The sequence below is a fragment of the Vagococcus bubulae genome, assembly GCF_003950315.1.
GTDB classification, from domain to species: domain Bacteria; phylum Bacillota; class Bacilli; order Lactobacillales; family Vagococcaceae; genus Vagococcus; species Vagococcus bubulae.
On record NZ_NGJT01000002.1, the window covers coordinates 115,343 to 173,013 of the forward strand.

A 57,671-nucleotide genomic window follows, 5' to 3' on the forward strand; every position below is an offset into this window, starting at 1 on the left:
TGAGCACTTGTTTAATGCGATTACGCCATTTTCAACTGGTGGACAGCCAGCACAAATTATTGCACTATCTAAGTCAGGTGTAGACACTGGTGTGGCAACGTCTGTTAGTTTAATGAAATTTGTTGTGTATCAAGTATGGATAGTCATTAATTTTTTAGTTTGTTTGGTAGGAGGTTATGGCTACTTATCAAACAATCTATCTAAATTGAAAGTATTAATACTTTTAAGTTTTATTATTCATTTTGTTATTGTTATAGCCTTATTGATGATTATGTATTGGTATAACTTTACAAGGAAGTTGGTCGATATGGTGTTTAAAGGCATTCGTCTATTTAAAAAAGGCGAAAAAATCGATCAACTCTATCAAAGAACTATTGAAAAAATGGATACTTTTTATGAAGAAAGTAAATATATGAGAGATCAACCCATTTTAATGGTTAAAGTGAGTGCTCTAACTGTTCTACAGTTGACTGCTTATTATATTATTCCTTACTTTGTTCTTCATGGTTTAGGGATTCATGGTATCAGTATTTTTCATATTGTTGTTTTACATGCGTTTATCACGATGATTATTTCACTGTTTCCCATACCAGGTGGAACGGGAGGAGCAGAATATAGTTTTAGTTTATTATTTGGCACGTTTACGTTGTCTCAAAGTAAGTTAGTCTTGGCTATTTTTCTCTGGCGCGGAGTGACTTATTATTTGGGGATTATACTAGGATTGATTGCCTTAACAGTGCATCAAAAAAAGAAATCAATTGAATGATTTTATTAGAAACATTTGAGTTGTGTACTTAAATGTTTTTTTGTTATAGATTAAAAGGGGTATGGCTTTATTTAATCATTGACTTTTCCTATAATGAAAGTATCAAAATTATTTATATGAGGTGAAAAGGCATGGAGAAAATTGGTTTCATTGGTACGGGTGTTATGGGTGCATCGATTGTCAGACATTTACTAAAAGCAGGCTATTCTGTAAACGTTTATAATCGTACGAAAGAAAAAACAGATGAATTAGTTAAAGAAGGTGCTATCTGGCAAGATACACCAAAAGATGTCACGACGAATAGCGATATTGTTTTTTCAATGGTTGGATATCCAAAAGATGTTGAAGAAATATATTATGGAGAAAATGGCATTTTTTCTGCGGATGTGACAGGGAAAATACTAATTGATATGACAACTAGTACACCTTCATTAGCACAAAAAATTTCACGAACAGCCACAGAAAAAGAAGCGTATAGTTTAGATGCTCCAGTATCTGGTGGCGATTTAGGCGCTAAAAACGGGACGCTAACCACGATGGTAGGTGGAAGTCCTGACGTTTTTAATAAAGTAGAATCAATCTTAACTGTGTTTAGTAGCAAAGTAAATTTACAAGGAAAAGCTGGTAGTGGGCAACACACTAAGATGGCTAATCAAATCATGATAGCAGGTACTATGACAGGGATGACAGAACTACTGGTTTATGCAAAATCAGCAGGTTTAGATTTAGAAAAAGTCCTGGATACAGTTGGTGGAGGAAGTGCAGCAAATTGGTCGCTGACTAATTACGCCCCAAGAATTTTAAAAGAAGATTTTACACCAGGTTTTTTTGTTAAACATTTCTTAAAAGATTTAAATATTGCATTAGAAGAAGCTGAGAAAATGTCTATAGATTTACCAGCAACTAAAGAAGCACGAAATCTTTATCAAGCACTAGTGGATAAAGGTTTTGAAAACGATGGAACACAAGCTTTAATTAAACTTTGGTGGGATATTTAAAAAAGTTAAAAAAAGACATAGTTTTTCAATGCATGTTAGGTGTGTTTCTGTTACAATATAACAGAAGAAATGCGAAGGAGGCTAGCTCTATGAAAAGTTCACAGTTAGCAGCAATTATTAAACGATTGAATGCAATGGTGGAATCTAGCGACAATGAAGTACAAGTTCGTCGATTTGAAAGAGAAGGACAAGAGCGATGCATCGTGACGTTTGATGGGAACAATGAGATGTTTGAATTAACTGAAGCAGGTTCTCAAGAAGTCTATCAATTTGATGACATTGATTTAGTCACTTTAGAAATTTTTGAATTATTACAAGACTAACAATTAAAAAGTGCGCACGTATGTGTGACACTTTTTTTTTATGGGATAAACGAAATCACATAGAATAGGGGGAAAGATGATGGGAGAGATGATAGAGTTCCCAGTTAATGAGGAAAGAATATTTTATCTAGGAAAGCAGAGTTATGAGCAGGGGGATTATTTAAGAGCATTGGAGTATTTTAATGAGTGCTATGAAGCGAATCCATCTTTAGAGATAAATCAATTTTTAGTGAAGACGCTAATGGAAATAGGCCAATTAGAAGAAGCAATAAGGCATCTAAAAGAATATGAAATAGATTATAAAACACAAGTGAACTTACAACCACTTTATTTTGAAGTGTTACTGAAAGAAAAACAGTTTTTAGTGTTGGAGAAGTGGCTAAATCAATTAGATGATTCACAAGAATTAAAAAAAGAATTTAAGGAAAAGCTAAATAAAACGCAAGATTATTGGACGCTTGTTGATGCAAAAGAGTATGAGGAACGTTTAGTGGAAATAAAGACAATGAAAGAAGGAACACTTATCACTCAAAAAGAGTTGTTAAAAAAAGCAAATTATTTAACTAAAATAGATTTTTTTAAGTTATCTTCCGAAATATTTTTAGTTAGTGAAGATATATCACCACTTATTCGATCTCAAATAATAGATGAATTAGTCCAACTAAGATTTGGAGAAATAGTTAGTATACGAGATGTTTTTGGCCAGTACCACCAAACGAATTTTAGTGAGCTAAATCGATTAAGACCAAGTGTTAGCAATCATCCTCTTTATAAAGAATTGTTAGACTATCTGGAAAACAATGACCCAAGTCAAGGAATGATTATCTTAACAATTGTACAAACTCATTTGGGAATGATGTATCCTCATATTAATGCTATAGTGACTGATACAGAAATGTGGTTTAAAGCATACTTAAACTATTTTGGTTTTGAAATGAATGAAGAAATAGAAGTGTTAGAAATTTGTCAAAACATTCAAGTTTTAGATAACACCATGATGAATACGATGACAAAATAGTGAGTTGTTAGTGAAAAATGTTTACAATTAACGGTCTATAGTGTAAGATTGTAGGGTATGAAATAGTAATAAAACTATTAATGAATAGATAACTTGGAGGTACATTACATGTCTACAAAATGGGAAAAACAAGGAACAAACGACGGAGTTTTAACATTTGAAATTCCTAAAGAAGTTGTTGATAAAGGGTTAAACACAGCGTTTGAACGTATTAAGAAAGATTTAAACGTACCAGGATTCCGTAAAGGGAAAGTACCTCGTCAAATGTTTAATCAAATGTATGGTGAAGAAGCGTTATATGAAGACGCATTGAACATTGTATTACCGGATGCTTATGAAGCAGCTGTTGCAGAAGCTGGTATTGAACCAGTAGCTCAACCAAGAGTAAAAATTGATTCTGTAGAAAAAGGGTCTCCTTGGACTATTATCGCAGAAGTTGTTGTAAAACCTGAAGTAAAATTAGGTGACTACAAAAACTTAACTGTACCTAAACAAGATCGTACAGTAACAGATGAAGATGTTGAAGAAAGCTTAGCTCAAAAACAACAATCTCAAGCAGAATTAGTTCTTAAAGAAGAAGCAGCTGAAAATGGCGATACAGTTGTGATTGATTTTGAAGGATTTATCGACAGCATTAATTTTGAAGGTGGAAAAGCAGAAAACTATTCTTTAGAATTAGGATCTAATTCATTTGTACCTGGATTTGAGGAACAATTAGTTGGAGCAAAAGCTGGAGATGATGTGGAAGTTAAAGTAACTTTCCCAGAAAACTATCAAGCAGAAGACTTAGCTGGTCAAGATGCTATCTTTAAAGTGACAGTTCACGAAGTAAAATCAAAAGAATTACCTGAATTAGATGATGAATTTGCTAAAGATGTGGATGATGAAGTAGAAACATTAGCAGAGTTAAAAGAAAAAATTAAAGAAGAATTAGTAGCATCTAAAGAAGCAGCAGCTGAAGCAGCTATTGAAGAAGCAGCTATTTCTCAAGCAGTTGAAAATGCTGAAATCGTTGAATTACCAGAAGTAATGGTTCATGATGAAGTTCACCGTGGTATGAATGAATTCTTATCAAACATGCAAAACCAAGGAATTTCACCTGAATTATACTACCAAATCAGTGGAACAACTGAAGAAGATTTACATAAACAATTTGAAGGCGAAGCTGAAACTCGTGTTAAAACTAACTTAGTGATTGAAGCGATTGTTGAAGCGGAAAACTTCGAAGTAACAGACGAAGATATCCAAGCGGAAATTGATGACTTAGCAGCTCAATATAACATGGAAGCAGCAGCTGTAAGAAGTGCTTTATCAGATGACATGTTAACTCATGATATTAAAATGAAACGTGCAGTTGATGCAATCATCAAAACTGTTAAAGAAGAAGCATAAGAAAGTCCAAGAAGACAAGGTGATATAGCCTTGTCTTTTGTTTTCTTTTTTAATGCATTGTCTAGTAGAGTATGTTATTATAAACAAGATGATTAGACTTTTGGTGAAATAGGCCTTGTAGGTCTTTTTTCAATTAGGAGGGAAAACATGTACGACAATACAGGTGAAAATAATGAAGTTCGCTGTTCGTTTTGTGGAAAATCACAAGATGAGGTGAAAAAATTAGTCGCAGGACCTGGAGTATATATCTGTAACGAATGTATCGATTTATGTAAAGAAATCATTGATGAAGAGATGCAAGATGAGATGGTATCTGATTTAATCAATGTATTAAAACCAAAAGAAATTTTAGATGTATTAAATGAATATGTCATAGGACAAGAAAGAGCAAAAATCGTATTGTCTGTTGCGGTTTATAATCACTATAAACGTGTGCAACAAATGGCAATTGATGAAGAAAATGAAGAATCCGATGATGTGGAACTTCAAAAGAGTAACATCTGTTTGATAGGACCAACAGGATCAGGTAAAACATTTTTAGCTCAAACACTTGCTAGAACATTAAATGTTCCATTTGCTATTGCAGATGCGACAAGCTTAACAGAAGCAGGGTATGTGGGAGAAGATGTTGAAAATATTCTCTTGAAATTATTACAAGCAGCTGATTTTAATGTTGAGAAAGCTCAACGAGGAATTATTTACATTGATGAAATTGATAAAATTGCAAGAAAAAGCGAAAATGTCTCCATTACACGTGATGTTTCGGGTGAAGGGGTTCAACAGGCTCTTCTTAAAATATTAGAAGGAACTGTGGCGAGTGTTCCACCTCAAGGAGGACGTAAGCACCCTCAACAAGAATTGATTCAGATTGACACATCTGAAATTTTATTCATCGTAGGTGGCGCGTTTGATGGCATTGAAACAATCGTTAAAGAACGTCTAGGTGAAAAAGTGATTGGGTTTGGTTCAACGAACAAAAAACAACGTGATGAAGAAAAAAGTATCATGTCACAAATCATCCCAGAAGATTTATTAAAATTTGGGTTGATTCCTGAATTTATTGGTCGATTGCCAGTGACAGCATCACTTGAAAAATTAACCCAAGAAGATTTGGTAAGAATTTTAACGGAACCTAAAAATGCATTAGTAAAACAATATAAAAAATTATTGTCACTGGATGATGTTGAGTTAGAATTCACACCTGGAGCATTAGAAGCAATTGCGAATCAAGCGATTGAGCGTGATACAGGGGCTCGTGGACTTCGTTCAATTATTGAACATGTCATGATGGGCATTATGTATGAAATACCAACAAGAGAAGATGTAGAAAAAGTAATTATTACTAAAGAAGCTGTCGAAGGTGATGGCGAACCAGAATTAAAATTAAAAACGACTAAATAGGTAAAAGAGAGTAGAGAAATCTGCTCTCTTTTTTTGATATATTTGTTTCAATTGACGCATAACTGTCATAAAGTTTACATTTTTTTGAAGAAAAGATAAAAATAAACTGTATTTTGAATAATTTACCTTTATTTTACAAAATCAAGACTATAAAGTTTACAAAAACTTGATACACTCTGTGTGTAATAAATAAATCAAACAAACAAATAACTTTTAAGGAGTTTTGAAAACAATGAAAAAGAAATTATTATCTGCAATTACAGTAGGGGCATTATTTACATTAGTAGGATGTGGAGGTAATGGGTCAACTGAAAGTAGCAATAGTGGGACAAGTGGTTCTGAAAAAGCAAAATCAACTGAAAAAGTAGATATTACATCAGTTGGTTCAACAGCATTACAGCCATTAGTTGAGAAAGTAGCAGAAATTTATATGACAGATAATCCAAATTATACGATCACGGTTCAAGGTGGCGGTAGTGGAACAGGGTTAACACAAGTATCAACAGGAGCTGTCGATATTGGTAACTCAGATGTTTATGCAGAAGAAAAAGATGGCATTGATGCTTCTAAAATTGAAGATCATAAAATTGCTGTTGTAGGTGTGGCACCAGTTGTTAACAAAGAAGTCGGTGTTACAAACATTACATCTGAACAATTAAAAGATATCTTTACTGGTAAAGTAACAAACTGGAAAGAAGTTGGAGGAAAAGACCAAAAAATCGAACTAATTAACCGTGCAGCTGGAAGTGGAACTCGTGCTACTTTTGAAAAATGGGGTATTGGTGGCGCTGAAGCAGCTAAAGGACAAGAGCAAGATTCTTCAGGTACAGTTAGAAAAATTGTTTCTGAAACACCAGGAGCTATTAGCTACTTAGCCTTTTCTTACATCGATGAAAGTATTTTAGGTTTATCTATTGATGACGTTGAACCTAAGGATGAAAATGTGTTAGATAATTCATGGAAAATTTGGGCATATGAACATATGTATACACAAAAAGATGCAAGTTCTGATGTGACAGCATTCCTTGACTACATGAAATCAGACGACGTACAAAAAAATGTTGTCAATGAATTAGGTTATATTGCTATTTCTGATATGAAAGTGGAACGCGATTTAGACGGAAATATCAAATAATTGACTCCATACCCATTGTTATCCTGTATTCATCTATTTATATTAACTATGGTATAATGGAACAAACTAAACAGGATATGGAAGGGACGTTTAGCAATTATGAAGCGAATTTTAGTGGTTGATGATGAACAATCCATTACAACACTTTTAAAATATAACTTGGAAAAAGAGAACTTCGAAGTTGATGTGGTTCATGATGGTGAAGCTGCTATTGATTATGCTATGTCTAATCAATACAGTTTCATTATTTTGGACTTAATGTTACCCAAAATCAATGGATTTGATGTCACAAAAAAATTGCGTAAAGAAAAAATTAGCACACCCATTATTATGTTGACTGCTAAAGATGAAACGATTGATAAAATTATTGGCTTGGAAATTGGGGCAGATGATTATGTGACTAAACCATTTAGTCCAAGAGAACTTATCGCTCGACTTAGAGCAGTAGAAAGACGCTTAGACAATCAATCAGGTGATTCAGGAACAAGTATGGATAACGATCAATTGAGTGTCGGAGAGCTAATTGCTTATCCAAAAGACTATAAAGTGTTAAAACGTGGAACTGAGATTACCTTAACGAAAAAAGAATTTGAATTACTTATCTATTTTATGGAACGGCAAAATCGCATTATCGGACGTGATGAGTTAATGCTATCCATTTGGAAAGATGATATGTATCATTTATCTCGAACAGTTGACATCCATGTTAGCCATTTAAGAGAAAAGATAGAAGATGACGCCAAAAATCCTAAATACATTAAAACAGTAAGAGGGTTTGGGTATAAATTTCAGGAGCCAGAGGAATGAAAAAGTTACAAAAAATAGTTAATCCTGTTTGGCTTGTTGTGATAATCATTATATTAGTATTAATAGGTGGGTATTATACCACCTATTTTTTTAAGAAAGATGTCATTGATCAACAAACAAAACAACTATCAAAGGAGATTGATTTACTAATACCTTTTGTTGTGCAAGACAATGGATTAGTATTGGATGAAGAAAAACTTGATAGAAGTGTTGGAGAACATGAACGACTAACCGTTTTAGATGAATCAGGAATGATTTTATATGATTCATCTAAAGAGTCATTGGCAAAAGGTTCAAGAAAAAATCGACCGGAAGTCAAACAGGTATTAGAAGAAGGAAAAACTGAGGGAGTTTCTATTAGGGACAGTCAAACAGTTGATGAGAAGTTAATTTATGTTGCTAAATCAGTGTACCAAGATAATCAGTTAATAGGGGTTATTCGTCTATCAGAAACGTATCAAGGTATTTCACAATATGTTGAGAACTTTCAGCGAATTGTGATTACAATCATGGTGTTATTATTTGTCGCAATCCTCATTATGGGATATTACATCCATCGTCAGTCAAAGAAGCCAATTCAATTTATGTTGCCAATTTTAAGACAAGCAATTCAAAATCCTGAGAAAAAACAAAAGGTTATAGATGCGCCTGGGGAATGGCGTGAACTCTATCAAACGGTGTATGAATTAATGGAAGAAACGAATTTACTGTATTATAAGCAGTTAAAAAATGAAGAGACATTGCATTTTTTATTTGAGAACTTAGATATCGGTATTTTTATTTTGAATGATCGATTGGAGATAACATTAGCCAATCAAACAATAGAAGAAATGTTCCAGAAAAAATGGACGATTTCTCCATATGATGAATGGTTTACAGAACCTAGATTGACTGAATTAATTAACCAGGCTGTTGAGACAAAAGAAGCAGTTCAAGGGGAAATTCGTATAGAAAAACCAAGAACGCAAGATTTAAAAATTGTTATTCGACAATTATCAATAGACAATAATGAATACGTTGGGATTATTTATGATGTTACGGAAGTCCGACAAATTGAACGAGTACATGAGGATTTTATTAGTAATATATCACATGAGTTAAAAACGCCAACAACATCCATTATTGGTTTTTCTGAAACATTGCTAGCAGGAGCAAAAGACGATCCAGAAGCTAGTAAAGAATTTTTGACCATTATCGAACGTGAAGCACAACGGTTGATGAGTTTAATTCAAACAATCATGATGCTACTAAAAACGGAAAAAGATATTTACATTATGGATTCTTTTGTTGTCCATCCTAAGTTAGTTATAGAGGATGAAATTGATCGTTATCGATATAAAGCTTTTGACAAAGATATATCTGTTATTTTTGAAAGTGCAGTAGAAGAAGATTTAGTTATTCCTAATGATTCATTTCAAATTATTGTTAAGAATTTGTTAGAAAATGCTATTGAATACTCTGAAGAGCATAGCAAAATATTTATTTATTTAACACAACAGAATAATGAGTTAACGTTAAAAGTTGAAGACACAGGTATTGGTATTTCTGAAGAAGATCAAAAACGAATATTTGAAAGATTTTATCGTGTGAGTCATTCAAGACAACGAAATAGTGGAGGATCTGGACTAGGATTGTCGCTTGTCAAACATTATGCAGAAATACTTGGTGGGCGTGTTAAATTAGTAAGTGAATTAGGAGAAGGAACCACTGTTATTGTCAAAATAAATTTAGATATTCTATCTTCAAATTATGAAAATAAACGATTAAAAGAGTAGCTAATTAAAAGCTATTCTTTTTTTAATGTTAATCGTTGACAAATGTAGACGTAAAAGTTATAGTAAGTTTATCATTTAGTAAAGAGGTGTTACGTCATGGTGCAAAAAGAGAAATCATTTTCTATTACTCAAGCCGAGTGGGAGATAATGAAAGTTATTTGGGCAAATGATTTTGTAACGAGTCGACAAGTATTGGAGATACTGAGTGAAAAAATGGCTTGGAGTATGTCGACAGTTAAGACGCTATTAGCAAGATTAGTTGAAAAAAATTTTTTATCAACTGAAAAACAAGGAAAACAGTTTATTTATCAGGCACTTGTAGAGGAAGAATTAGCTGTAAATTATATATTATTAGATGATTTAAATAAAATTTGTCATAAAAAGAAGGGGCAAGCCTTGTATCAATTGATTGAAAAAGAAGAATTTTCTCAAAATGATATCGATCAGTTAATTCATTTATTAGAAGAAAAAAAGGTAAATGCTCCGAAAACAGTTGACTGTAATTGTGTTGTTGGTCAATGTCATTGTCATAAATGAGGTGGGAAAATGGAAAAAAGAATTATTTTACCAGTAGAAGGAATGAGTTGTGCCTCCTGTTCTAGTACGGTTGAAAAGGTTGTCTCAAAATTAAGTGGGGTTGACAAAGCAAGTGTTAATTTAGCCACAGAGAAATTAGATGTGACCTATGACACAACTATGTTGACTGAAGAAGATATTACAAAAGCGATAAGTGATGCTGGATATGAGGTGAGGGAACAGATTATTACAGAACAATTTGAGGTAGAAGGAATGAGTTGCGCCTCCTGTTCTAGTACGGTTGAAAAAGTTGTCGGAAAATTAGACGGTGTTAAAGAAGTATCCGTTAATTTGGCGACAGAAGAAATGAGTGTATCATATAATCCTGATGTTGTGACGAAATTAGTTATTACTCAATCAGTAGAGGACGCAGGATATAAAGCGATTGATAAACAGATAAACACCGAAGAAAAAATGACTAAAGAAGATAATAAAGAAAAACATATCAAAATTATGTGGAACCGATTTGTTTCTTCTGCTATTTTTACGGTTCCGTTATTGTATCTATCAATGGGGCATATGATAGGCTTACCTTTGCCATCAGTCATCAACCCAATGCATTCTCCAAAAATTTTTGCTCTTACTCAACTTATATTGGCTATTCCAGTGATAGCAATAGGGTGGCCATTTTTTGCAGTCGGGTTTAAAGCACTTGTCAAAAGACATCCTAATATGGATTCGTTAGTGGCATTAGGAACGAGTGCGGCAACTATTTATAGTTTATATGGAACCATTCAAGTGTTTAGGGGAGATACAAGCTTTGCTATGAATCTTTATTATGAATCAGCTGCGACTATTTTAACATTGATTACATTAGGAAAATATTTTGAAGCAGTATCAAAAGGAAAAACATCAGAAGCGATTAAAACCTTGATTAACCTTGCACCAAAAACTGCGTCCGTCATTCGTGGTGGAGTAGAACAAACCATTCCAGTTGAAGAAGTTGTTTTAGATGATATCGTGATGGTTAGACCAGGTGAAAAAATTCCAGTAGATGGGGTGATAATTTTTGGTAACAGTTCAGTTGACGAATCAATGATTACCGGAGAAAGTATTCCTGTAGAAAAAAAATCAGGAGATAATGTGGTGAGTGCTAGTATAAATAAGACTGGAAGTTTTAAATTTAAAGCAACCAAGGTAGGAAAAGATACAACATTATCACAGATAATTAAATTGGTTGAAGAAGCACAAGGATCTAAAGCACCTATCGCACAGTTAGCTGATAAAGTTTCAGGCGTCTTTGTTCCGATTGTCATTGGACTAGCCATTATTTCAGGTTTGTTGTGGTATTTTTTAGGACAGGAAACCTGGATATTTGCTTTAACCATTACGATTTCCGTTTTAGTTATTGCATGTCCATGTGCACTGGGATTAGCAACACCAACAGCTATTATGGTAGGAACAGGTAAGGGAGCTGAAAATGGCATCCTAATTAAAAGTGGTGAGGCATTAGAAACAGCTCATCAGCTTGATACAATTGTATTTGATAAGACAGGAACAATCACGCAAGGCAAACCCATTGTGACAGATGTATTAGTATTTAATCAATTGAGTCAAGAGGAGTTGCTAATTCTTGTAGCCTCAGCAGAAACTCATTCAGAACATCCTTTGGGAGTAGCAATTGTTGAAAAAGCCAAAGAACAACATTTAGAGTTTATAACAATTGATGATTTTTTAGCAGTACCAGGCAAAGGAATAAAGATAAGTGTTAATAATCAGATTTATTATATTGGAAACAAACGATTGATGTTAGCACAATCCATTTCATTAGACGAAAAAAATGACATCGTTAATGAGTTAGCGACACAAGGGAAAACCCCTATGTATGTAGCGAATGAGCAACATATTATTGGGATTATTGCTGTAGCCGATCCAATAAAAGAAAGCAGTGTTAAGGCTGTGAGTACATTAAAAAAATTGGGAAAACAAGTCGTCATGTTAACAGGGGATAATGAATTGACAGCTCATGCGATAGCAAAACAAGTGGGAATTGATACTGTTATTAGTGAGGTATTGCCTGAAGATAAAGCGAAACAAGTTGAAAATCTACAACAAAAAGGTAAGAAAGTTGGAATGGTAGGTGATGGTATTAATGATGCACCTGCTTTAGCACAAGCAGATATAGGGTTAGCCATTGGTAATGGAACAGACGTTGCCATTGAATCAGCAGATATTGTTTTAATGAATGAAGATTTAAAAACTGTTGCAACAGCGATAGAATTATCTGATGCAACCATGAGAAATATTAAAGAAAATCTATTTTGGGCATTTGGCTATAATATATTAGGTATTCCAGTAGCCATGGGAATTTTACATATATTTGGTGGTCCATTACTTAATCCAATGATTGCTGGAGCAGCAATGAGTTTTAGCTCTGTATCCGTATTATTAAATGCTCTACGTTTAAAGCGATTTAAACCTAAACAAAAATAAAAAGCATGAAACCAAAGCTACTTAACTTTGGTTTCATGCTTCTTTAACTATTATTTTAAAGTGATATTAGAGACTATTTCTTAGTACCAACCGTTGTTCATCCAAAATGCTTGAGCATTTTCCCATGAACCATAACGACCAGCTACATATTCATCTGCTACTTTTTCTTGATTTGCTGGAGAGTAGTCACCGTTTAAGTAACTTGGGTCTAATTGATAGCGTCCGATATGGTAACCGTTTGTTGCGTTATAATCGCCACCAGATTCTCTTTGAGCAATCCATTCTTTAGCACTTGATGTTGTTGCTGGAGCTGAAGGAGCTGCAACTTCTTGTTTAGTTTCTTGTACAGGTTCACTTGCTGCAACAGTCGTGGTTTCAACAGGTGCTGTTGTTGTTTTTCCATCCGTAATAATCTTTAATTCCTGTCCTGGAAAGATCATGTGGATGTTTTTAATATCATTATCTTTAGCAATTTTTTCTACATTATTATTTGATCCGAAAAATTCAACAGAGATAGAAGAAAGAGTATCTCCTGATTTTACTGTGTATACAGAGTCAGCAAGTACTGTTGTACTGAATAATAATCCTAATGCGAATGTGCTACCTAATATAAGTGTTTTTAGTGATTTCATAAATTTAAAAATCTCCTTTTAAATGTTTGTTTTATTTCGTTGATATCCAACGACAAGATATACTTTACCATCGAATAATATTTCTTAGGTGAAAGAATAGGTTTAATTTGGTAACAAAACAAAGTGGAATATTACAATTTTTGACACATAGAAATATTTAAATGTTCGTAATTGGTTATCATAGATGAAGGGCGTTTTATTCAGTTTATTTAACATAATAATTTGGTTAAGTTTAATAATATAGGTGATAAATTATCTATAACAAACATAAATTTATTTGATTTTTTACTTTTTTTCATTATTAATTAGTAAAATGAACAAGTGAATATTACAGATGTTACTAACGAAAAAAGCGATGTTACATGATTGTCTTTTAAAAAAACCATCGAATAAATAAAAAAATAGAAAAAAAACCTTTTTTTCTATAAAATCTTTTGTAAAACCGGTTTTTTTTGAATATACTGTAGGTAATAGATATTTAAGGGGGATTGTTTATTATGCTAGTAGATTCTAATTTACCGATTGAACGTGATAAATTAAAAAATAGATTTGCAAGATTAGTAAAAGAAGACAATGATATTATTGGAGCTTACTTTGGCGGATCGATAGGTGATAAGACAGAGGACTATTACTCAGATATTAACGCTCGAATTATTTTAAAACCGGGAATATTACTTGAAGAAAAGCAACGCGATATTATTAGCGCTATTGGGGATTTTTTATTTGTGGAATTATTTGATTACAATCATTCTATTATTCATTATGCAACATTCATTAAACTAGACTTAATGGTTTATACTTTAGAGATGTTGGAACCAAGTATTCAATATAAGCATATTGAGATTATTAAAGATGATGGAACATTAGCAGATTTACATAATTTATCTAAAGAAATGAATTATGTAGTAACGCAAGAAGTATTTGATAATGTATTAAACCAGTATTATGCAGACTATTTTAATTTATACCGAGCTTGGCGACGTAATGAAAGAAATCAAATCGAGTCAATCATCTTATCTATTAAACAACATTTGGTCTCTATGTGGTATCTATCAAAAGGGGCAAAACCAAATGACTCAGATGATTGGAGACATTATGAGGGAGAAAAATCAAAATTATCTCATTTAGAAAAAGAATTTTTATTGTCTTATACACCATTTGATATTACAACATTAGAAACATTTACCAGAGAAATTGCTATCTTAATGTTAGAAGCTAGCGAAAAAATTGCTGTCTATGATGAATTGCATTTTTCTCGACCTAATTTTATGAAAGTTCATGATCGGATTTCGTTTTCTGAAGAAATCTAAAAAATAACCCTTAAATCATCTAATATGATTTAAGGGTTATTTTTATTTTATATATAATAGTAGGAAATTAATCCATTGCAGCTTGTGCTAGTAAATTTAAGTAGTTCCAAGGTCTATCAAAGTGAGGTTGGAAAAAGAAATCAGATAAAGCTAAATCTTCAACAGTCATATTATTTTGAACAGCTAAAGATAGAGTATTAGCTGATTGAGTAATGTCATATTTCGACATTAATTGTCCACCTAAAATACGTTTTGTCTCTTTATCGAAAATAAGTTGCATCATCACTTTTTCAGTTGTTGGCATGAATTCTGGACGATAATTATCTTCTAAATAAACCATGTCCGCATTTAACCCTTGAGCTTTAGCATTTTCAATTGTTAAACCTGTCGAACCAATTTTCCAACCAAATAAATACAAACCAGAAGTACCTTGTGTACCACGATAAGCAAGAGTCGGTTTGCTAATGTTTTTTCCAACTAATAACCCTTGTCTAACAGCATTTGTTGCAAGTGGAATGTAGTTATCTGTTTTTGTTGGGTTATAGTGAACAATTGCACTATCACCGGCAGCGAAAATATCAGGATGACTTGTTTGCATGTATTCATCGACAATAATAGCACCATTTGGTAATTTATCGACAGAGTCACCTAATAATTCTGTTGAAGGTTTAAATCCAACACAAAGAATCACCATATCCGCATCAAATGATTGAGATTTAGTATGTACTTTTTTCACATTAGAATCGTCATCTGCTTCAAAACGAGCAACATTCTCACCTAAAGCAAGTGTAACTCCTTGGTTGACAAGCTCTTGTTCTAATTTATCTGTAAAAGGTTTATCTAGATATTTATTTAATATTCGATCCAACCCATCAATTAATGTCACATCTTTTCCTGATTCAACAAAAGCTTCAACAAGCTCAATCCCAATATAACCACCACCAACAACGACTATTTTTTTCGCGTCTTTGGCAGACTCAATAATTTGATTAGCTTGATTGTAATTTTTACACAATAAAATATTATGTGCGTCAATTCCAGTGATAGGTGGAATGATTGGCCATGAACCAGTTGTCATAACTAATTTATCATATGATGTGACGGTCGTTTCATTTGTTTTTAAATTAACTGCAGTTACTTGTTTTAATTCAGTATCTATGGATGTCACGTTATGCTCCATATGTACTGTAGCACCTAGAGAAGTTAGTTCCTCAGGATTTGAGTAGAATAAATCTTGTGCATTCTTTACAACGCCACCAACGTAAAGAGCAATCCCACAAGATAAGAAAGAGACATTATCATTTCGTTCATAAACAACGACGTCTGCTCCTGGCTCATTTTTTAAAATACTTTTTACAGCTGATGTCCCTGCATGAGTACATCCTACTACGACAACTTTCATTGTATTCACCCTTACATGTATGATTTATCACAAATAAATATATTTGTGACATGTGCAAAATATAACAGAAAGGAAAACCAATGTATATCATTATGCTTGTGAATATTAAAATAGAAAAAGAGGTGTTTTTGAAGTGTTATGTGCATAAAATATCAAGTGTTATGTGTGATATCTGTTAGGATATGTAACTAGAATGAACATGTGTTAAACAGTCTGTTCATTCTTTTGTTTATAAAAATATTCACAATATTTAATGATATATCAAATATTTTTTTTAAATGTTTTTCTTTATAAAAGATATATCTTATTTTATAATAGATAGTAAAGACAATGAAATAAGGAGTGGGTATCGTGTTAAAATTTCCAGCTAATTTTTTATGGGGATCAGCAGCATCAGCACCGCAAACAGAAGGGCATTCATTAGGTAATGGGAAAAGCGCGACAACGTGGGATAAATGGTTTGAGTTAAATCCTGAGAAATTTCATGCAAATGAAGGACCAGAAAACACGTCTAATGTGTATGAGGAATACATTAATGATATTAAACGAATGAAAGAGATTGGATTAAATTCTTATCGTACCTCTATTTCATGGGCAAGGTTGTTACCAGATGGGAAAAAGATTAATCAAGAAGCTGTGATGTTTTATCGAGATTACTTTCAAACCATGTTAGATGAAGGAATTCATCCAATCGTTAATTTGTTTCATTTTGATATGCCTTGGTGGTTGATGGAAAAAGGCGGTTGGGAGACAAGGGAATCAGTCGAAGCATTTCATTTTTATGCTAAAACAGCCTTTGAGTTATTTGGTGATTTGGTGAGTGATTGGGTAACATTCAATGAACCACTTGTTCATATCGAATGTGGGTATCTATATGGTTATCACTACCCAGCTATTGTTGATTTTAAAAAAGCAATTCAGGTGGGCTTTCATACACTGATGGCACATGTTTATGCAGTCAAAGCATTTCGTGATAGTCAAAATGATGGTAGAATTGGCATTATATTAAACGTGACACCAACGTACGCCAAAAGTGATGAAACACAAGATCAAGAAGCAAAAAGAAAAGCGGATTTATTGATAATAAAAAGTTTTTTAGATCCATGCGTATTAGGAACTATTCCAGTTGAATTAAGTGACTTATTATTAGAAAATGATTTAACTCCAGATAGTTTACCAGATGATAAAGAGGTTATATCTCATTACCTTGTTGATTTTATCGGGATAAATTATTACCAACCAATGAGAGTTCAAGCACCTAGAGAAATTCGCTATCCAGCGATTTTTCCGACGGATTTTTATGAGTCATATGATTGGCCTGACAAGAGGATTAATCCTTATCGTGGATGGGAAATTTATCCAGAAGCGATGTATGATGTGGCCATGATGATGAAAGATGACTATGGTAATATTCCTTGGTATGTATCAGAAAATGGGATGGGAGTCGCAAATGAAGAGCGTTTTATGGATGATTCTGGCATGATAATAGATGATTACCGAATTGAGTTTATGAAAGAACATTTAGACTATTTACATCAAGGAATTGAAGAAGGAAGTAATTGTTTTGGCTACCATACATGGACTTTTGTGGATTGTTGGTCATGGTTAAATGGGTATAAAAATCGATATGGTTTTTATCGTGTTGATTTAGAAAATAATTATCAGCGTTCACTGAAAAAAAGCGGGTTATGGTTTAAAGAGGTAGTAAAAAATAATGGATTTTGAGGTGGAAATATGACAAATTTGGCAGTATTTGATATTGGAGGGACGGCAGTAAAATGTGGTTTATGGAAAGATAATCAGTTATCTACCCAATCTAAGTTTTCAACGCCAAAAACATTAGATGACTTAGTTGAAGAAATGAAACAAGTAATCAATCATTACCCAGTTGATATAGAGGGGGTGGCTATTAGTGCTCCAGGAGTTGTCAATGTTAGTACCAGAGAAATTGAAGGAATTAGTGCAGTGAGGTATTTACATAATTGTCCTATTTTTGATATGTTTGAACAAGCGTTTAATCTCCCAGTTAGAATTGAAAATGATGCCAATTGTGCAGGGATTGCAGAAATGAATCTAGGAGTAGGGAAAGATAGGAAAAATGCTTTATTTGTTGTGTTAGGGACAGGTGTAGGAGGGGCTGTGTTTATCAATGGGGCATTGTATAAAGGGGCTCATTTATTCGGTGGAGAATTTGGCTTAATGAAAAATCATACTGATAAGATATTAAGTGAGACAGGGACGATTGTTCGAGTTGCAGATGCTTATTATCATCAAACTGGAAAAAAAGTAGATGGGCAGAAATTATTTGAGTTAGCAAATAAAGGGGACGAACTTGTCTTGACTTTGCTGGATACGATGTATGAAAATATTGCACAAATACTTTATGATTTGCAAGTGGCAATTGATCCAGAGATGATTATTATTGGTGGAGGTATTTCTGAGCGTACAGAAGTGATTACCGAATTAGAAAAGCGTTTATATCATAAATTAACAAGTGTTCACTTGCCAAGTATTATGCCACAAATCACAGCATGTCAATTTAAAAACGACGCTAATCTAATTGGTGCTGCGATAAATTATTTAAATACCATATAAAAAATCCCACTTTGTGTGGGATTTTTTTACATAATAGAAAAAGTATACGTTGTTTTCCATGTTTTTACTTGATGTTTCTCTAAGTCAATACTTCCTAAATTTGGATGATTGACAATATCTGGAAGTTCCTGTGTTTCTATTGCAATGCCCAATTCTGAACGCATTTTCTCACCAGAAACAGATTGATCCATTTCAAAACCTGTCGTAGAAAAAATAACTGCAGCTTGACGATTAGAAGAGATGCTAATTTGTCTTCCAGTACTTGGCTCACTTAATGTCATTTGCGGTTGGATATCTTGCAATAAAAAGGCATCATCAATTCCTTGTGAGAGGTCTTTTAAAGAGTCACTTAATAAGCGTGGCGTTCTAAAATCATATCCAGTGCCATCAACATCTAGTAAAACACCTGTTGGAATATTTTCGTTGTCAGTTTCTAGTAGGGTATCTGAGTGAATTTGTAGCATGTGATTGGCGATACTTTGTTTTGCTTGCCCGTTTAAATTAAAATAAATGTGATTTGTCGGATTGACAATGGTGTCACTATCGGCATGAACACTTGTGGTCATGTCAATCGAATCATTGGTTACTTTATAAGAATTTTTGACATAAATTGGTCCAGGGTAGTCAGTTAAGGTATCCTTTAACATAAAATGAACAGTGATTGAATCTTTTGCTACTTCAACATCAAACAACCAAAATTGATGCCACCAACCATTGCTTCCACCATGTAAATGATGATTACCATTATTTTTTTCGAATTGCCTATTGTTCCATTGCCCATTTTTTATACGACCAGCAACCGGTCCCACAAGCGCTCCAAATTGAGCTGTATCATTTAATATTTCGAGTGGGGTGTCAGGTGATAGTAAGATGTTTTCTTTTTTTCCGTGTTTATCAGGGATAATCCACTCTTGAATTCGCGCCCCAAAATCAACAAATGTAACGGTGTGTTCTGTTGATGATACGGTAATATAGTGGATATCAGTCACTGTATCATGTGTAATAGTATACTTCATATCTGTTCCTCCCAAATTTTTTTAAAATAAGCCATGGTCAATTCTTCAGTATTTTGAACATATTGTATTCCTTGATATTTAGTATCATCTTGTGTTAAAAAAAATAATAAAGAAGACTGATTCGTTAAATCGGTTTCATTGTCTATTACTATTATATCACTAGATTGATTATTTAAATCATCGAAATTCATAATATGGGTAGTTGGATTTAAACCAAGATTTTTTAATACATCTTTTGCAAGAGGATTGTTTGAATAGCAGTTTATGATGATGGATAAATACTCTGCTTCATTAAATAATTCTTTTATTCCTGGGTAAAGATCATCATCAGTAAGGTCATTTATTCCAACTAAGTAATATTCATTTTTCTTTTGGATGATATCATTTTTTTGAGAGTTGCTTAAATGATCAATAGCATCTAACCAATCATTTTTTCTAAAAGTCATTTGTTCTTGAAATGATAAGTTATTAGGTAAAGTGTAGTCAAAAAAATCGAAAGCATGTAAAAAACTTTCATAGTGAAGATATGTGGTATCCGTTATAATACCATCTAGTGCGAGTGTGATGGTTGAAAACAATGCTTAACACCTCTTTATTATCTTGTTATAGGGTTTACTAATAGTTATTCTAACTAAAAAAGACGTTGCTGTCACTGAAGATTAACTATTAATAAAAATGACTTAACATCATATTAATGTGTGATATGTGTTATTTAAACACAAGTTTAAGTTATTTATATTAGATTTGACTTAAATAAGCTATTAAATTATAATAATTATAAATAAGGTTTTAGTTAAACTAGAATCATAAATTAAATGGAGGATTATTATTATGTCATTAATTGGAAAAGAAATTGAAGAGTTTAAAGCACAGGCTTACCATAAAGGAGAATTTATCACTGTCTCTAATGAAGATTTTAAAGGACAATGGAGTATTTTATGTTTTTATCCAGCTGATTTTACATTTGTTTGCCCGACAGAATTAGAAGATTTACAAGAGCAATATGCAACGCTAAAAAGTTTGGGAGTAGAAGTCTATTCTTGTTCAACAGACACACATTTTACACACAAAGCATGGCATGATACCTCTGATGCAATTGGTAAAATTGAGTATATCATGATTGGTGACCCATCACATGTCATTTCACGTCAGTTTGATGTGTTGGACGAAGAAGCAGGGGCAGCTCAACGCGGAACATTTATCATTGATCCAGATGGAGTTGTTCAAACAATTGAGATTAATGCAGATGGTATTGGTCGTGAAGCAAGTATTTTAGTAGATAAAATTCGTGCAGCACAATATGTTAGAGAAAATCCAGGGGAAGTATGTCCTGCTAAATGGAAAGAAAATGGAGAAACATTGAAACCAAGTTTTGATTTAGTCGGAAAAATATAAGGAGAAAAACATGTTAGATAATGAAACGAAAGCACAATTAAAACAGTATTTAGAATTACTTGAATCAGACATTGAGTTTAAAGCTAGTTTAGATGAAAGTGAGTCATCTAATAAAGTACGAGAGTTTTTGACTAGTGTTTGTGAATTATCTCCCCGTTTATCTCTTGTAGAAAGTAGTCTGAAAAGAACACCAAGTTTTGAAGTCAATCGACCTGGTCAAACAAGTGGGGTAGTGTTTGCTGGACTTCCATTAGGACATGAATTTTCTTCTTTTATATTAGCTTTATTACAGGTTAGTGGACGAGCACCTAAAGTAGAAGATTCTGTTATTAAAACCATCAAAAAAATAGATCAACCATTATCATTTGAAACATTTGTGAGTCTAACATGCCACAATTGCCCAGATGTTGTTCAAGCTTTAAACATTATGAGCGTATTAAATCCGTTGATTTCTCATACGATGATTGAAGGTGGGATGAATCAAAAGGAAGTAGATGCTAAAAAAATTATGGCAGTTCCAACAGTTTTTCTAAACGGTGAAGAATTTTCAAGTGGCCGTATGGAACTTGATACCATTTTAGAAAAAATTGTTGGAAGTGTTGACATTAGTGAACTCAACCAAGAGACACCATATGATGTTTTAGTTGTTGGCGGTGGTCCTGCTGGAGGTGCAGCAGCCATTTATGCAGCGAGAAAAGGAATTCGTACAGGTATGGTTGTTGATACATTTGGTGGACAGGTGATGGACACATTAGGTATTGAGAATGTCATTGGGACTCCTTATATTGAAGGACCACAATTAATGAGACAAGTAGAAGAGCATGTGAATCAATATAATGTGGATGTCATGAAAAACCAACAAGCAACTGATATTCAAAAAAATGAGTTTGTCGAAGTATCATTAGCTAGTGGAGCAACACTTAAAGCAAAATCTTTAATTATTTCTACAGGTGCAAGATGGCGAAATATTAATGTTCCAGGTGAAAAAGAATTTAAAAATAAAGGAATCGCTTATTGTCCGCATTGTGATGGTCCTTTATTTGCTGGAAAAGATATTGCAGTAATTGGTGGAGGAAATTCTGGTATTGAGGCGGCTATTGATTTAGCAGGTATGGGAAAACATGTCTATGTGTTAGAGTTTTTACCGGAATTAAAAGCGGATAAAGTATTACAAGATAAGTTATATTCATTACCCAATGTTACCGTAATAACTAATGCGGCCACGAAATCAATTGAAGGAACTGATAGTGTGGAGTCACTGGTATATGAAGATGTGGTGACAAAAGAAGAACACCGTTTAGACGTTAAAGGAGTCTTTATTTTAATTGGATTAATGCCTAATACGGAGTGGTTACCAGAAATGATTGATACCACAGATCGTGGTGAAATTATCATTGATAACCATGGTATGACTAATGTACCAGGTATATTTGCTGCAGGAGATTGCACGAATAGTGCGTATAAGCAAATCATCATTTCAATGGGAAGTGGTGCTACTGCTGCATTAGGAGCATTTGATTATTTAATTCGTCAATAAGGTTAAAACTGATTTCATTCATGAAATCAGTTTTTTTGTGTTAGCTATTATGTTTTACATAGTAGTTTGAGTGTGATATAGTTACTTTAGTAATAGGTATTACATAGTAGTGGAGGAGAACATGAAGCAAACTCAATTATTAAAAGGAATACTAGAAGGTTGCGTATTATCCATCTTACTTGAAGAAAAAACATATGGATATGAGTTAGTGCAACATCTAATTTATTTTGGTTTTGAAGATTTAAGTGCTGGTACGGTCTATCCTTTGTTACAAAAATTAGAGAAACAAGGCATGATTAAAGGAGAAACGTTACCTTCACCTGATGGACCTAATCGAAAGTATTATTCAGTAACGAGTAAAGGTGAAGAACGTTTAAATGAATTTAATACCCAGTGGACTCATCTAAGTGATGTGGTTAATTTAATTTTAAAAAGGAGTGAAGAAAATGGTAGTGGAAGAAATGATTGAAAAAAATAATGAATTAAGAGATAAATTAACTCCGGAAAATAAAGAATATTATGAAAAAATATTATTATATACTCGGTTTAAAGGGCTATTTGGGGATGATGAGGTAATAGAAACCGTTTTATTAAATATCTTATATGATTTACTTGATGCACAAGAATCAGGTGTTTTAGCAGAAGATTATTTTGGCAAAGAACCTAAAGCCTATTTAGATGAGTTGTTCCAAGAGATGCCACAAGTGTCTTTAAGTAAAAAATTATCTATATTTTATATGGTATTTGGAATCAGTTCAGGTTTTTCTTTATTTAGTACACTCACACAAAAAAATCCTTCAATAAATAGTTTGACGATTTTATTAAATGGATTAATTAGTATGTTATTAGTGTTTAGTGTATTTAAATATTTAGAAAAGATGACGTTTAAAGTAAAAAAACAATCAAAAATGATAGAGTATATTGTTGTTTTTATTATGGGATTATTATTAATGGCTAGCTATATTGGTTCAGTCGTAATAGGGAATCATTTCCTGTCTATTCCTATTCCTTTATATTTATCAATCTCTGTTATAGTCATAGCAATGACTGTAGTATCATATCTTATTATTAAAAGAAAAAATAAACCTTATTATAGTTACCTAGTCTTTGGATGGGGCATTACTCTTTTTACTACGATAAATAGATTACCCCAAACACAAAAATGGTTTGAATCAGAACCTATCATTATAGCAAGTATTGTGTTGATTTTACTGGGGAGTTTTTTAGCAGCAAAATTTTCTCAAAAAACTATTTTAAAAGAGGATAAATAAAAAGAAACTCGCATTTTTTTACGAGTTTCTTTTTTGTTCTATTTTAGCCAACTATTTACTTTATCTTGGTTATTATCAACCCAGTCTTTAGCAGCCGCTTCAGGACTTTCTCCTTCATTAATGGCTAGCATAACTGTACCCATATCTTCAGTAGACCAGTTAAAATTATCTAAAATTTTATAAGCGTCTGGCATATCGTCTTTTAGACCAAGGCGAGTAAAGGTTTGAATTGCTTCAGGTTTACCCATGGCTTCTTTTGGATCGTCTAAATATTTTAAATCATATTTAGAAAACATCCAATGTGGTGTCCAACCTGTGATAACGATTGGTTCTTTATTTTTGATTGCTTGATCAAGCGCTACAACCATCGCACCAGAAGAAGATGTTTCAACTTTCCAGTCACTTAAATTAGAATAAGCATTGATGGTATTATTAGCTGCTGTTACAACACCAGCTCCAGGTTCGATACCGGTGATTGTTTTATCAGCTTGATTTGATAAATCTTCAATAGAAGAAACATCCATATAACTAGGAACAACCAAACCAACTTTTGCTCCCTCTAAGTTTGGACCAAGAATATCAATTTTGTCTTTATATTGATCAGCTTGAGCCTTATGTGTACTTGGTAACCAAGCTGATGCACTAGCATCTGCTTTTCCAGATGCGACAGATTCCCACATAATAGCATTATCTAATGGTGTCGTTTCAACATCAAACCCTTGACGCTTTAATACTTCAGCTAAGACGTGAGTAGAGGCCACTTCTGAGTCCCATTCAACATAAGCTAAATTGATTTTTTTATCAGTTGATTTATTTGATGATAAGAACATAGATGAACCAATAGCAGCTACTAGAACGGCAACAGCAGCGATAATGGTGATTTTTTTCTGTTTAGGATTTGTTGCTTTTGTTTTTTTAGCACGTGGTTTGTTAACGTATTGTGTGAAACGATCAATGATAATCGCTAAAATAACTAAAGCTAATCCATTGACGAACCCATTACCAACTTGTGCTCTTTGTAAAGCAGATAAAACGCCACGACCTAGTCCAGGTGCACCAATCATAGAGGCAATAACGACCATTGATAAAGCTAACATGGTTGTTTGATTTATCCCAGCTAGAATGGTACTTTTTGCTAGAGGTAATTCTAGTTTAAATAATTTTTGTTTTCCTGTACTACCAAATGAATCGGCAGCTTCGACTAATTCTTCCGGTACTTGACGAATACCTAAGTTAGTAAAACGAACAGTAGGAGGAAGGGCAAAAATAACGGAAGCAAATACCCCTGGAACCATCCCAATACCAAAGAATGCAACAGCTGGAATCAAGTAAACAAATCCAGGCATTGTTTGCATAAAGTCTAAGATAGGTGTCAAAATGGCCTGTGCTTTATCACTTTTAGCCATTAAAATTCCAAGCGGAACACCAATAATAATAGACAAAATACTTGATATTAAGACAAGAGTCACTGTATTCATTAAATCAGCCCATAGACCTTGATTTAAAATAAATAGTAGACCAAGGAACGTAAAAATAGTTAATCCTTTTTTCTTATCAGAAATATAGAAAGCTAGAGCAGTCATTAAAAGAATAAAAACAATTGGCGGGATAGCAATTAATAAATTTGTCATACCACCCATGATTTGTTTCCCTAGAGTTTCAATTAAAGAAAATAATCCTGAAAAGGTATTTGTAAACCAATCTGTTATATTTTCTACCCAGTCAGCTACTGGTAAAGCATTCATTAATAAACTATTCATTATCCATCACCTCATTTTCATCAGTTGTTTCAGCTAGTGCTTCAATCACGCTACCTCGAATGACAACACCTAACAAGCGATCGTTATCTTCATTGTCAACAACAGCTAGTGGTGTTGGCGAATCATAGATAAGAGGGAAAATATCACTAATTAACATATCTTTTTCTACTGTAATAATATTTTTATCCAATACATCATGTAATGGTTGTTTATTTTTTCTTGCTTCTGCAGCAGCATCTGCTGTAATAGTTCCAAGTAATTCTCGCTTTTTGTTAACAGCAACTAACATACTGACTTCTTCACTTCTCATACGTTGTAAGGCAACGTTTGGTCCATCGATATCAAGATTAGTTGTAATAGCAGGTACCATGATATTTTGTGCTGTTAAGACTTTTGAGCGGTCAACATCTTCAACGAATTCACGGACATAATCGTTGGCTGGATTTGTTAAAATTTCTTCACCAGTTCCAATTTGCATAATTTGCCCATCCTTCATTAAAGCAATTCTGTCACCAATTCTTAATGCTTCATTTAAATCATGAGTGATAAAGATAATGGTTTTTTTCACTTTATCTTGCAACTCTATTAACTCATCTTGCATTTCACGACGAATTAACGGATCAAGTGCTGAAAAGGCTTCGTCCATTAATAAGATTTCTGGATCATTTGCTAAGGCGCGAGCTAATCCAACACGTTGTTGCATCCCACCAGATAATTGGTCAGGATACTGATCTTTAAATGTCAGTAATCCAGAATTTTCTAATGCTTTTTCGGCGCGTTGTTGTCGTTCTTCTTTTTCAACACCACGAATTTCTAAGCCGTATTCCGTATTTTCTAAAATAGTTCGATGAGGGAATAAGCCAAAGTTTTGGAAAACCATACTCATCTTATGACGACGAACTTCCCTTAATTCTTCTTTTTCAAGTTTGGCAATATCTTGTCCATCAATATAAATATCACCAGATGTTGGCTCAATAATTCGATTGATTAAACGAATTAAGGTAGATTTGCCACTACCTGAAAGCCCCATGATAACGAATATTTCGCCTTCTTTGACATCAAAATTAACATCATATACACCAACAGTTGCCCCTGTTTCTTTGACAATATCTGTTTTAGATTTTTTTTCTTTTACCATTTGTAAAGCAACTTGTTGTTGTTGTTTTTTGCCAAATATTTTGGTTAAATTTTCAACTTTTACTTTAGTCATTATAAAACTCCTTTATATAAATTCTCTCTCTAACGAAAGTGACCACATCATGTTATAATAGAATGGTCACTTTGTCAAAGATAAAAAAGCCTTATTATCATATTTTCTGAAAATAAAATGATAATAAGGCTTGATATAACTAGGATTCTGATGGATAAAAAAAATTTGATAAACGTTGCTTTGAAAACTCATCTCCAATAAAGTATAAAATATCCCCAGAAGATATCTTTGCGTATGGTCCAGGTGAGATGAGAAGCTGTTGGTCATGTAATATAGCGACAACTGTTGCGGATGTTTCTTGCCATAGATTTAAGTCTTTGATGGTTTGATCGAGATACTTTGCTTCTTTTGTTAAAAGTAGCTCAGACGGAAGAAGTGGGTTGGCATGATTGATTTTTTTTGTTTGAGAAACAAGTAAATTTGCTAAATCAGTCAATTCATCCAATTCTTTCTTTTGTTGTTGGATATGTGTTAATAAATCCTGTTTAATCTCTTCAATATTTTGGACATCTTTATATTGAGATAAGAAAGAGGTGGCTTTATCTTTTGAGGCAACAATAACACCACTGCCATGTTTGACTTCCATGATTCCCACATCAACTAAAATATTAACAGCTTTTCTTGCTGTTTCAGGAGACACACCAAAAGTATTTGCTAGTGTGGAACGAGCATGCACTTTATCACCGACTTTATAATAATTTGAATCAATTCGTTCGGCAATTTCAATTGCTACTTGTTGGTATTTAGGTAAAATAATTTTTTTATGCTTTGTCATGTACTCCAATCCTTTCTACATTAACTATTATGGCTATCGTACTAAAAATAGAATGAAAATGCAAAAGGAGAAAAGGCTATTTGAAAAATAGAATTAGCATGAATAACGTATAATTCATATAAAATAAAGAGTTAGTTTAGTTGAACCTTACAGTTTTTTATTAAGTAACATTTCTTTATCTTGTTAAACAAAAAAAATGATGATATGGTTAGTCTTTAATAGTGAAGTTCCAGGTGAAAGGGATGAAAGAAATATGTCTGAACAGATGAGACAACAAGAAGAAAACTATTTGAAATTGACCTATCAACAATTATTACATACTCAACAAACATTAAGTCGTTGGTTAGAAGAGACAAAACATTCTGGTCAAAGTATGATGAGCAAAATTACAGAAGATATTAAATTAAATGTTGATGGCATATCAGATAAATTAGATAGTTTTTCTCAAATAGAAATGAAAAATCGTGAAATTGATCAATATAATATAAAAATCCGAAATGGTGAAGTAACTTTAGATAAAGTGGAACGCTTGTTAGAAAAACCTTACTTTGGGAAGATAAAAGTTGATTTTTTAGATGAAGAAGAACCAGAGTCATTTTATATAGGCATGCATGGTTTTTCTGATGAAAATAATGATAATTTGATTTATGATTGGCGTTCTCCTATTGCAGAACTGTTTTATAATAATGAGTTAGGTCCATCATCTTATCAAGTAAGAGGAAATACGATTGAAACATCGATTGAAGAAAGACGTCAGTTTGTGATAGAGAAAGATAAATTATTGACGTACTTTGATACGATGGTTTCTATTCAAGATGATGTATTGCTTGAAGCTTTAGCAAAAGATGACACCAAAAAAATGCGAGATATCACAGCAACCATTCAAAAAGAACAAAATGTGATTATTCGTGACACAAATACACCTTATATGTTAGTAAACGGTGTGGCAGGTAGTGGGAAAACGTCTGCTATTATGCAACGAATTGCTTATTTACTCTATAACTTACAAGATTCCATTACCTCAGATGATGTTCTAATTTTGTCTCCTAATAAAGCGTTTATACAATATGTATCTGACGTTTTGCCATCGCTTGGTGAAAAAAATCCAAGAAACATGACGTTATTACAATTTGCTCAAAGTTATATGGGGCGACAAATTGAATCAGAAGAAACGTATTTTAAACGTATCTCAAAAGAATTGATTTCAAAAGAAACAACCTGTTTAAGAGATGATCAATTTATCCATTATATAAAAGATAATGTGTACCGTGAATTTAAACAAGATCACTTATTTAAAGATATTATGTACCGTGATAAAGCGATTATTTCAAAAGAGCAGATTAGACAATTGTTTGATGAAACGCCACAAAATAGTCCACATGTAGATAGAATACAAGGAGTAAAACAGCGTTTATTGAGTGAGTGGAATCAGCGACTCATTCAACAATCTCGTACTAAAAAAATTCATGATCAAGTCATTTCGTTGACAGAAGATCAACAAGAAAAATATTTTGGTCATCTGATTCAAGATGATTCAGAAAAAAGTTTAACACGTTATGCAGAACAATTGTTACGAAAAAAATATAAAAAAGTGACACAGCAAATCAATCGTTATCGTTGGTTAAACCAAGAGGTCTTATTTAATGAATTGTTTGAAGGATTTTCAGGAAGTGCATATAATCGACAAATGGCGCCAATTACTTTGGATGAAGCGATTGTATTATTAACTATTAAGCATTTTTACGTGGAAAGATTGACCATGCCAAATATGCGTTTTGTGTTGGTAGATGAGGTACAAGATTATACACCAGCACAACTCCAATTTTTGTTATTGCTCTTTCCAAAAAGCGACTTCACCATGGTAGGAGACGAGAACCAAGCTATTTTTAACACCAGTACACCATTTAAACAGATTGAAACACTCTTTTCAGTTGATGATAAAGAGGTAACAACCTATCAATTATTAACGAGTTACCGTTCTACAGGCGCGATTACTAAAGCGTTTAATGAATTGTCATTATCAAAAAATGCGACGATTGTCCCAATTCGTCCACAAGGAGTTGCACCGCAATTAATCAAATATAATCAGTCATCAGAGATTAAAGAAGTAGTGGCTAATGTATTAAGTCAGCTAGATGGTGAAAATTTGACAGTATTAGTGAAAACAGAGCATGAAAAAGAGAGGATAGAAACATTCTTTGATGAAGAAATACAGGTTCATGTCACTAGTATTAATCTAGCGAAGGGACTAGAATTTGATAATGTATTATTATTAAATGCTTCGGCAGATCATTTTACAACTATTCGAGATCAAAAAATATTATATACTGCTTTCTCACGAGCAATGAATCGCTTATTTATCGGGTATGAAAAATCATTAACACCTTTATTGGCTTATTTAGAAAAATAAAGATAGACAGGCTACTTTTTTCCCACTAGACTGGGAAGTAAGTAGTCTTTTTTGAGGAGGAAAAATAAATGGTGGGCTGGATTTATTTTTTTATTATCATCTTTGCCAATAGTATTGGCGCTATATCTGGTATGGGTGGGGGAGTGATTATAAAACCTTTATTTGATACATTAGGATTTCATGACGTTTTAAGTATTTCATTTTACTCAACAGTAGCTGTTTTAAGTATGTCAATTGTGTCAACTTATCGACAAGTACAAAATGGTATTAAGATAGACTGGAAATTTGCATTGTGGTTATCATTTGGATCTGTTTTAGGTGGGATGATTGGAAGTTTAGGATTAGATAAATTAGTCAGTTTCTTGTCATCAGAAAAGATAGTTTCACTGATACAGATTATTCTTATTACGGCAACATTGATATTTTCATATTTATATAGTAAAAATCAGTGGAAAGGACAGCATTTAACAGGAGTATTCCCAATTTTAATATGTGGGTTATTTTTAGGAGCTATTGCTAGTTTTTTGGGAATAGGTGGCGGACCATTAAATGTTGCTATGTTAATGTTGTTATTTGGTATTCCGATAAAAAATGCCACAGTATACTCAATTGTAACTATTTTATTTTCTCAGTTGTCCAAAATCGTAACCATTCAATTTAGTACAGGTTTTTCACACTTTGATTTAAACTTGTTGATTTATATTATCCCAGCTGGAATTATTGGTGGATTTTTAGGTGCTTATTTAAGTAAAAGAGTATCGTCTGATAAAGTTACGATCATTTATCAGTTTGTGATAATCGGTGTCTTACTTGTCAATTGTTATAATGCCTACAAATTGTTTTTATAAGAAATTTAACAAATAGAGTTTTTTTGTGTTTTTGGCGTATTATAAACGAAAAAAAACAATTAAAAAACAGTTGTGAAGAGAGTAGAATTTATATCGTACCAAAAATATAATATGCTCTATGGAGGTAATGATATATGTATACAAGTAATGGAAATTATGAAGCGTTTGCTCGTGCTAAAAAACCAAAAAGAACAGATGACCTATCAGCGGTTTATTTAGTAGGAACAGGGTTAGCTTCTTTATCTGCTGCAGCATTTTTAATAAGAGATGGTCAAGTACCAGGAAATAAAATTACACTATTAGAAGAATTACCTTTACCAGGTGGCTCTCTTGATGGAATTGATAAAAATCATTATGGCTTTGTTATTCGTGGTGGACGTGAAATGGAAAGTCATTTTGAATGTCTTTGGGATTTATATCGTTCAATCCCTTCATTGGAGGTAGAAGATGCGTCAGTATTAGACGAATTCTATTGGTTGAATAAAGAAGATCCAAATTCATCAGAATGTCGTTTGATTAATAATAGAGGAGAACAATCTAAAACAGATGGTCAGTTCCTACTAACTGATAAAGCCTTAAAAGAAATCATTGATTTATGTATGACAAAAGAAGACAATTTACAAGATAAACGAATTGATGAAGTATTTTCTGAAGATTTCTTTGAATCTAATTTCTGGAAATATTGGTGTACCATGTTTGCTTTTGAAAATTGGGCATCAGCGATGGAAATGCGTCGTTATCTAATGCGATTTATTCATCATATTGGCGGATTAGCTGATTTTAGTGCGTTGAAATTTACTAAATATAATCAATATGAATCATTAGTATTACCATTAGTTGATTATTTAACTAAACAAGGAGTAACCATTCAATACAATACAAAAGTTGAAAACATTATTGTTAACTGTAATAACGGACAAAAAGTAGCTGAACGATTAGAATTATTAGTTGATGGAAAAGAGCAAGAAATAGAATTATCAACAAATGATTTAGTTTTTGTTACAAATGGGTCAATTACTGAAAGTTCAACATATGGTAATCAAACAACTCCAGCACCAATTCCATCAAAAGATGATTTAGGTGGTAGTTGGGACTTATGGAGAAAATTGGCAGCCCAAAGTGATGAATTTGGTCATCCAGAAAAATTCTGTGAAAACTTGCCAAGTGAAAGTTGGTTTGTGTCTGCGACTATCACAACTTTAGATGATAAAATTGCTCCTTATATTGAAAAAATAAGCCATAGAGATCCTTATTCAGGTAGAGTGGTGACAGGTGGTATTGTGTATTCTGAAGATTCAAATTGGCGTCAAAGTTACACTTTAAACAGACAACCTCATTTTAAAAAACAACCTAAAGATGAGTTAGTTGTATGGTTTTATGCACTATGCTCAAACAAAGAGGGTAACTTTGTTAAAAAACCAATTGTTGATTGTACAGGAGAAGAGATTGCAAAAGAATGGTTATACCATATTGGAGTACCAATTAATGAAATAGATGATTTGGCAAAAAATTCAGTTAATGTGGTGCCTACTTATATGCCATTTATCACGTCTTATTTTATGCCAAGAGCTAATGGAGATAGACCACTTGTTGTACCAAATGGGTCTAAAAACTTAGCATTCATTGGAAACTTTGCTGAAACACAACGTGATACAGTATTTACAACTGAATATTCTGTTAGAACAGCAATGGAAGCAGTATACACATTACTAGATATTGATAGAGGAGTACCAGAAGTGTTTGCTTCAGCATTCGATATCAGAATGCTATTAAATGCAGTTTATTACTTAACAGATAAGAAAACTTTACCTGAAATTAAAGTACCATGGTTAATGAGACGATTTGAAAAATATGAATTGAAGAAACTAGAAGGAACCTTTGCTGAAGAATTATTAAAAGAAAATCATTTACTATAAAATAAAAATCCCTCCTGTCATACGTATGGCAGGGGGAATTTTTTTAGTTATTTTTTCTTAGGTTAAGTAAAATATCGCTTGCTGTTTTAGTATTCATATGAGGAGCAAGTCGTAGTTTTTCAGTAACTAGTTCAATTTCATCCCCAACAGCCCCAACTTGGATAGCAAGAGAGCTAGCATGTAGTTTCATATGTCCTTTTTGAATACCATCACTAACCAATGCTTTTAGGGCAGCCAAATTCTGTGCTAAACCAACTGATACTATCACTCTAGCCAGTTCTTGTGAATCTGTGATATCTAGCATATCAAGGTTAGCTTTAGCCATAGGAAAGACAGAGATTGCCCCCCCAACAGAACCAATAGACATAGGTAACGTTAATTCACCAATAAGAGAGGTATCGTTTACGTGCCAATCTGTCATACTCTGGTAGCGTCCATTACGACAAGCGTAAGCGTGCGCAGCGGCAGATACAGCTCGTGGGTCATTTCCAGTTGCAATAACAACCGAATCTATTCCATTCATAATCCCTTTGTTATGTGTGACGGCACGATACGTATCAAGATTAGCGTATCTAGTAGCTTGTACAATCCGATGAGCAATTTCTTTTCCACTTGCAGTTTTACTATCCAAGTGATTAAAAGGAATCGAGCATGTTGCAGTGACTAATGATTCAGTATTATAGTTACTCAAGATAGACATCAATGCTTCACCATCAATTAATTCTGAAATAAAAGGTGTGACGCCTTCTAATATAGTGTTGATAATATTCGCTCCCATAGCATTTCCAACATCAATCAGTAGATAAACAGTGAAAAAAGTTTCGTCATTTTCATCTTTAAATACTGAGCATTCAATGTGTTGTAAGCCGCCACCGCGTTTGACGATGGAAGGGTGAGAGAGATTAGCAACTTTTTTAATTTCTTCGAAGTGTGATAGTAGCATTTTTTGAGCAGTTTCAAGATTTTCAACACCGGTGAAAATAATTTGCCCTCGTTTTAAGTAACTTGTGATAGATGTTTTAAAGCCATTAGGACGGGTCATTTTAGCTGCGTAACTACAAGCAGCGATAACAGAAGGCTCTTCAACTACCATGGGGATGGCTTTTTCTTTTCCATCAATGATAAAATTAAGTCCTACTCCTAAAGGTATAGGAAATTGAGTCAACTGATTTTCTATTAGAGAATTAGCAACATCCTCATCTAAGGGCGTATTTTGTTTAAACAAGGAATAATCTTCTTGACTTAAGAGCTGTGCATTTAATAAAGTTGCTAATCGTTCATCTCGTGTTTTTTTATAAAATTTATCAAATGATTTGTCCACTAAAGATTCTCCTTACTCTTTATTTTTCCCATATAAACGCTGATGATTTTCAACACCTTTAAAGAAGAAAACACCATTATCTGTTTTGTCTTGTTTAAATAAATGGTTTCCTTCAGAATCAATGGCTAACTCATCATTAAACATGTCTGTATAGCTATCAATAGATAAAGAAATTCTATCATTTAATAATGTGTCATGTTGTTTGGTTAGCAGAGATTCCTTGAAATTTGGAACAAGTTTACCAGAAAAAATTTCAGCGACAGCACCACTACCATAACTAAAGAAACCAATACGTTGATTTTCTTTAAGAGATGATGTAGTTGATTCTAGTAAAGACATTAGGCTTAAATAAAGAGAGCCAGTATAAATATTTCCAATATCACGAGAGTAGGTAGTACTAAGTTGGTAGTGTTCTAACAGTAAGTCTTTATTACTAGGTGATTCTGCATCAAGCAAGGGCATAAGTGCTTTTTTACCCATTTTTGTATAAGGTAAGTGAAAACAAAACGCAGAAAAATCTTCAAATGACCGAGTTGTACGATTCTTATATTCTTGCCAAAGAGTACTGAAAAAAGAAACATACGCTTCATTTGAAAATTTTCCATCAACAATCGCCGTTTTAGAATAATTTGGTCTCCAAAAGTCAAAGATACTTTTTGTCATAGAAACGGATACTTCTTCAATTTCTAAAATACTAGGTGAAGAGCTGATAATCATTGCAACAGCACCAGCTCCCTGTGTGACTTCGCCAGAGCTATTTAGTCCATATCTTGAAATATCTGATCCAATGACTAAAGCTTTTTTATCTGGATGTAGTTTAACAAAGTCAACAGCCATCATTAATCCAGCTGTCGCCCCATAACAAGCTTGTTTTAAATCAACTGATTTTGCAAAAGGATGAATACCTAATAAGTTATGGATAAATGAAGCGACTGATTTTGACTCATCAACGCCAGTTTCAGTACCAACAACAATTAAATCTATGTTATTTAAATCATTTTTCGTAAGTAGAGGATAGGCAGCATTAGCAGCCATACTGACAGTATCCTGACTAATAGGAGGAACAGACATTTTTGATTGTCCGATGCCTATTGTAAATTTAGCAGGATCTACCCCACGATGTGTTGCTAATTCTTCTAATTCAATATATGTATTTGGAGTGTAAAAATTTATTTTATCTATACCAACCATACAATAAACCTACTTTCTTTTAAAATAAGAGTAATTCATAAGTATTCTATCATAGAAAGAACAAAAGAGTAGGAGTTATTTGGTAATTTTAGTAATCTCTTAAAGTATAAAAAAACTGAACTCTCACAAAAGAGTCCAGTTTATATGATTTATAATTAGTCTTCTTCAGATTTAGCGTTAACTAATTCAGGTTCTGCTGCAACACCATCAGTGTCTTCTTCAACAGCTGCTGACATTTCAGTTACAGCACAAATTTGTTCTTCAGAATCTGTTACAATTGTGAATTCATCGTGTTTAGGAATATCAGAAACGATTAGAGAATCACCGATTTCTAAAGCTTCAATATTTACTTCAACACGCTCAGGTAATTTATCTGGAGTAGCTGATACAACAACACTGTATAAGTTTTGTTCTAATACACCACCAGCTTTAACCCCTTTAGGAGTACCAACAAGTGATAATTCAGCTTCAACTTCAGTTTCTTGAGACATATCTACTGCTAAGAATTCTACGTGAATCCATGATTTAGTAAATGTATCTAATTCGTAAGTGTGTAATAATGTACTAATTTTTTTACCGTCTAACTCTAATACATAAACAGCATTTAATCCATTTTCACGAATATCTTTTTCAAGTTGACGGGCATCAACTGAGATAGATAAGTTTTGAATACCGTTACCATTTACAGCTCCAGGTACACGTCCTTCTGCTCTAAGTTTTCTGCGGATAGATCTTGGTCTAGTTGCTCTTTCTTCTACTTTTAACACTACTGACATAAATAATTTCCTCCTTTAGAATATAACATCTTAATTAGTTCGTTATTTAGTTCATGTAGACGTAATCGTTGTGATGAGCTAATCGATTAATCTAGTGATATTGATAAGAGTGTCAAACTTATCAATAACGAACGATAAGACTATATTATACCTTCTGAGGCAATCTTAATAATTAAATACTAATTATTAAGTTAAATATGGGAACTAAGGACTTAAGCAATCCATATATTGCCTGCTCATCATGGTTATAAACCACACTATAATATAAGCTTATGAACTAACCATACGACGAAAAGAAGAAAAGGTCAAGCGATATCGTTTTATACAAAAAAACAAACTCATTGAGTTTGTTTTTTTATTATGATAAAGAACTAAACAAGTATTCTGTTACCAATTGTTCAGTAGATTCGATGGAATCTTTATGTGTTCTTTCATAAGCATGACTTGATTCGATACCAGCTCCTATCAATCCATGTTTGACATCAGCACCAGCCCTCATAGCAGCTGAAGCGTCACTTCCGTAATAAGGATAGATATCTAATTGATAAGGAATATTTTTTTCTTTACATAGTGAAACAAAATGATTTCGAAGACCTAGATGATACGGCCCACTAGCATCTTTGACACAGATTGATACAGTGTATTCATCTGTTTGTTGATCATCCCCCATAGCACCCATATCAACAGCAACATATTCAACAACTTGAGAATCGATATTTGAGTTTCCACCATAACCAATCTCTTCATTATTTGAAAAGAAGAAACGTGTTGTATAGGGAAGTATTTCATCAGTTTTTTTAAGATTAATTAAGAAGTTAATCAAAATAGCAGCACTGACTTTATCATCTAGATGACGAGATTTTATATATCCTGATGGTGTAATAATCGTTCTCGGGTCAAAACTAATAAAATCTCCTACTTGTATCCCTAATTTTTCAGTGTCTTCTTTTGAAAATACTTTTTCATCAATTCTAACTTCCATATTTTGCTGATCACGTTTGGCTGTACCAGCATCTTTATAGACGTGAACGCTAGTTTTGTGCATTAAAATCGTACCAGTATACTCTTTATTATTCTGAGTGTGAATTGTGCAGTACTCACCTTCAATTGCGTTAAAATTAAACCCTCCAATTAAATCTAGTTTTAATCTACCATCTGGTTTAATGGCACGAACCATAGCGCCTAATGTGTCGATGTGTGCTGTAATAAAACGTTGTTGTGCGTCATTTTTACCTGGTACAGTCACCATTAAACTACCTTTATTATTAAGCGTTGGATTATAATCATGCTTGACTAGTAATTGATTGATAAATTCAATAATGTTTGACGTATCCCCAGTTGGAGAAGGGATATTGGTTAATTCTTTTGTTAGTTCAATTGTTTCTTTATACAAATGACTCATCCTTTCTTTTTAGTTAAGATTAGATGAATCAATCGTAAAAAGCAATGCTTATTTTTTATAAGATAGATGATGATGTTTTTGTTGTGAGCGACGATAGCTTTTTTCATCCCATAACATTAACCACAATAATACAAGTGGAGTCAAAATGATTAATGCAACATCGAGTCCCATGTTACCTAAAATGACACCAATAATTAAAACAATTAAGATTAGCGCATATCTTCTAATAGCAAACATAAAATCACTCCTTGAATTTTTAACGAACGTGCGTTCTTATTTGTAGTTGTATTATACAAACATTTGTTCTCTTTGTAAAGAAAAAAATAAAGCATAACATCATGCTTTATTAAATATGATTTCTATAAAGTCCAACAACTATACCTAAGATAGAAACATTACTTAGTATAATTGGTTCCATTGTATCATTTTCTGGTTGTAATCTGATGTGATTATTTTCTTTAAAAAACCTTTTACAGGTTGCTTCATTGTCATCAGTCATCGCTATAACCACTTCACCATTAATAGCAGAAGATTGTTTTTTTACAATGACATGATCTCCATCAAATATTCCAGCATTTATCATACTGTCACCTCGAATGGTTAACATGAATAAGCTATTTTCTTCATATTTTAAATCAGGAGGCAAAGGGAAAAAATCCGATGCTTCTTCTACAGCTAAGATTGGTTCCCCGGCTGTTACAACACCTAACATTGGTATAAAAGGAGATGTAACGCCTATCATTTTTAACCCCTCACTTGTTAATTCAATTGCTCTAGGTTTGGTTGGATCTCGTGTGATGAGTCCTTTTTTCTCCAAACGTGATAAATGACCATGAACGGTTGAGGTTGATGAAAGGTTGACAGCTGTTCCGATTTCTCTCACAGTTGGAGGATACCCTTTTTTTTCAACTTGTTCATGAATGTATTTTAAAACGTCTAATTGTCTAGAAGAACGTTTAGTTGACATAATGATACCTCATTTCCTTTTTTTTGAGTGTACCATAAATTTTTATTAAAATCAAACGCATGTTCGTACTTTTAGATGATATATAATTGTTTTTTTATCTTTTTTAAGCTACTATTTAGTTAGAACTTTAAGGAGGTTATTACTTATGTTAAGCGAAAAAAAATTAGCAAGAATTAATGAATTAGCAAACAAAGCAAAAACAGAAGAAGGACTAACTGATGTTGAGAAAAAAGAACAACAATTATTAAGAGAAGAATATTTAGATAGTTTTAGAAAAGGCATGAGAAATCATATTGAAGGAATGAAAGTTGTGGATGAAGAAGGCACAGACGTTACTCCTGAAAAATTAAAACAAATTCAAAAAGAAAAAGGATTACATGATAGATAAAATTTCATTTGTTATTTCTATAAAAACGCTTGTAAAAAAATATTATTAGATGTAAAATGTAATAAAGGTAAAAAAAACCTAAATAGGAGGGCGTTATATGTTATTTGATCAAACTGATCAGTTAGGTGTGAATACAATTCGTACACTTAGTTTAGACATGATTCAACAAGCAAATTCAGGACATCCAGGATTACCAATGGGGGCAGCTCCAATGGCGTACACTCTTTGGACAAAATTCTTAAAGGTGAATCCAAAGACGTCAAGACAATGGGCAGACCGTGACCGTTTTGTGTTATCAGCAGGACATGGTTCAGCAATGCTTTATAGTTTGCTACATTTATCTGGATATAACTTACCAATGGAAGAGTTAAAAAATTTCCGTCAATGGGATAGTTTAACACCAGGACACCCAGAAGTTCATCATACAGATGGGGTAGAAGCAACAACTGGTCCACTAGGTCAAGGGATTGCGATGAGTGTTGGATTTGCGATGGCAGAAGCGCACTTAGCTGCAACATATAACAAAGACAAATTTAATATTGTTGATCACTATACTTACTCAATTTGTGGTGATGGTGATTTAATGGAAGGTATTTCACAAGAGGCGATTAGTTTAGCTGGTCATTTAAAACTTGGTAAATTAATTGTTTTATATGATTCAAATGATATTTCTTTAGATGGACCATTAGATAAGTCGTTTACTGAAAATGTAAAAGGTCGTGTTGAATCATCAGGATGGCAACATATTTTAGTAAAAGATGGCAATGATTTAGAAGAAATTGCGAACGCTATCGAAGCAGCACAAAAAGAAACAACAAAACCAACTATGATTGAAGTGAAAACGGTGATTGGTTTTGGTGCTGAAAATGAAGGCACAAATAAAGTTCATGGTGCGCCACTTGGTGCTGAGGGCGTAGCATTTGCTAAAAAATCTTATGGTTGGGATTACCCAGCATTTACTGTACCAGAAGAAGTGGCAACACGCTTCCACGCTGATATGGTAGAAAAAGGTGAAAAAGAAGAAGAAGCATGGCAAAAACTTTTTGCTGACTATAAAGTAGCTTATCCAGAGTTAGCTAAACAATTTGAAGAAGCCTTTAAAGGGGACGTAACGATTGATTTAGAATCAGTATTACCAACTTATGAAGTAGGCGAAAGTTCTGCAAGTCGTGTGACAAGTAAAGAAGCTATTCAAGTATTATCTAAAGAAATCCCATCATTCTGGGGAGGATCTGCCGATTTATCATCATCAAATAATACAATGGTGGCAGCTGAAAAAGATTTTGAACCAGGACAATATGAAGGCCGTAATATTTGGTTTGGTGTTCGTGAATTTGGCATGGCAGCAGCAATGAATGGTATTGCTTTACATGGTGGAACACGTGTTTACGGGGGAACATTCTTTGTATTCGTTGATTACTTACGTCCAGCATTACGTTTATCAGCGATTCAAAAAGCGCCAGTGACATTTGTGTTAACACATGACTCGATTGCGGTTGGTGAAGATGGTCCAACCCATGAACCAATCGAACAATTATCAAGTCTACGTGGTATGCCGAATGTGAACTTAATTCGTCCAGCTGATGGAAATGAAGTATCAGCAGCTTGGAAATTAGCAGCTACTTCAACAGAAACACCAACAGTCTTAGCTTTATCTAGACAAAACTTACCAGTTCTTGAAGGAACAAAAGAAAAAGCATATGATGGTGTAGCACGCGGAGCATATGTTTTATCACCATCAAAACGTGACACACCAGATGGTATCTTAATTGCAACTGGTTCAGAAGTGAAATTAGCGATGGATGCACAAAAAGCCTTGTATGAAAAAGAGGGCGTGGATGTATCAGTTGTTTCAATGCCATCGACTACTTTATTTGACGCTCAAGATGCAGCTTATAAAGAAAGTGTTTTACCATCATCTGTGAGCAAACGTGTGTCAATCGAAATGGGAACAACATTTGGATGGGGCCGTTACGTTGGTTTATCTGGTAAATCAGTTGGTATTGATAAATTTGGCGCGAGTGCACCAGGAAATAAAGTGATTGAAGAATATGGATTTACAGTAGAAAATGTTGTAGAAACATTTAATTCTCTATAATATAAATAAAATCCCAACAATTTTTATGATTGTTGGGGTTTTTTTGTATTAAAATCTGTTTAATAAATGATGGTATTATTAATATCTAATGTTGTATAATTGGTGTATTACAACAAATAAAAAAAGCGCCGAAACAGCGCCACAAAAGTTGATTACGGACTAAGCCTTATTTTAACTCGCTATGTTGTGTTGAATGCTACCAACAAATTTATTATAAGGTGTTTTAAATGGAAAATCAATAGGGGATTGGGAGGAGATTAATTAATGAAGGAGTATTCTATTGGATTAGATATAGGAAGTAACAGTGTAGGGTGGAGTGTTATTGGTAATAATAATGATCTAATAAAAAAGAAAATGCAAATAAAAGGCAATAGTAATAAAAGATATATTAAAAAAAACGTTTGGGGAGTTCGTTTATTTGAAGAAGGACACACCGCTGAGGATACTCGGATAAAAAGAGTTACTCGAAGACGATATATAAGAAGAAACAATAGGTTATCTTATTTAAGAGAGATATTTTTCGATCCTATGTCCCAAGTGGATACTCTCTTTTTTAATCGATTAGGGGAAACTTTTCTAAAAGTGGAAGATAAGACTTATCAACAGTATCCAATTTTTGGATTAGAAGAATTAGATAAAGATTATTATAAAAAGTACCCTACAATTTATCATTTGAGAAAAGCGTTAGCCGATTCAACTGAAAAAGCTGATTTACGTTTAGTTTATTTAGCTTGTGCACATATTATAAAATATAGAGGTCATTTTTTAATTGAAGGTAGTTTTTCGACACAAAATGTTTCAGTAGATGATAGTTTTAGAAAATTTATTGACACTTATAATCAAAGTGAATTTGTTAATGATGACAATAATTTGATGTTGAATAATGAGATTGAAATCAATCAAATCATCAATCAACACGAATCTAGAAGTAAAAAAGCTGAATTACTCTTGAACTGTTATCCAAATGAAAAATCAAACTCTTTATTTGGACAGTTAGTTAAAATGATTGTGGGAAATCAAGGTAATTTTACTAAGATATTTAATCTTGAAGAAGCAATAAAATTGCAATTTTCTAAAGAAGAATACGTTCAAGAATTAGAAACGTTATTGGAACTGGTTGGAGATGATTATGCGGATTTATTTGAGGCGGCACAAAATGTGTATGAGTCAATCGAATTATCAAACATACTCTCTGATACAGATGAAGCGAGTAACGCTAAATTATCAGCTAGTATGATTAATAGATATGAAAATCATAAAAGCGATTTAAAAAAATTGAAACAATATGTGAAACAAACTATACCCAATCAATACAATGAAATATTTAAAGATGAGTCTAAGAATGGTTATGCAGGTTACATTGATAATGGAGTAAGTGAAGAAGACTTCTATAAATATATGAAAAAAATATTAGCTAGTACAGATAATGCTGAAGAATTTTTAAAAGAGATAGAAAATGAGACGTTTTTAAGAAAACAACGTACTTATGATAATGGAGTTATTCCACATCAAATTCATTTGGAAGAATTACACGCTATTTTAAAAAATCAAGGGGAGCATTATCCATTTTTAAAAGAAAATAAAGAAAAAATTGAACAGATTTTAACATTTAGAATTCCTTATTATGTTGGTCCACTTGCTAGTGGAAATAGTCGATTTTCATGGATTGTGAGAAAAGAGGAAGGAAGTATCACACCGTGGAATATGGAAGAAAAAGTTGATTTGCCAAAATCAGCTACTAATTTTATTGAAAAAATGACTAATTATGATATTTATTTACCGAATGAAAAAGTACTACCTAAAAATAGCCTGATTTATCAAAAATATATGGTGTTTAATGAGTTGACAAAAGTAAAATATAAGAATGAACGAAATCAACTAATTAATTTTTCTAGTGAAGAAAAAATAGCTATATTTGAAGATTTATTCAAAGGACAGAGAAAAGTCACTAAGAAAGATATAATTCATTATTTAGAAAATCGATATTTAATTACAACTACAGCAGTTGAAGGGATAGAAGAATCTTTTAATTCAACTCTTAGTACTTATCATGATTTATTAAAGCAAGGGATACCAAAAGAATTTTTAGATGATACGTCGAATGAAGAAATAATTGAAGATATTATTAAAACTCTGACTATTTTTGAAGATAAGGAAATGATTAGAGAACAACTCTTACAATATGAAGATATATTATCTCACAAAACGTTAAAGAATTTAGAAAGACGACACTATACTGGATGGGGAAGATTATCTAAAAAATTATTGGTCGGTATTAAAAGATAAGGAAAGTAAAAAGACAATTCTTGATTTTTTAATTAATGACGATAGCTTTCCACATAATAGTAATCGTAATTTTATGCAGTTGATTAATGATCCATTATTGTCGTTTAAAGATACTATTTCAGAGGAACAACGTGAAATGGAATTTGGTAGTCAAGAAGATTTAGTGAATAGTCTACCTGGAAGTCCAGCGTTAAAAAAAGGAATATTACAAAGTTTAAATATTGTTGATGAATTAGTATCCATTATGGGAACACCACCTAAAAATATAATAGTTGAGATGGCTCGAGAAAATCAGCGAACTAATCGAAGTAGTACAAGATTATCTCAAATTGAAAATAGTTTAAAAGAATTAGATAGTGAGCTATTAAAGAAAGAATTACCATCGAATGAAGCACTAAAAAGTAATCGACTATTATTGTATTATTTACAAAATGGTATTGATTTATATACAGGAAAACCATTAGACATTGAAAAACTATCTTATTATGACATCGATCATATTATTCCTCAGAGTTATATAACGGATAATTCGTTAGATAACTTAGTATTGGTTTCATCAAAAGAAAATCGTGGAAAAAAAGATGATGTACCTAGTGAAGATGTTGTTAAACGAAATAAAGCATATTGGCAAAAATTATTAAAATGTGGCGCTATGTCAAAACGAAAATTTGATAATCTGACTAAAATAGAAAGAGGAGGATTAACTGAAGCTGATAAAGCTGGATTTATTCATCGACAATTAGTTGAGACAAGACAAATTACTAAACATGTTGCTCGATTATTAGATGAGAAATTCAATATAGAAAAAGATGAAAAAGGAAATATTAAACGATCAGTGAATATCTTAACACTAAAATCGTCATTAACGAGTCAGTTTAGAAAGATGTTTAATCTTTATAAATTGCGAGATTTAAATGACTATCATCATGCTCATGATGCGTATTTAAATGCGGTGGTAGGAACAACATTACTAAAGGTTTATCCCAATTTACGTGGAGAATTTGTTTATGGTGAATTTTCAAAGCAAGGATTAAAAAAACGATTGTCTGCAACGGATAAATTAAATATGTATACAAATATCATGAAATTTTTTGAAGCAAAAAAACCAGTAGTTGATGATAATGGTGAGATAGTTTGGTCGAGTAAAGATATTTCAACAGTAAAAAAAGTATTAGAATATAAACAAATGAATATTGTTAAAAAAGTGGAACAACAAAAAGGTCGCTTTTATAAAGAAACGATACATCCGCACAGCAATTCTAACAAATTAATACCAATTAAAAATAATTTAGAGACTAAAAAATATGGTGGCTATAAAGAACCTATGATTTCAATCAGTGTTTTTATTCGTCATAAAAAAGGAAAAAAACAAGTATTGACAAACGAAGTAGTGGGTATACCGTTAATCAAGTTATCAGATTACCAGAAAAACAGAGAAGATTACTTGCTAAAAATGGGATATATTGAGCCTATCATCTTATTAGAACTTTCAAAATATAGTTTGTTTGAAACAAAAACTGGTAAGCGACGTATGCTAGCCAGTGCAACGGAACTACAAAAAGGGAACCAACTAGTTTTACCAAATTATTTAGTAGAACTACTACATCATTCTCAAAAAGCAATAGATGGGAATAAAGAAAGTTTTGAGTATATCATTAAAAACAGGGGAAAATATGATGAATTGATGGACCTGATTAATAGATATTCCGAACTATGTGTGGGAGCAGATTCTAATTTAAATAAAATTAATAAGTTATATGAAGAGAATAAAGAGATGGATATGTTAAAATTAGCATCGTCAACTGTTAATCTATTAAAATTCATTCGATTTGGAGTAGCGATGGATTTTGACTATTTTGGAACAAAGATAGCTAGATATAGATATACGCGAACTTCAGATATCCAAGAATTATTTGAGAGTACACTCATTTACCAATCAATTACAGGTTTATATGAAACACGCATAGACTTGGGGAGTTTATAATGGGCTGGCGAGTTGTAGTTATTAATACACATTCTAAAATCAGTTATAAAAATAATCATTTGATTTATCGTTCTCCAAAACAAAGCGAGATGATTCATCTATCTGAAATAGATATTCTTTTGTTAGAAACAACTGATATCACTTTGACAACTATGTTGCTTAAACGATTGGTGGATGAAAATATTTTGATATTGTTCTGTGATGATCATCGCTTACCAATTGGAAAACTACTTCCTTTTTATGGTAAACATGATAGTAGTTTACAAATATCTAAACAAATTAACTGGATTGAAGAAATAAAAATCGATGTATGGACAAGTATTATTTCACAGAAAATTTTGAATCAGAGTGCTTTTTTGAAGTATCATAGTTATTATGATAAATCTGATTCTATTCTGTATCTACATGATGAGTTACTCCCTCATGATCCATCAAATCGAGAAGGCCATGCTGCAAGAATTTACTTTAATACATTATTTGGTAATGATTTTTCTAGAAATGATGATTCTGATATAAATAGTGGTTTAAATTATGGTTACACTTTGCTTATGAGTATGTTTGCTAGAGAGATTGTAAAAAATGGTTGTATGACACAATTAGGATTGAAACATAGTAATCAGTTTAACAGCTATAATTTAGCTAGTGATATCATGGAACCTTTTCGTTGTCTTATAGATGAGTTAGTCTATGAACATCAAGAAGAGGAATTTATAAGAATTAAGAGACATTTATTTGAATTATTTAGTAATACATATAAATTTAATGGTAAAAACATGTATCTTACTAATATCGTCAGTGATTATACTAAAAAAATAATCAAAAAATTAAATGGAGAAGTGGAAGGTATTCCTAGCTTTAGGATATGAGTTATAGATATATGAGAATGTTAGTAATGTTTGATTTACCAACAGAAACGGCAGACAATCGTAAAGCTTATCGTAAATTTAGAAAGTTCTTGATTAATGAAGGATTCTTAATGCATCAATTTTCTATATACAGTAAAATCTTACTTAATGATACCGCATCAAAAGCAATGATATCAAGATTACAAAAAAATAATCCAGAGAGTGGAATTGTAACAGTGTTGACTATAACGGAAAAACAATTTTCTCGTATGATTTTTTTGTCTGGTGAAAATGACATGAGTGTAAGTAATACAGATAGTCGAGTGGTATTTTTAGGAGAAGACTATGATTAGTATGAATTTGTCTATTTTAGATGCTCCAATAAAGATTAATGGAGTAGTATACTTGGTTATAAAAGACCAAGCATATTATGCAGAAATAGTTAAAGAAATGTATAGGTTTGATTTAGCTACTAAATTAACATTGTTTGATTCTAAGTTTAAAACGTTGAAAGAGAGTGAATTATTGGTTATTACCGATATTTTAGGGTTTGATATCAATTCGTCCTCTATAATAAAATTAATATACTCTGATTTGGAAGCGCAACTTAATATAGATGTTGAAGCTAAGACAAAAGTAGAATATCATATTAATCAAATAACTAATCTTATAAGTCAGGAAGTTTTAGAACATGATCTGAGTCTCACTATGGATGAGATTACTATCCAAGAACTATTTAAATCTTTAGGAATAAAAGTACAAGTAAATCATGAGTCTATATTTTTTAAAATGATGGAGATTATTGAAGTATATAAATATTTAACTAAGAAAAAATGTCTAATATTTGTTAACGTTAGCTCATACTTATCTACTGAAGAACTACTTTCTATAAATGAATATATTCATTTATCTCAAGTTGATGTTTTGTTTTTAGAACGACATGAAATGATAGGAATTACAAATTATATTTTAGATGATGATTTCTATTTTTATAAAGAGAATGTGGTATAATTATACAAAATATAGTTCTTTGAAAAATAAAAAGCATTCAGAGCAGATACTTTGCTATGAGTATGTATAGCGCGATTACGAAATCTTTTGTTACGAGGTTTTAGAGCTATGTTGTTTTGAATGCTTCCAAAACTAAAAGAAAAAACCATCCCATCGCTTACGAGTTTTAGAGCTATGTTGTTTTGAATGCTTCCAAAACAGTAGTAATAACAATGTACCCCTGAACCGTGTTTTAGAGCTATGTTGTTTTGAATGCTTCCAAAACTTAATTTTTTATTTTTCTGTTTATTTTTGAGTTTTAGAGCTATGTTGTTTTGAATGCTTCCAAAACACCTCCATTCGTTTGTAAATCCGTTATTGAGTTTTAGAGCTATGTTGTTTTGAATGCTTCCAAAACTCTATATGAAAGAAGCAGCTTCGAACAATAGTTTTAGAGCTATGTTGTTTTGAATGCTTCCAAAACATTTTTCTGTAACTACTTGCTAGTCCATGAGTTTTAGAGCTATGTTGTTTTGAATGCTTCCAAAACATTATGTTGATAAGAATTATAAAGAACTTAGTTTTAGAGCTATGTTGTTTTGAATGCTTCCAAAACACAACGTAGGTGCTTACGTTATGAAATACAGTTTTAGAGCTATGTTGTTTTGAATGCTTCCAAAACACACGTTTAAAAACAACGCTTGGACTAATAGTTTTAGAGCTATGTTGTTTTGAATGCTTCCAAAACTATTATTTCGGGTGGTAATTGGGTGTTGGAGTTTTAGAGCTATGTTGTTTTGAATGCTTCCAAAACCTAACCATCCATTTATCGCATTCATAGTATGTTTTAGAGCTATGTTGTTTTGAATGCTTCCAAAACTTTGATGATATGAGTTGGGAACAAGTGATTGTTTTAGAGCTATGTTGTTTTGAATGCTTCCAAAACCTCACCGGATTTCATTATTAAAAATCATGAGTTTTAGAGCTATGTTGTTTTGAATGCTTCCAAAACGTTCAGACGCGTTGCATTTTATATTGAGTTGTTTTAGAGCTATGTTGTTTTGAATGCTTCCAAAACAATGAGGTAGGCACGCAAACTGTTCGAAATAGTTTTAGAGCTATGTTGTTTTGAATGAAACTAATAATTATTTATAAAAAACTATGTCAATGTTATTTTATTGACATAGTTTTTTTGTTTTACTTATTCAAAGATTTATTGATTCCCATAAAAATTGCTTGTACTAGTCCCATGATACAAAATAGTGTTGCGACGATAAACGCAATATTGTAACCATGTAAGGTAGCAGATAATACATCTGATTTGTAAGTAATAGGAGAACTTAAAAGAAGTGATTTATGTGGCATATCTTTTAACGTTGCTTGAGATAAGAAACTAATTAAGATGGCTGTCCCAATAGAGCTGAATAGTTGTTTTGCTGTGTTATTTGTAGCAGATCCATGACTAATGAGAGTATCAGGCAATGAATTCATACCAGCAGTTGTGATGGGCATCATGACCATACTGACACCTAGCATTCTGACACCATAAATAATGGTGATGAAATGCATAGGTGTTTTTTCATTTAGTGTACATAAACAGGCTGTTCCAATCGTTAATAAACTCATCCCAATTATTGATAAATATTTTGCTCCATATTTATCAAATAATTTACCAGTAATAGGCATCATAATGCCTAAGATTAGAGCACCTGGAAATAAAACTAATCCAGAATGAAAAGGATTATATCCTCGAACGTTTTGGATATAGAGAGGTAGTACCATTTCAGCACCGACCATTGCCATATTTACAATCCCACTTAAAATGGTTGTATTGATAAATAATTTTGATTTAAATACATCCATTCGTAAAAAGGGATGGTTAATTTTCTTTTGTCGTTTGTAAAAAATAAACACAAGAGTTGAGCCTAAAAGGAGCAATGTCAAAACAAGAGGGTCTGTCCAACCATGGTCTCCAACAAGAGAAAAGCCATACAATAATCCGCCAAACCCAAGTGTAGATAGGATTGGTGAGGGCACATCTATTTTTGAAGGATGTAATGGGAGGACATTTTGCATAAATACAAGAGATAATATAATCACTAAAACCACGATAGGAATGAGTAAACCAAATAAATATCGCCAGTTAAATGTATCAATCACCCAACCAGAAAGAGTTGGGCCGATAGCCGGTGCAAGACCAATAACAATCCCTGCAATACCTAGTGCTTTACCACGCTCATTTTCAGGATAAATACTTAACATGATTGTTTGTAAGAGAGGAAGTGAGATTCCAACTCCCATAGCTTGAATAATTCGACCAAACAATAAGAGGTTAAAAGAATTTGAAAGGAAACAAATAATAGTTCCTAATAAAAATAGGCTAATAGCACCAATGTATAATTTTTTTGTGGGAATATTATTCATAAGATAGGCACTGACTGGAATCATAATGCCATTTACCAATAAAAAGCCAGTAGTTAGCCACTGAATAGTTGAAGTGGAAACAGAAAATTGACGCATTAAATCAGGATATGCTGTTGTGAGTAGCATTTGATTTAAAACCGTACAAAAACTGCCAATGATAATCGTAATAACTAATAGATTACGATGCTTGATAGTAACGATGGGTTGTTCCATAACAAGACCTCCTAAATAGTATGATTTAAAGATTACGCTGTTTTTTTGAAAAACTAATGAAAATGTCTGTGTTTTATTATCATTTTTAATAGAACATCCTTTTTTATTAAATAATCACATGAGACAATGACGAAAAAACTAAGAAGATTTGTAAAAATAACATCTTTTTTTCTTTTATATCAGTCAAACTAATACTATTAATTAGGTGAAAGAAGATGATTATAGTGAATCAAAAAGTATTAGAAGAATTGGTTAAGAAAAACAAACAATATTGTTGCAAGGGGAAAAATGCAGATTATATCCCAGCGTTAGCTAAAATAAATCCTAATCAGTTGGGAATCACGTTATATAATATTAAAACAAATGAAACGTTATCAGTGGGAGATTCCTCAGTTAGGTTTGCCATTGAGAGTATCTCGAAAGTTCCAGCATTGTTGTTAGCGATTGAAGACAATGGATTATCTAACGTATTAAAACATATCAATACGGAAGCAACAGGATTTGCCTTTAATTCGCCTCTTAATATGGAAATAAATCATGCTAAACACCCTTTAAATCCTTTTGTTAATATTGGGGCGATTGAAACAACATCATTAATTAAAGGAAATTCGTCAGATGAATGTTATAGAAGGTTGCTAACATTTATTAAAGAAATTTGTCATGACAACACGATTTCATTAAATGAAGAAATCTATCAGTCAGAATCAAAAACTGGAGATATTAATCGTTCGTTGGCTTATTATTTAAAAGGTAATAATATGTTATCAAAAGATGTTGAGGGAGTATTGGAAGTTTATTTTAAACAGTGTTCCTTGAATGTGACCACTCAAAATATTGCCATGATGGCAAGTGTTTTAGCTAATAAAGGAATGAAACCATGGGATAATAAGCGGCTTATTTCAGAAGAATCTGCGACACTTGTTAAATCTGTGATGACGACTGCTGGGTTATATGATGAGTCAGGTGAATTTTCAGCACATGTTGGGATACCAGGAAAAAGTGGTGTTGGTGGAGGATTAATGGGTGTCGCACCTAATCAATTTGGACTTGGTATTTTTAGTCCACCGTTAGATTCATCAGGAAATAGTTTGGCAGGCATTAAGTTATTAAAAGACGTTGTAGATGAATTGCATTTAAATATATTCGATTAAAAGTCGAATATATTTATTTTGTGTTTAAAATCAAATAATTGAAAAACTGAAAATGCTTTTATAGTATAAATCTATAATTTGTTTAGGTAATCCTATAATTTGTTTCTTAAAAAAATAATTTCTCAGGACTATACTGTGTTTATAAGTTATGAGGGAGGGAAACGAATGGGCAAGAAATTGAAACAAACATGGTCTGACATTGTTCGGTATAAGGCCTTGATCTTAATGGCTTTACCAGGAATGATTTGGTTTATCTTTTTCTTTTATATTCCAGTAATGGCCAATATTGTTGCCTTTAAAGATTTTAGAATATCTCCGGATGGTTTTTTTGCTAGTTTAAAGCAGAGTCCTTGGGTAGGATTTGAAAATTTTAAATTTTTATTTGCCTCAAGTGATGCGTGGTTAATTACTAGAAATACATTGGTTTACAATATTGTATTTTTAGCATTTAATTTGTTTTTTGCTATAGCGTTTGCCATTATCATGAGTGAGTTGAGAAATAAACGAGCAGTAAAGGTCTATCACACGATGTCTTTACTTCCATATTTCTTATCATGGGTAGTTATCTCCTACTTTGTATACGCATTCTTAAGTCCAGATAAAGGCATCATTAATCATTTATTATTATCAAATGGAAAAACACCAATTAATTGGTATGCTGATCCAAAATGGTGGCCGCTGATTTTTGTTATCTTAAATGTGTGGAAGAGTTTAGGATATAACAGCATTATCTACTATGCATCAGTCATGGGAATTGATCCAACATACTATGAAGCTGCGATGGTGGACGGTGCAAGCAAGTGGCAACAGATTAAAAATGTGACCATTCCACAAATCATCCCAATGATGAGTGTGTTATTAATTTTAAACATTGGTGGTATATTTAGAGCAGACTTTGGAATGTTCTACTCTGTTCCAATGAATTCTGGTGCATTGTATCAAGTGACATCTGTGCTAGATACTTATATTTACAATGGTATGACAGCAACAGGGGACATTGGGATGTCAGCTGCAGCAAGTTTATATCAATCTGTTGTAGGAAGTACCTTATTATTAGGGACCAATGCAATTGTTAGAAAACTAGATCCGGATGCAGCATTATTCTAATGGAGGTGAGTAATATTGAGAGAAAAAAAGAAAGTTAAAAAAGTTGAAATACGCGCTTTTAGTCCGAAAGTGGATTTGTTTTTCAGTATTTTAATCGCGTTATTTGCTATTTCTTGTTTAATCCCATTTATTTTTGTCATTATTATTTCACTGACAGGTGAATCGGCATTAACAGCAAATGGTTACAGCTTTTTCCCAAAAGAGTGGTCATTTGAAGCATACAAATATATTTTTTCTGGAAACATGTCAGCTAAAATCGTGCGTTCGTTTGGAGTAACCATCTTTGTCACAGTTGTGGGAACGATTGTAAATGCTACTATAACCAGTTTATATGCTTATGCGATTTCAAGAAGTAATTTTCCATTTAGACGATTTTTTACCCTGTTTGCTTTAATTACGATGTTATTTGTTCCTGGTATGGTTGCAAATTACTTAGTAATGAGTAACTTACTTCAATTAAAAGATACGGTGTGGGCATTGATTTTACCGTTAGCACTTGGTCCATTTAATATTTTGGTTATGCGGACATTCTTTAGAAAAAATGTTCCAGATAGTATTATCGAATCAGCTAGAATTGACGGGGCAAGTGAATTGAAGATTTTTGTTCGTATTGTATTACCACTTGCTGTTCCTGGTATTGCAACGATTAGTTTATTTGCAGCACTTGGGTATTGGAATGACTGGTTTAATGCGTTACTTTATATCCAAAATGATAATTTAATTCCCTTGCAGTATTTATTAATGAAGATTCAAAATAACTTAGACTACTTAGCGCAAAATGCAGGCATGAGTGCTCAAATATCAGGTGGTCTAGCAGCCTTACCAAGCGAGTCAGCTCGTATGGCGATTGTCGTTATTTCAACATTACCTATAGCAATAACCTACCCGTTTTTCCAAAAATATTTTGTTGGCGGATTAACAATCGGTGGAGTAAAAGAATAACTATTTAGGAGGAATTATTAGTGAAACATGTAAAGAAATTTTTATTTGCGTCAACTGCGATTATGGCAACCCTTGCGTTAACAGCTTGTGGTGGAGATAAAAAAGCAGATGATAAAAAAAGTAGTGGAAAAGATGGCGATGTCACCACTTTATTGATGTATCAAATTGGTGATAAACCAGAGAACTATGATGAGTTGATGTCAATTGCTAATAAACAAATTGAAGAAGCCATTAATGTAAAAGTTGATTTACAATATATTGGTTGGGGTGATTGGGACAAGAAAATGAGTACCATCATTGCTTCAGGTGAAAACTATGACATTTCTTTTGCTTCAAATTATGTAGCGAATGCTCAAAAAGGAGCGTATGCTGATTTAACAGAATTAGCGCCTAAATATGCTAAAGATGCTTATGATCAATTAGATGAAGCATATATTAAAGGAAATACAATTGATGGAAAATTATACGCTTTCCCAGTAAATGGTAATGTGTATGGCCAACAAGTATTAACATTTAACAAACAATATTTAGATAAATATAATTTAAATATAGATGATGTTAACTCATATGCAGACGCAGAAAAAGTACTAAAAGAATTCCATGAAAAAGAACCGAATATTGCACCATTTGCTATTGGACAATCATTCCAATTATCAGGAGATTATGATTACCCATTAGGAAAAGAGTACCCATTTGCTGTGAAAAACGATAGTAAAGATGGCATTAAAATCATCAATCAATATGATGATCCAGAATTTGTATCAAACTTAGAGTTAATGCATAAATGGTATGAAGACAAATTAATTCCAACTGATGCTTCAACAAACACAACAGGTTATCCTTTAGAAGGAAATACTTGGTTTATGCGTGAAGAAACACAAGGACCAATGGATTATGGTGATACGATTTTAAGTAATGCTGCTGGTCATCCATTAGTGTCAAAAGCAATTACTAAGCCATTAAAAACAACAGCACAAGCTCAAATGGCAAACTTTGTTGTATCAAATGTTTCTAAAAACAAAGAAAAATCAGTCGAATTTTTAGGATTATTAAATAGTGACCCAACTTTATTAAATGGGTTAGTTTGGGGTGTTGAAGGCGAAGCATGGGAAAAAGTTGGTGACAATCGTATTAAATTATTAGACGGTTATAAACCAAATATGCACATGGCCGCTTGGAATACAGGAAACAACATGATTTTATACACACAAGATACATTACCAGAAGAAAAAATCAAAGAACGTGATGAAAGCATTAAAAACGCAGAAGTTTCTCCAATTTTAGGATTCAACTTTAATACAGCTCCTGTAAAAACTGAAATTACTAATATTGCAAATGTGATGAATCGTTATAAAGCAAGTTTAAATACCGGAACAGTTGATCCAAAAGAAACATTACCAAAATTAAATAAAGATTTGGAAACTGCAGGATGGGATAAAGTACAAAAAGAAATGCAATCTCAATTAGATGACTTTTTAAAAACAAATAAATAACCAATAAAGACTGAAACGAGCAAAAAGAGTTTCAGTCTTTTCACATTATGGTCATTAATCCTATCATAAAAAAATGATATGATAGGTGAGAAAATAGAAGAGGTGAGAAAATGGTTGATAAAGGATTTAAAGGGGCTTGGTTGATTATTAAGTTAAATTTATTATTTGTCCTATTTAGTTTGTGTGGATTAGTTGTGTTTGGTGTAGGACCAGCCCTTCAAATGATGAATGATTTATTTGTTGAGTCTGAATTTGATTACAAAGAAATAACGTTTCATAAAGCGTGGAAATCATTTAAAGATCATTTTATTCGGAGTAACCAATTATTTTGGCTATACAATGGCTGTTTAGCTATTTTATTTTATAATTTATACCTATCTGTCCAGCTTAAGGGATTGTTATGGCTAATTATCGACTTTTTATTACTAACCATGAGTTTACTCATTTTCGTGTCTTATCAATATGTATTAGTGTACGAATCAGAATATGAGTTGCCAATGTTACAGTTAATCAAATTATCGTGTATTAGTGTCTTCTTAAGTTTTTCTTCTTTTTTAAAATTATTAATTGGAATTGCTGTGATTTTAGGGTTTAGTTGGGGGATGAAAGGTCTGTTACTTTTTGCAACATTTGCACTGTGGACAGCATGGAATAATATTGCAACAAAGCATAACCGAGAGTTTGTTGAAAAAAGGTTAGTGGGAAATGAAAGCTAAATTACATCGTTTATTTTCAAAAAATATTTTAATGAATCAATTAATGACGATTTATAGTTTGTTATTAGTGGGGTCAATTGGGATTATTTTAATAGGTTATACGATTCTAACGGTTAACTTTACTAGGGATGATTCCAAAAAAGTATTAGATACAGTTTCTAGAGAATTAACAGCGTCTATTCAAGTGAAAGATGCAACGTTGTCAGGGATTTTATGGGATATTGCGTTAACCCCAAATCAATTTGATAATTTAAATAAATTTATGACGTTACCCATTAGTGAATACGTAGAATATTCATTGGATAACTGGCGTGAAACGAATAATAATGATTTTTTTCCTAATGTGTTAAATAATTTGTTTTATAGTTTTCCATCAATTCAAACAATCGACATTGTGTGGGATGGAAGAGAGGATTATTTACATGCTGATACTAGAAAAACAAATGGTGTGTTTTTACAAGGGAAACCGGTAATATCAAAGGACTTCACTTTATCACGACCAATTCCTATACCAAATACACGTGAGATGGTTGGGCATATTTATGTGACGTTTGATGACATGTTTTTATCAAAAGACTTAGCCAATGATTATGCTATTAAGACATTTGTATTTGATACTGGGCATCAAGTGGTGTATGAACATGGAACGTCACTGAATGATAAAAAAATTAATCAAATAGTGGAAAATTTTCAAAAAACAGGTGACCTAGATAGAACAACATTACAAAAAGAAGCAGTCTTTAATGATGAGGTAGTTAAGGGATTAACTGTGTTAACTATTTTAGATAAATCAAACGTGACAAAAGATATACTACGCTCGCTGGTTCCAGTATGGGGAGTGGGGTTGTTTGTGATTGTCTTTTTATTAGTTAGTTTAAAAAGGGTGTTTAGTAACTACGCTAAAAAAGTAAACAGTATTGTGTCAGTTACTAAAGAAGTCAGTCAAGGAAATTTATCGGCACAAATTGATACAACAGATATGAAAATGGAATTATGTGATCTCTCAGATGCAGTGAATGACATGATTGTCAGTTTAAATCAATATATTCAAGATGTTTATGTGTTGGAAGTTAAACAACGAGATGCTCATTTACGTGCATTGCAGTCACAAATTAATCCGCATTTTATGTATAATACATTAGAATATATTCGCATGTATGCGATTAGCAAAGATCAAATGGAGTTGGCGGATGTTGTTTTTGCTTTTTCATCGTTGTTACGAAACAATATCGATCAAGCTAAAACCATTGACTTAGAATCAGAATTACGTTTTTGTGAAAAATACGTGTACTTGTACCAAATGCGTTTTCCAGACAGTATTGCGTACCATTTTATGATTGATGAATCTCTTGAAAATTTTACGATTCCAAAATTTATGATTCAACCATTGATTGAAAATTATTTTATTCACGGAATGGATCACTCGCGTATTGATAATGCTATTAGTGTAAAAGCAACAACACATGAGTCTTATGTTGAAATTTTAGTAGAAGATAACGGAAAAGGAATAACGCCAGAAAGATTAAAAGAAGTGACTGAAAAACTAGAAGGTAGTGATACATTATTATCTGGCTCAATTGGATTAGAGAATGTGTATCAGCGTATGCAAAATTACTTTTCAAATGGGGTTGAATTAGTGATTGACTCGCAAATTGGTGTGGGGACAAAAATACAAATCATTATTTACCAGTCAAAGGATGTGAGTGTTGATGTATAGCGTTTTGTTAGTGGATGATGAGTACATGATTTTAGAGGGATTAAAAAAAATTATCCCCTGGCATGACTTAGGTTTTGAAGTGGTTTCTACTTGTCGTAGAACAGATGATGCGATTCATTATTTGGATACTCACTCTGTTGACTTAGTTATTACAGATGTTAATATGCCTGAAAAATCAGGGATTGATTTGATTCGTTATATGAAAGAAAAAGAGATGCCCTCAGAAATACTGATTTTATCTGGTTATCAAGAATTTATGTATGTGAAACAGGGACTTGAGTTAGGCATAAAAGGCTATCTTTTAAAACCAGTTGATAGAAATGAATTAACTGAAAAAGTATTAATGATAAAAGAAGAGCTAACTCGTGATAGACAAGAACAAGAGAAAGAACGTTTATATAATGAAATGCTATTGATTAGATGGTTGAATGATGAGTTAAATGAATCTGAATACCATAATTTTATTCAGCATTTCAATGTAGATGAGTCAGATGAATATGCCGTTATTATTTGTGCTAGTAATATTTTTACAGATGCTATCAGACAATATAGTTTATCTATGAAACAAGAATTATGTATCATTCAAGAAAACGAGGACACATTTTATACCATTATTATTTATCATGGTTGTAAAAATAGTTTATCTCATTTTTTACTGGAAATGGATCAAGTAATAGAGGAAGAATATCAATTAAGTGTAGGAGAGCTAGTTCAAGAGTGGGAAAATGTTTATGAAAGTTATGAGCAAGCAGTAGCTATGCTAACGTTTTCTGTGTTTTACGATAATCAGCAAGTCCTTAGTAATCATTCGAAAAATATGTTGAATTTAGTGGATGATGAGGCATTTGAATTTATGTCATTTAATAAAGCGTTAATGGTTGGTGACATGAATGAAACCATTATAAAATTAAAAGAGATATTCTCTCAAATGCGACAACTAGCTTTTCTACCTGATAATG

General features: G+C 32.5%; 47 protein-coding genes, 1 pseudogene and 1 CRISPR repeat array (2 of these 49 running past the window's edge). Of the genes and pseudogenes, 34 read left to right on the top strand and 14 right to left on the bottom strand.

Annotated elements, in window-relative coordinates:
• The 11 genes from CBF36_RS01680 to CBF36_RS01730 form a co-directional block, all read left to right on the top strand.
• Positions 1-766: the 3' portion of a lysylphosphatidylglycerol synthase transmembrane domain-containing protein gene (locus CBF36_RS01680; protein ID WP_125956050.1), read on the top strand. Its footprint begins 251 nt before the window's first position; only the last 766 of its 1,017 coding nucleotides appear in the window; its start codon lies beyond the left edge, outside the window; it ends in the stop codon at positions 764-766.
• Positions 767-897: 131 nt separating this feature from the next.
• Positions 898-1,764 (top strand): NAD(P)-dependent oxidoreductase, encoded by an 867-nt coding sequence (locus CBF36_RS01685; protein WP_125956052.1) that lies wholly within the window; start codon positions 898-900, stop codon positions 1,762-1,764.
• An 89-nt stretch (positions 1,765-1,853) separates the two neighbouring features.
• Complete coding sequence (locus CBF36_RS01690) at positions 1,854-2,087, top strand: YkuJ family protein (protein ID WP_125956054.1); 234 nt, start codon at positions 1,854-1,856, stop codon at positions 2,085-2,087.
• 79 nt (positions 2,088-2,166) lie between these two features.
• The gene (locus CBF36_RS01695; protein WP_125956055.1) at positions 2,167-3,105 is read left to right on the top strand and encodes a tetratricopeptide repeat protein; all 939 of its coding nucleotides are present in this window, start codon (positions 2,167-2,169) and stop codon (positions 3,103-3,105) included.
• 108 nt (positions 3,106-3,213) lie between these two features.
• A complete protein-coding gene (tig, locus tag CBF36_RS01700) occupies positions 3,214-4,497 on the top strand; it encodes a trigger factor (RefSeq protein WP_125956057.1) in 1,284 nt (427 codons plus the stop codon).
• 147 nt (positions 4,498-4,644) lie between these two features.
• Entirely contained in the window at positions 4,645-5,898 is a 1,254-nt protein-coding gene (clpX, locus tag CBF36_RS01705) for an ATP-dependent Clp protease ATP-binding subunit ClpX (RefSeq protein ID WP_125956058.1), read from the top strand.
• 232 nt (positions 5,899-6,130) lie between these two features.
• Positions 6,131-7,033 carry a phosphate ABC transporter substrate-binding protein PstS family protein gene (locus CBF36_RS01710; protein ID WP_125956060.1) on the top strand — a complete coding sequence of 301 codons (903 nt, stop codon included), beginning with the start codon at positions 6,131-6,133 and terminating at the stop codon, positions 7,031-7,033.
• Positions 7,034-7,132: 99 nt separating this feature from the next.
• Positions 7,133-7,840: a response regulator transcription factor gene (locus CBF36_RS01715; RefSeq protein ID WP_125956062.1), complete on the top strand. Its 708-nt coding sequence runs from the start codon at positions 7,133-7,135 to the stop codon at positions 7,838-7,840.
• The gene (locus tag CBF36_RS01720; protein WP_125956064.1) at positions 7,837-9,615 is read left to right on the top strand and encodes a sensor histidine kinase; all 1,779 of its coding nucleotides are present in this window, start codon (positions 7,837-7,839) and stop codon (positions 9,613-9,615) included. The genes CBF36_RS01715 and CBF36_RS01720 overlap by 4 nt, the downstream gene beginning before the upstream one ends.
• 96 nt (positions 9,616-9,711) lie before the next feature.
• On the top strand, positions 9,712-10,152 hold the full coding sequence (locus CBF36_RS01725; RefSeq protein WP_125956066.1) for a CopY/TcrY family copper transport repressor: 441 nt from the start codon (positions 9,712-9,714) through the stop codon (positions 10,150-10,152).
• 9 nt (positions 10,153-10,161) lie between these two features.
• Positions 10,162-12,624 (top strand): heavy metal translocating P-type ATPase, encoded by a 2,463-nt coding sequence (locus CBF36_RS01730; RefSeq protein WP_125956068.1) that lies wholly within the window; start codon positions 10,162-10,164, stop codon positions 12,622-12,624.
• An 80-nt stretch (positions 12,625-12,704) separates the two neighbouring features.
• On the opposite strand, the gene apf is transcribed toward CBF36_RS01730, so the two are convergent.
• Entirely contained in the window at positions 12,705-13,256 is a 552-nt protein-coding gene (gene apf / locus CBF36_RS01735; protein WP_125956070.1) for an aggregation-promoting factor, read from the bottom strand.
• A gap of 497 nt (positions 13,257-13,753) precedes the next feature.
• Here apf and CBF36_RS01740 point away from each other — a divergent pair, with 497 nt between their 5' ends.
• On the top strand, positions 13,754-14,566 hold the full coding sequence (locus CBF36_RS01740) for a hypothetical protein (protein ID WP_125956072.1): 813 nt from the start codon (positions 13,754-13,756) through the stop codon (positions 14,564-14,566).
• 67 nt (positions 14,567-14,633) lie between these two features.
• On the opposite strand, the gene CBF36_RS01745 is transcribed toward CBF36_RS01740, so the two are convergent.
• Positions 14,634-15,968 (bottom strand): FAD-dependent oxidoreductase, encoded by a 1,335-nt coding sequence (locus CBF36_RS01745; protein WP_125956073.1) that lies wholly within the window; start codon positions 15,966-15,968, stop codon positions 14,634-14,636.
• A 351-nt stretch (positions 15,969-16,319) separates the two neighbouring features.
• Between CBF36_RS01745 and CBF36_RS01750 the strand changes: the two genes are divergently transcribed.
• Together CBF36_RS01750 and CBF36_RS01755 are read left to right on the top strand one after the other, a co-directional pair.
• A complete protein-coding gene (locus CBF36_RS01750) occupies positions 16,320-17,693 on the top strand; it encodes a glycoside hydrolase family 1 protein (RefSeq protein WP_125956075.1) in 1,374 nt (457 codons plus the stop codon).
• A 9-nt stretch (positions 17,694-17,702) separates the two neighbouring features.
• Positions 17,703-18,563 (top strand): ROK family protein, encoded by an 861-nt coding sequence (locus CBF36_RS01755; protein WP_125956077.1) that lies wholly within the window; start codon positions 17,703-17,705, stop codon positions 18,561-18,563.
• Positions 18,564-18,589: 26 nt separating this feature from the next.
• Here the strand turns inward: CBF36_RS01755 and CBF36_RS01760 are convergent, their stop codons facing one another.
• Positions 18,590-19,579 carry an aldose epimerase family protein gene (locus CBF36_RS01760; RefSeq protein ID WP_125956078.1) on the bottom strand — a complete coding sequence of 330 codons (990 nt, stop codon included), beginning with the start codon at positions 19,577-19,579 and terminating at the stop codon, positions 18,590-18,592.
• The gene (locus CBF36_RS01765; RefSeq protein WP_125956080.1) at positions 19,576-20,157 is read right to left on the bottom strand and encodes a beta-phosphoglucomutase; all 582 of its coding nucleotides are present in this window, start codon (positions 20,155-20,157) and stop codon (positions 19,576-19,578) included. The genes CBF36_RS01760 and CBF36_RS01765 overlap by 4 nt, the downstream gene beginning before the upstream one ends.
• Positions 20,158-20,410: 253 nt before the next feature.
• Between CBF36_RS01765 and ahpC the strand changes: the two genes are divergently transcribed.
• The 4 genes from ahpC to CBF36_RS01785 all read left to right on the top strand — a co-directional run bounded on the left by ahpC (position 20,411) and on the right by CBF36_RS01785 (position 23,782).
• Positions 20,411-20,974, top strand: coding sequence for an alkyl hydroperoxide reductase subunit C (ahpC, locus tag CBF36_RS01770; RefSeq protein ID WP_125956081.1), 564 nt, complete (start codon positions 20,411-20,413; stop codon positions 20,972-20,974).
• Between the two features lie 10 nt (positions 20,975-20,984).
• Positions 20,985-22,511, top strand: coding sequence for an alkyl hydroperoxide reductase subunit F (gene ahpF / locus CBF36_RS01775; RefSeq protein ID WP_125956083.1), 1,527 nt, complete (start codon positions 20,985-20,987; stop codon positions 22,509-22,511).
• Between the two features lie 121 nt (positions 22,512-22,632).
• Positions 22,633-22,980, top strand: coding sequence for a PadR family transcriptional regulator (locus tag CBF36_RS01780; protein WP_125956085.1), 348 nt, complete (start codon positions 22,633-22,635; stop codon positions 22,978-22,980).
• The gene (locus CBF36_RS01785) at positions 22,958-23,782 is read left to right on the top strand and encodes a DUF1129 domain-containing protein (protein ID WP_125956087.1); all 825 of its coding nucleotides are present in this window, start codon (positions 22,958-22,960) and stop codon (positions 23,780-23,782) included. Before CBF36_RS01780 ends, CBF36_RS01785 begins: the two co-directional genes overlap by 23 nt.
• A gap of 38 nt (positions 23,783-23,820) precedes the next feature.
• Here the strand turns inward: CBF36_RS01785 and CBF36_RS01790 are convergent, their stop codons facing one another.
• The 3 genes from CBF36_RS01790 to CBF36_RS01800 all read right to left on the bottom strand — a co-directional run bounded on the left by CBF36_RS01790 (position 23,821) and on the right by CBF36_RS01800 (position 27,527).
• Entirely contained in the window at positions 23,821-25,542 is a 1,722-nt protein-coding gene (locus tag CBF36_RS01790) for an ABC transporter permease/substrate binding protein (protein WP_125956088.1), read from the bottom strand.
• Positions 25,535-26,752: a quaternary amine ABC transporter ATP-binding protein gene (locus CBF36_RS01795; protein WP_125956090.1), complete on the bottom strand. Its 1,218-nt coding sequence runs from the start codon at positions 26,750-26,752 to the stop codon at positions 25,535-25,537. Before CBF36_RS01795 ends, CBF36_RS01790 begins: the two co-directional genes overlap by 8 nt.
• 139 nt (positions 26,753-26,891) lie before the next feature.
• Positions 26,892-27,527 carry a GntR family transcriptional regulator gene (locus CBF36_RS01800; RefSeq protein WP_125956092.1) on the bottom strand — a complete coding sequence of 212 codons (636 nt, stop codon included), beginning with the start codon at positions 27,525-27,527 and terminating at the stop codon, positions 26,892-26,894.
• A gap of 253 nt (positions 27,528-27,780) precedes the next feature.
• Between CBF36_RS01800 and CBF36_RS01805 the strand changes: the two genes are divergently transcribed.
• The 3 genes from CBF36_RS01805 (at position 27,781) to CBF36_RS01815 (ending at position 32,701) form a co-directional block, all read left to right on the top strand.
• Positions 27,781-29,937 (top strand): HelD family protein, encoded by a 2,157-nt coding sequence (locus tag CBF36_RS01805; protein ID WP_125956093.1) that lies wholly within the window; start codon positions 27,781-27,783, stop codon positions 29,935-29,937.
• Positions 29,938-30,005: 68 nt separating this feature from the next.
• Complete coding sequence (locus tag CBF36_RS01810; RefSeq protein WP_125956095.1) at positions 30,006-30,785, top strand: sulfite exporter TauE/SafE family protein; 780 nt, start codon at positions 30,006-30,008, stop codon at positions 30,783-30,785.
• 134 nt (positions 30,786-30,919) lie between these two features.
• Positions 30,920-32,701, top strand: coding sequence for an oleate hydratase (locus tag CBF36_RS01815; protein ID WP_125956097.1), 1,782 nt, complete (start codon positions 30,920-30,922; stop codon positions 32,699-32,701).
• Between the two features lie 43 nt (positions 32,702-32,744).
• Here CBF36_RS01815 and CBF36_RS01820 read toward each other — a convergent pair whose 3' ends face one another.
• The 6 genes from CBF36_RS01820 to lexA form a co-directional block, all read right to left on the bottom strand.
• Positions 32,745-34,022, bottom strand: coding sequence for a hydroxymethylglutaryl-CoA reductase, degradative (locus tag CBF36_RS01820; RefSeq protein WP_125956099.1), 1,278 nt, complete (start codon positions 34,020-34,022; stop codon positions 32,745-32,747).
• 12 nt (positions 34,023-34,034) lie between these two features.
• Positions 34,035-35,213, bottom strand: a complete 1,179-nt coding sequence (locus CBF36_RS01825; protein ID WP_125956101.1) for a hydroxymethylglutaryl-CoA synthase — start codon at positions 35,211-35,213, stop codon at positions 34,035-34,037.
• Positions 35,214-35,368: 155 nt separating this feature from the next.
• Entirely contained in the window at positions 35,369-35,989 is a 621-nt protein-coding gene (locus tag CBF36_RS01830; protein ID WP_125956102.1) for a 50S ribosomal protein L25/general stress protein Ctc, read from the bottom strand.
• A 358-nt stretch (positions 35,990-36,347) separates the two neighbouring features.
• Complete coding sequence (locus CBF36_RS01835; protein WP_125956104.1) at positions 36,348-37,391, bottom strand: M42 family metallopeptidase; 1,044 nt, start codon at positions 37,389-37,391, stop codon at positions 36,348-36,350.
• Positions 37,392-37,439: 48 nt separating this feature from the next.
• Complete coding sequence (locus tag CBF36_RS01840) at positions 37,440-37,628, bottom strand: hypothetical protein (RefSeq protein ID WP_125956106.1); 189 nt, start codon at positions 37,626-37,628, stop codon at positions 37,440-37,442.
• A gap of 109 nt (positions 37,629-37,737) precedes the next feature.
• Positions 37,738-38,358 (bottom strand): transcriptional repressor LexA, encoded by a 621-nt coding sequence (gene lexA / locus CBF36_RS01845; protein ID WP_125956108.1) that lies wholly within the window; start codon positions 38,356-38,358, stop codon positions 37,738-37,740.
• A 145-nt stretch (positions 38,359-38,503) separates the two neighbouring features.
• Here lexA and CBF36_RS01850 point away from each other — a divergent pair, with 145 nt between their 5' ends.
• From CBF36_RS01850 to csn2, 6 genes and pseudogenes are all read left to right on the top strand, one after another.
• Positions 38,504-38,746: a DUF896 family protein gene (locus CBF36_RS01850; RefSeq protein ID WP_125956110.1), complete on the top strand. Its 243-nt coding sequence runs from the start codon at positions 38,504-38,506 to the stop codon at positions 38,744-38,746.
• Positions 38,747-38,843: 97 nt separating this feature from the next.
• Positions 38,844-40,844, top strand: coding sequence for a transketolase (gene tkt / locus CBF36_RS01855; protein ID WP_125956111.1), 2,001 nt, complete (start codon positions 38,844-38,846; stop codon positions 40,842-40,844).
• A gap of 264 nt (positions 40,845-41,108) precedes the next feature.
• Positions 41,109-45,114, top strand: a pseudogene (cas9, locus tag CBF36_RS01860) (type II CRISPR RNA-guided endonuclease Cas9).
• Entirely contained in the window at positions 45,111-45,980 is an 870-nt protein-coding gene (gene cas1 / locus CBF36_RS01865) for a type II CRISPR-associated endonuclease Cas1 (protein ID WP_207854437.1), read from the top strand. Before cas9 ends, cas1 begins: the two are co-directional and overlap by 4 nt.
• Positions 45,977-46,312, top strand: a complete 336-nt coding sequence (gene cas2 / locus CBF36_RS01870; RefSeq protein ID WP_125956115.1) for a CRISPR-associated endonuclease Cas2 — start codon at positions 45,977-45,979, stop codon at positions 46,310-46,312. The genes cas1 and cas2 overlap by 4 nt, the downstream gene beginning before the upstream one ends.
• Positions 46,305-46,970, top strand: coding sequence for a type II-A CRISPR-associated protein Csn2 (gene csn2 / locus CBF36_RS01875; RefSeq protein ID WP_125956117.1), 666 nt, complete (start codon positions 46,305-46,307; stop codon positions 46,968-46,970). Before cas2 ends, csn2 begins: the two co-directional genes overlap by 8 nt.
• A 97-nt stretch (positions 46,971-47,067) precedes the next feature.
• A CRISPR array of direct repeats spans positions 47,068-48,094; the repeat unit is 36 nt; unit sequence GTTTTAGAGCTATGTTGTTTTGAATGCTTCCAAAAC.
• A 52-nt stretch (positions 48,095-48,146) separates the two neighbouring features.
• Here the strand turns inward: csn2 and CBF36_RS01880 are convergent.
• The gene (locus CBF36_RS01880) at positions 48,147-49,586 is read right to left on the bottom strand and encodes an MDR family MFS transporter (protein ID WP_125956118.1); all 1,440 of its coding nucleotides are present in this window, start codon (positions 49,584-49,586) and stop codon (positions 48,147-48,149) included.
• Positions 49,587-49,810: 224 nt separating this feature from the next.
• Here CBF36_RS01880 and glsA point away from each other — a divergent pair, with 224 nt between their 5' ends.
• The 7 genes from glsA to CBF36_RS01915 all read left to right on the top strand — a co-directional run.
• Complete coding sequence (gene glsA, locus CBF36_RS01885) at positions 49,811-50,737, top strand: glutaminase A (protein ID WP_125956232.1); 927 nt, start codon at positions 49,811-49,813, stop codon at positions 50,735-50,737.
• A gap of 165 nt (positions 50,738-50,902) precedes the next feature.
• Positions 50,903-51,844, top strand: a complete 942-nt coding sequence (locus tag CBF36_RS01890; RefSeq protein WP_125956120.1) for an ABC transporter permease — start codon at positions 50,903-50,905, stop codon at positions 51,842-51,844.
• 15 nt (positions 51,845-51,859) lie between these two features.
• Complete coding sequence (locus CBF36_RS01895) at positions 51,860-52,786, top strand: carbohydrate ABC transporter permease (RefSeq protein WP_125956122.1); 927 nt, start codon at positions 51,860-51,862, stop codon at positions 52,784-52,786.
• A 62-nt stretch (positions 52,787-52,848) separates the two neighbouring features.
• Positions 52,849-54,279, top strand: coding sequence for an ABC transporter substrate-binding protein (locus CBF36_RS01900; RefSeq protein ID WP_125956234.1), 1,431 nt, complete (start codon positions 52,849-52,851; stop codon positions 54,277-54,279).
• A 110-nt stretch (positions 54,280-54,389) separates the two neighbouring features.
• Positions 54,390-54,995 (top strand): YesL family protein, encoded by a 606-nt coding sequence (locus tag CBF36_RS01905; RefSeq protein ID WP_125956123.1) that lies wholly within the window; start codon positions 54,390-54,392, stop codon positions 54,993-54,995.
• Positions 54,985-56,712, top strand: a complete 1,728-nt coding sequence (locus CBF36_RS01910) for a sensor histidine kinase (RefSeq protein ID WP_125956125.1) — start codon at positions 54,985-54,987, stop codon at positions 56,710-56,712. The genes CBF36_RS01905 and CBF36_RS01910 overlap by 11 nt, the downstream gene beginning before the upstream one ends.
• Positions 56,705-57,671: the 5' portion of a response regulator transcription factor gene (locus CBF36_RS01915; protein WP_125956127.1), read on the top strand. It continues 503 nt past the right edge of the window; 967 of the gene's 1,470 nt are visible here — the first part of the coding sequence; its start codon is at positions 56,705-56,707; its stop codon lies beyond the right edge, outside the window. Before CBF36_RS01910 ends, CBF36_RS01915 begins: the two co-directional genes overlap by 8 nt.

What these genes read in the sequence shown, in the direction of transcription:
- CBF36_RS01685 (WP_125956052.1), top strand. Translation starts at nt 898, where the DNA reads ATGGAGAAAATTGGTTTCATTGGTACGGGTGTTATGGGTGCATCGATT.
- CBF36_RS01690 (WP_125956054.1), top strand. Translation starts at nt 1,854, where the DNA reads ATGAAAAGTTCACAGTTAGCAGCAATTATTAAACGATTGAATGCAATG.
- CBF36_RS01695 (WP_125956055.1), top strand. Translation starts at nt 2,167, where the DNA reads ATGGGAGAGATGATAGAGTTCCCAGTTAATGAGGAAAGAATATTTTAT.
- tig (WP_125956057.1), top strand. Translation starts at nt 3,214, where the DNA reads ATGTCTACAAAATGGGAAAAACAAGGAACAAACGACGGAGTTTTAACA.
- clpX (WP_125956058.1), top strand. Translation starts at nt 4,645, where the DNA reads ATGTACGACAATACAGGTGAAAATAATGAAGTTCGCTGTTCGTTTTGT.
- CBF36_RS01710 (WP_125956060.1), top strand. Translation starts at nt 6,131, where the DNA reads ATGAAAAAGAAATTATTATCTGCAATTACAGTAGGGGCATTATTTACA.
- CBF36_RS01715 (WP_125956062.1), top strand. Translation starts at nt 7,133, where the DNA reads ATGAAGCGAATTTTAGTGGTTGATGATGAACAATCCATTACAACACTT.
- CBF36_RS01720 (WP_125956064.1), top strand. Translation starts at nt 7,837, where the DNA reads ATGAAAAAGTTACAAAAAATAGTTAATCCTGTTTGGCTTGTTGTGATA.
- CBF36_RS01725 (WP_125956066.1), top strand. Translation starts at nt 9,712, where the DNA reads ATGGTGCAAAAAGAGAAATCATTTTCTATTACTCAAGCCGAGTGGGAG.
- CBF36_RS01730 (WP_125956068.1), top strand. Translation starts at nt 10,162, where the DNA reads ATGGAAAAAAGAATTATTTTACCAGTAGAAGGAATGAGTTGTGCCTCC.
- apf (WP_125956070.1), bottom strand. Translation starts at nt 13,256, where the DNA reads ATGAAATCACTAAAAACACTTATATTAGGTAGCACATTCGCATTAGGA.
- CBF36_RS01740 (WP_125956072.1), top strand. Translation starts at nt 13,754, where the DNA reads ATGCTAGTAGATTCTAATTTACCGATTGAACGTGATAAATTAAAAAAT.
- CBF36_RS01745 (WP_125956073.1), bottom strand. Translation starts at nt 15,968, where the DNA reads ATGAAAGTTGTCGTAGTAGGATGTACTCATGCAGGGACATCAGCTGTA.
- CBF36_RS01755 (WP_125956077.1), top strand. Translation starts at nt 17,703, where the DNA reads ATGACAAATTTGGCAGTATTTGATATTGGAGGGACGGCAGTAAAATGT.
- CBF36_RS01760 (WP_125956078.1), bottom strand. Translation starts at nt 19,579, where the DNA reads ATGAAGTATACTATTACACATGATACAGTGACTGATATCCACTATATT.
- ahpC (WP_125956081.1), top strand. Translation starts at nt 20,411, where the DNA reads ATGTCATTAATTGGAAAAGAAATTGAAGAGTTTAAAGCACAGGCTTAC.
- ahpF (WP_125956083.1), top strand. Translation starts at nt 20,985, where the DNA reads ATGTTAGATAATGAAACGAAAGCACAATTAAAACAGTATTTAGAATTA.
- CBF36_RS01780 (WP_125956085.1), top strand. Translation starts at nt 22,633, where the DNA reads ATGAAGCAAACTCAATTATTAAAAGGAATACTAGAAGGTTGCGTATTA.
- CBF36_RS01785 (WP_125956087.1), top strand. Translation starts at nt 22,958, where the DNA reads ATGGTAGTGGAAGAAATGATTGAAAAAAATAATGAATTAAGAGATAAA.
- CBF36_RS01790 (WP_125956088.1), bottom strand. Translation starts at nt 25,542, where the DNA reads ATGAATAGTTTATTAATGAATGCTTTACCAGTAGCTGACTGGGTAGAA.
- CBF36_RS01795 (WP_125956090.1), bottom strand. Translation starts at nt 26,752, where the DNA reads ATGACTAAAGTAAAAGTTGAAAATTTAACCAAAATATTTGGCAAAAAA.
- CBF36_RS01800 (WP_125956092.1), bottom strand. Translation starts at nt 27,527, where the DNA reads ATGACAAAGCATAAAAAAATTATTTTACCTAAATACCAACAAGTAGCA.
- CBF36_RS01805 (WP_125956093.1), top strand. Translation starts at nt 27,781, where the DNA reads ATGTCTGAACAGATGAGACAACAAGAAGAAAACTATTTGAAATTGACC.
- CBF36_RS01810 (WP_125956095.1), top strand. Translation starts at nt 30,006, where the DNA reads ATGGTGGGCTGGATTTATTTTTTTATTATCATCTTTGCCAATAGTATT.
- CBF36_RS01815 (WP_125956097.1), top strand. Translation starts at nt 30,920, where the DNA reads ATGTATACAAGTAATGGAAATTATGAAGCGTTTGCTCGTGCTAAAAAA.
- CBF36_RS01825 (WP_125956101.1), bottom strand. Translation starts at nt 35,213, where the DNA reads ATGGTTGGTATAGATAAAATAAATTTTTACACTCCAAATACATATATT.
- CBF36_RS01830 (WP_125956102.1), bottom strand. Translation starts at nt 35,989, where the DNA reads ATGTCAGTAGTGTTAAAAGTAGAAGAAAGAGCAACTAGACCAAGATCT.
- CBF36_RS01835 (WP_125956104.1), bottom strand. Translation starts at nt 37,391, where the DNA reads ATGAGTCATTTGTATAAAGAAACAATTGAACTAACAAAAGAATTAACC.
- CBF36_RS01840 (WP_125956106.1), bottom strand. Translation starts at nt 37,628, where the DNA reads ATGTTTGCTATTAGAAGATATGCGCTAATCTTAATTGTTTTAATTATT.
- lexA (WP_125956108.1), bottom strand. Translation starts at nt 38,358, where the DNA reads ATGTCAACTAAACGTTCTTCTAGACAATTAGACGTTTTAAAATACATT.
- CBF36_RS01850 (WP_125956110.1), top strand. Translation starts at nt 38,504, where the DNA reads ATGTTAAGCGAAAAAAAATTAGCAAGAATTAATGAATTAGCAAACAAA.
- tkt (WP_125956111.1), top strand. Translation starts at nt 38,844, where the DNA reads ATGTTATTTGATCAAACTGATCAGTTAGGTGTGAATACAATTCGTACA.
- cas2 (WP_125956115.1), top strand. Translation starts at nt 45,977, where the DNA reads ATGAGTTATAGATATATGAGAATGTTAGTAATGTTTGATTTACCAACA.
- csn2 (WP_125956117.1), top strand. Translation starts at nt 46,305, where the DNA reads ATGATTAGTATGAATTTGTCTATTTTAGATGCTCCAATAAAGATTAAT.
- CBF36_RS01880 (WP_125956118.1), bottom strand. Translation starts at nt 49,586, where the DNA reads ATGGAACAACCCATCGTTACTATCAAGCATCGTAATCTATTAGTTATT.
- CBF36_RS01890 (WP_125956120.1), top strand. Translation starts at nt 50,903, where the DNA reads ATGGGCAAGAAATTGAAACAAACATGGTCTGACATTGTTCGGTATAAG.
- CBF36_RS01900 (WP_125956234.1), top strand. Translation starts at nt 52,849, where the DNA reads ATGGCAACCCTTGCGTTAACAGCTTGTGGTGGAGATAAAAAAGCAGAT.
- CBF36_RS01905 (WP_125956123.1), top strand. Translation starts at nt 54,390, where the DNA reads ATGGTTGATAAAGGATTTAAAGGGGCTTGGTTGATTATTAAGTTAAAT.
- CBF36_RS01910 (WP_125956125.1), top strand. Translation starts at nt 54,985, where the DNA reads ATGAAAGCTAAATTACATCGTTTATTTTCAAAAAATATTTTAATGAAT.